Consider the following 57,029-nt stretch of genomic DNA (forward strand, 5'->3'; position numbering starts at 1 on the left):
CCTCCGGCCTGCTTTTCCGCAGGCCGGAGGGGCTTTTTCTTTCCGGTGGAGCCTAGGGGAGTCGAACCCCTGACATCTGCCATGCAAAGACAGCGCTCTACCAACTGAGCTAAGGCCCCGGAACGAGGACAGCGTACCGGTTCTCCCCCTGTGCCGGGCAAAAGGTGGGGACTCCCGATGAACGACCACGCTCCGTAAGATGCTGACCGGGGTTCGCAGTGGCGAACCACAGGGATGGGGAGAAGTGATGGACGCAGCGCAGCAGGAAGCCACGGCAAGAGCCAGAGAGCTTCAGCGCAGTTGGTACGGAGAGCCGCTGGGGGCGCTCTTCCGTCGGCTGATCGACGATCTCGGGCTCAACCAGGCCAGGCTGGCCGCCGTGCTCGGACTCTCCGCGCCCATGCTCTCCCAGCTCATGAGCGGCCAGCGCGCCAAGATCGGTAACCCTGCCGTGGTCCAGCGCGTCCAGGCCCTCCAGGAGCTCGCCGTGCAGGTCGCCGACGGCAGCGTCAGCGCCGCCGAGGCCACCGACCGCATGGACGAGATCAAGAAGTCCCAGGGCGGCTCCGTGCTGACCGGCACCAGCGGCCAGACCACCAGCGGATCCGGCGCCCCCACCGTGCGCCGCGTGGTCCGCGAGATCCAGTCCCTGCTGCGTTCCGTGGCCGCGGCCGGGGACATCATCGACGCCGCCGACTCCCTCGCCCCGGCCCACCCGGAGCTGGCAGAGTTCCTCCGGGTGTACGGAGCCGGGCGCACCGCGGACGCGGTCGCCCACTACGAGTCGCACCAGAACTGACACGGCACACGCACGACTGACGACGGACGACGGACGGGGAGCGGGCGCAGCGCGATGGGTGAGGTCTTCGCCGGCAGGTACGAGCTGATCGACCCGATCGGACGGGGCGGGGCCGGGGCGGTCTGGCGCGCCTGGGACCACCGCCGCCGCCGCTATGTGGCGGCCAAGGTGCTCCAGCAGAGCGACGCGCACACGCTGCTCCGCTTCGTCCGCGAGCAGGCGCTGCGGATCGACCATCCGCACGTCCTCGCACCGGCCAGCTGGGCCGCCGACGACGACAAGGTCCTCTTCACGATGGACCTGATCGCCGGCGGTTCGCTCGCCCACGTCATCGGCGACTACGGCCCGCTGCCGCCCCGCTATGTCTGCGGCCTCCTCGACCAGTTGCTCTCGGGCCTGGCGACGGTGCACGCGGAGGGCGTCGTCCACCGGGACATCAAGCCGGCCAACATCCTGATGGAGGCGACCGGTACGGGCCGTCCGCACCTGCGCCTGTCGGACTTCGGCATCTCGATGCGCAAGGGCGAACCCCGGCTCACCGAGACCAACTACGTGGTGGGCACGCCCGGTTACTTCGCGCCCGAGCAGCTCCTCGGCGCCGAGCCGGACTTCACGGCGGACCTGTACGCGGTCGGGCTCGTCGCGCTCTATCTGCTGCACGGCACCCGCCCGGACTCCCAGGCCCTGGTGGAGCACTTCCTCGCCCACGGCACCCCGCCCGCGCCCGCGAGCGTCCCGGAGCCGCTGTGGCAGGTCCTGGCCGGGCTGCTCCAGCCCGATCCGCAGGCCCGCTTCCGGACGGCCACGGGCGCGCGGAAGGCGCTGAGCGCCGCCGTGGAGATGCTGCCCGAGCCGGCGGCCGACGAGGACCCGGTGGAGATCCTCGACCAGCTCGGCCCGCTGCCGGCCGGCTTCGGCCCCGAGGGCCCGGTCGCCCGCCCGGTCCAGGACGCCCCGCCGCCCCAGCGGGACGCCCCGCAGGCCCCGCCGGTCCCGGCCGCGGCGCCCGCTCCGCAGGCGTTCCAGGAGCCGTACCAGGGGCCCGGGCAGAACCCGTACCAGCAGCAGTACCAGCCGGTGGCCGGCCCTTCCGAGACGGGCAGCTTCCATCTGCCCCCGCCGGTCGCCCATCCCGTACCCCCCTTCGATCCCTCGGCGCCGCAGACGCGTCCGCAGACGCATCCGCACACGCCCGCGTCCACGCATCCCTACGCCCCTACGAATCCATACACCGCTCGGCCCGACCGGGTTCCCGCCCCGGCCCCTGAGCCGACCCCGAGGACGGCCCCCGAACGACGTCCGGGACCGCCCCCGAAGGTGGCGGTCCCGGTGCTGCTGCTCGCGCTGGTGTCGCTGGCGGTCGGTTTCTGGGCGCTGACCCAGGTCTGAGTCGGCGGTCGGCGGTCGGCGGTCAGCGGGCCGCCCTGCGGGCCAGCAGCGTCCAGACCCCGAGGCCGACGAGCAGCACGGTGCCGAGGCCGAGGCCGCCCGCCGCGACGGCGACCATCGTCGGGTCGGTGGCGGTCTCCGCCCCCGTCGCGCCGCTCGCCGCGGCCTTCCGGTCGTCGGCGGTCACCTGGAAGACGCCCGCGTCCCCGGCGTAGCCCGGGCCCGGCTTCTTCTCTCCGGTCACGTCGACCCTCAGGATCAGCGGCAGGGCCTGGTCCCCGTACTCCTCGGCGATCTCCGGGCTGAGCGTGGCGGTGAGGTAGTACCAGCCGGCGAACCGCATGCCGTTCGTGCCGTTGTCGTACGCGGACCGGTTCTTGTGGTCGACCGGCCGCTGCGGGTCGAGGGCGGCCGTGGCGGGCTTGCCGGTGTAGCTGACCGTCTGGAGGTCGACGAAGCCGCGCGCCGGGTTGTCGAGTCCGAGCGCGAGCGCGTCGCCGACCAGCTCGTCTCCCGCGGCGCTGCTGCCCAGCTCGGCGGTGGCGAACAACTGCTGCCCCCAGTCCACCGGCACCCGCCAGAAGAGCGTCTGGCCGGGCCGGATGTCCGCCCTCCACTCCCCCTTGTCCAGCGAGACGGCGTCGTGGAAGCCGTTCCCGCCCTGCCGCTTCCTCGACTCGACGGCGAGCGGCGCGGGCGTCCCCGAGGGCCAGGAGTCGGGCAGCTTGTCCGGCCCGTTCTGCTTCAGCAGCGGCTCGGTGACGTGCTGGAGTTCCAGCTCCCAGTCGTCCGGGGTGGAGGTGGCGTCCGACTCGCGCTCGACGATCACGTAGTACGTGCCGGCCTCCTGGCAGCCGGAGACGTCCGGGTGGACGATCCGGCGCGCGTAGCCGGTCAGCGGCCGGACGTACTCGCCGGACCCGAAGTTGACCTCCTGGTAGCCGCACTCGACGCCGGAGCCGTCCTGGATCGCGATCCGGATGCCGTCGCCGTACGCGGCCTTCCCGCCCGGCTTCGGGACGGCGACCGCCGAGACGTACGTGTTCCTCGCGGTGTCCAGGTTGAGCCGGTAGTAGACCTTGCCGCCCTTCTTCAGGGTGTCCCGGTAGGTCCGGCCGGGCTCCAGCGGCTTGGCGTCGGCGCTGGAGGCCGCGCCGGCGATCCGCTGCGCCGAGGGGTCGAAGGCGTACGCGGGCAGGGGAGCCCCCTCGGCCGCCCACGCGGGCAGTGCGGTGAGCGTGCCCATCGCGGCGGCCGCCGTCAGGAGCGCCGCGACCTTCCGCGTCCGGGCCGTGGTCCTCCCCCGACGCCCGGTCCCTCGCCCGGTCGTGGCCCCCGCCTGCGTGCTCACGCGCTTCTCCTCGTCGTGTCCGTCACCGCGCCCCGGCCCGTGTCCGCCGGACGGCGAGGACGACCCCCGCGAGCAGGAGGGGTGCCCCGCCACCGACCGCCATGGCCGTCGTGCCGGACCATCCTGCCCCGCTGGTGGCTCCGGTGTCCGCACCGGGGGCGGATTCACCCGGGTTCACCGCGTCCTCGGGGCCGCCACGCGCGCGCGTGGCGCTCGGGTGCCGAAGACGCCCCCGGTCGCCGCCCCGCTGCCGGGCCGGGCACACTACTTTGCCCGAGCAATTCATCGATTTGCTTCGGCGAACTCATGGCCGCGCGTCCCGGTCCGGAACGGCGTGCGGAGCGCCGGGGGCTATGACGCGAAAATCCCGGCCGCGCGATGCGCGGCCGGGATCTCGACTTCAGTTGGGTGGGTCTCAGACACCGGAACCGGACGGCACGGAGTCGGTCGCCTCCGTCCACAGGTCCTGCTCGGCGCGATCCGCCTGGATCTGGCGGTACACGAGGAGCCCGCCGATGGCGGCCAGTGCGACCAGGAGCAGCTTCTTCACCGCGCGACCTCGTCTTTCGTTGACGTAGGAGACTTCTGACGCCCACTCTACACATCGACCGATACCGATCGGTGACCTGTGCGAGCGCCAAACATCACGCAACGAGATCGACCCGGACGGAGCAACCGTCCGGGGCGGCGGGGCCACACGCCTCCCCCTGGCGGCTGCGGTCGCGGTGCGGAGGGTTCGCGGTGATCCTGTCAGAAGGGCGCGGCCTGCGTCGCACAGGCTTTGTGCGTCGGTGACCTCGCCGTACAGGAAGGTGGCGGCCATGGCAGCGATGCCGAACGAGACACCGCGAGGGCACAGGGGGCCGGACAGCGGACAGGAGCTCAGCGGCCCGAGCGTCTTCGCCGGGTGCGTGATGATGCTCAGTGGCCCCCTGAGCATCCTCATGGGCGCGTCCGCCATCGCGAGGGACAACCTGTTCGCCGCGTCCCGGTACGTCTATCGGTTCGACCTGACCGCCTGGGGCTGGATCCACATCGTGGTCGGACTGGGACTCGTCGTCGCCGGCCTGGGAGTCGTGAGCAACAAGAGCTGGGGGCGCGGGGCGGGCGTGGCGGCGGCGGGGATCAGCCTGATCACCCAGTTCATGTTCATTCCGTACTACCCGGTGTGGGCCATCCCCGTGATGGCACTCGACCTCGCGATCATCTTCGCGCTGGCGAGGTTCCACGTCGGAACCGACTGACCGGCCGGGATCGGCCACGGACACCGGAAACGCCGAAGACGCCGAAGACGCCGAAGATGCCGAATATGTCGCAGACACCGCGGACGACGAAGACGCCATGAACGCGAAAGACCCCCGACCACGATCGGTCGGGGGTCTTTCGCACTGTGGGGCTAACAGGATTTGAACCTGTGGCCTCATCCTTATCAGGGATGCGCTCTAACCAACTGAGCTATAGCCCCGCCGCGCTTTGCGGTGTGTGTCCCGCGCGCTGACTCCTGAAGATTAGCGCACGTGGGGGCCAGTCCCAAAATCGGTACCTCGGCACCGGCCCCACACCCGACCGCACGTCCTACTCGTCCTCGGCCAGCGTCAGCTCGACACCGCCGACGAAGCCCGCCGACAGGTTGTAGATGAACGCGCCGAGGGTCGCCAGGGCCGTCATCAGGACCACGTCGATCACCGCGATCACCGAGGTGAACATCAGGACCCGCGGCAGCGACAGGAAGGACTGCAGGTCGAAGCCGTTGGACTCGTTCGAGCCCGTCGCCTCGCTGATCGTCCCGCCGACCGTCGAGAAGACGCCCATGGCGTCCATGACCATCCACAGCACCGCCGCCGCGACGACCGTGCAGATGCCCAGTGCGATGGAGAGCAGGAAGCTCACCTTCATCACCGACCACGGGTCGGCCTTCGCCACCCGCAGCCGCGCCTTGCGGGTCCGCGGCGTGGTGCGCGCACCGGTCCGCGGCCGGCGCACCGCACCGGCGTTGTCACCCCGCGCCTGGCCGCCCTGCGTCGCGGCGCCGTAGGCCTGCGGCGGGTGGTACGGGCCCTGCTGCTGCCCGCCCTGACGCTCGCCGGGCAGAGGCCCGCTGTAGCTGTCGTAGGAGGGCTGCTGCCCCCGCGTGTCCGTCACCGCACCCCCCTGGGAGTCCGTGGCCGAGCCACGGGCGCCGTACGCTCCAGCACCTGCAGAAGCTCCGGCGGCCGCCGATCCGGCGCCCGTGGCTCCACTCACGCTCTACTCCTCGTGATCCCCGGTCGCAGGCTCCGTGCCCTCGACCGATGCCTCGGCCTCGGCTGCCTCAAGGGCACCCTCGGCGTCGACGACGTCCTCGCCGTCCTCGTCATCGCTGCCGGCCTCGGCGTTCCGTGCGATGCCGACGACGGCATCGCGCTTGCCCAGGTTGATCAGCTGGACGCCCATGGTGTCACGGCCGGTCTCCCTGACTTCGTTGACTCGCGTACGAATCACACCGCCGGAGAGCGTGATGGCGAGGATCTCGTCGGTCTCCTCGACCACCAGCGCACCCACGAGCGAACCACGGTCCTCCACGATCTTGGCGGCCTTGATACCGAGGCCGCCACGACCCTGGACGCGGTACTCGTCGACGGGGGTGCGCTTGGCGTACCCGCCGTCCGTCGCGGTGAAGACGAACGTACCGGGCCGGACGACATTCATCGAGAGCAGTTCGTCGTCCTCGCGGAAACTCATGCCCTTGACACCGGAAGTGGCGCGTCCCATCGGGCGCAGCGCCTCGTCCGTGGCGGTGAAGCGGATCGACTGCGCCTTCTTGGAGATCAGCAGCAGGTCGTCCTCGGCGGAGGCCAGCTCGGCGCCGATCAGCTCGTCGGCGACGCCTTCGGCGCCGTTGTCGCGCTCGCGCAGGTTGATCGCGATGACGCCGCCGGAGCGCGGCGAGTCGTAGTCCTTCAGCGCGGTCTTCTTCACCAGGCCGGAGCGGGTGGCGAGGACCAGGTACGGCGCGGCCTCGTAGTCGCGGATCGCCAGGATCTGGGCGATCTGCTCGTCCGGCTGGAAGGCCAGCAGGTTGGCCACGTGCTGGCCGCGCGCGTCCCGGCCGGCGTCCGGCAGCTCGTACGCCTTGGCCCGGTAGACCCGGCCCTTGTTGGTGAAGAAGAGCAGCCAGTGGTGGGTGGTGGAGACGAAGAAGTGGTCGACGATGTCGTCCTGCTTCAGCTTCGTCCCGCGCACGCCCTTGCCGCCGCGCTTCTGCGAGCGGTAGTCCTCGGTCTTCGTCCGCTTCACGTAGCCGCCACGCGAGATGGTGACGACGATGTCCTCTTCGGCGATGAGGTCCTCGATGGACATGTCACCGTCGAAGGGCACCAGCTTGGAGCGGCGGTCGTCGCCGAACTTCTCGACGATCGCGGTCAGTTCCTCGCTGACGATGGCCCGCTGCTTCTCGGGCGAGGCGAGGATCGCGTTGTACTCGTTGATCTTCGCCTGGAGCTCGTCGTGCTCGGCGATGATCTTCTGGCGCTCCAGGGCGGCGAGCCGGCGGAGCTGCATCTCCAGGATCGCGTTGGCCTGGATCTCGTCGATCGTCAGCAGGTCCATCAGGCCCGCGCGGGCGACGTCGACGGTGTCGCTGCGCCGGATGAGGGCGATGACCTCGTCGATGGCGTCGAGCGCCTTGAGGAGGCCGCGCAGGATGTGGGCGCGCTCCTCGGCCTTGCGCAGCCGGAACTTCGTCCGGCGGACGATGACCTCGATCTGGTGCGTCACCCAGTGGCGGATGAACGCGTCGAGCGAGAGGGTGCGCGGCACGCCGTCGACGAGCGCCAGCATGTTGGCGCCGAAGTTCGTCTGGAGGTCGGTGTGCTTGTACAGGTTGTTGAGGACGACCTTGGCGACGGCGTCGCGCTTGAGCACGATGACCAGGCGCTGGCCGGTCCGGGACGAGGTCTCGTCGCGGACGTCGGCGATGCCGCCGATCTTGCCGTCCTTCACCAGGTCGGCGATCTTCTGCGCGAGGTTGTCCGGGTTGGTCTGGTACGGGAGTTCCGTGACCACCAGACACTGGCGGTTCTGGATCTCCTCGACCTCGACGACCGCGCGCATCGTGATGGAGCCGCGACCGGTGCGGTACGCCTCCTCGATGCCCTTGCGGCCGACGACGAGCGCGCCGGTGGGGAAGTCGGGGCCCTTGATCCGCTCGATGAGCGCGTCGAGGAGCTCCTCGTGGCCGGCCTCGGGGTGGGCCAGGTACCACAGGGCGCCCTCGGCGACCTCGCGGAGGTTGTGCGGCGGGATGTTGGTCGCCATGCCGACCGCGATGCCGGCGGAGCCGTTGACCAGCAGGTTCGGGAAGCGCGCCGGGAGGACCGTCGGCTCCTGGTTGCGGCCGTCGTAGTTGTCCGTGAAGTCGACGGTCTCCTCGTCGATGTCCCGGACCATCTCCATCGACAGCGGCGCCATCTTGCACTCGGTGTAGCGCATGGCGGCGGCCGGGTCGTTGCCCGGGGAGCCGAAGTTGCCGTTGGAGTCGACGAGCGGCATCCGCATCGACCACGGCTGCGCCAGGCGGACGAGCGCGTCGTAGATGGAGGAGTCACCGTGCGGGTGGTACGTACCCATGACGTCACCGACGACGCGGGCGCACTTGTAGAAGCCCTTCTCGGGCCGGTAGCCGCCGTCGTACATCGCGTACAGCACGCGGCGGTGGACGGGCTTGAGGCCGTCCCGTACGTCGGGCAGCGCGCGGGACACGATGACGGACATCGCGTAGTCGAGGTACGAGCGCTGCATCTCGGTCTCGAGCCCGACGGGCTCGATGCGCAGCACCGGCTCTTCTTCTTCGGTGGTCACGGGGGGGTTCTCGTCGGCCATTGCTGGCGTCAGTCCTTTCGTACGGTCAGCTGAGACCGACTCAGATGTCGAGGAAGCGAACGTCCTTGGCGTTGCGCTGGATGAAGGAGCGCCGTGCCTCGACGTCCTCGCCCATCAGCACCGAGAACAGGTCGTCGGCCTGGGCGGCGTCGTCCAGGGTGACCTGGCCGAGCACGCGGTGCTCGACGTCCATGGTGGTGACGCGCAGCTCCTCGGCGTTCATCTCGCCGAGACCCTTGAAGCGCTGGATCGAGTCCTCCCGGATCCGCTTGCCGTTCTGCTTGCCCAGCTCGACCAGGGCGTCGCGCTCGCGGTCCGAGTAGGCGTACTCGAAGTCCTCCCGGCCCCACTTGATCTTGTAGAGCGGCGGGCGGGAGAGGTACACGTGCCCGTGCTCGATCAGCGGCCGCATGAAGCGGAAGAGGAAGGTGAGCAGCAGGGTGTTGATGTGCTGGCCGTCGACGTCGGCGTCCGCCATCAGGATGATCTTGTGATAGCGGAGCTTCTCGATGTCGAAGTCCTCGTGGACCCCGGTGCCGAAGGCCGAGATCAGCGCCTGGACCTCGGTGTTCTGGAGGATCTTGTCGACGCGGGCCTTCTCGACGTTCAGGATCTTGCCTCGGATCGGCAGGATGGCCTGGTACATCGGGTTCCGGCCGGACTTGGCGGAGCCGCCGGCGGAGTCACCCTCGACGATGAAGATCTCGCACTTGGTGGGGTCGTTCGACTGGCAGTCGGAGAGCTTGCCCGGGAGGGAGGCCGACTCCAGGAGCCCCTTGCGGCGGGTGAGGTCGCGGGCCTTGCGGGCGGCCACGCGCGCGGTGGCGGCGGTGATGCCCTTGCGGACGATGTCCGCGGCCTCGTTCGGGTTCCGGTCGAACCAGTCCGTCAGGTGCTCGTGGACGACCTTCTGGACGAAGGTCTTCGCCTCGGTGTTGCCGAGCTTGGTCTTGGTCTGGCCCTCGAACTGCGGCTCGCCGATCTTGATCGAGATGATCGCCGTCAGACCCTCGCGGATGTCGTCACCCGTGAGGTTGTCGTCCTTCTCGCGAAGCAGCTTCTTCTCGCGCGCGTACTTGTTGACGAGCGTCGTCAGCGCGGCGCGGAAGCCCTCCTCGTGGGTACCGCCCTCGTGGGTGTGGATCGTGTTGGCGAAGGAGTACACGCCCTCGCTGTACGACGAGTTCCACTGCATCGCGATCTCGGCGGAGAGCAGGCGCTCCTTGTCCTCGGCCTCGATGTCGATCACGGTCGGGTTGATCAGCTCGCCCTTGCGCGAGTTGAGGTACTTCACGAAGTCGACGATGCCGCCCTCGTAGTGGTACGTCACCGTGCGGGCGGCCGGCTCGGCGGCGGCCTCGGCGTCCGGGTCGTCGGCGCCGACCGTGGCCTTGGCGGACTCGCGCTCGTCGGTGAGCGTGATCGTCAGGCCCTTGTTGAGGAAGGCCATCTCCTGGAAGCGGCGCGAGAGCGTCTCGAAGGAGTACTCGACCGTCTCGAAGATGTCCGGGTCGGACCAGAACGTGACCGAGGTGCCGGTCTCGGAGGTCTCCTCGTGCTGGACGAGGGGCGCGGTGGGGGCGCCCATCTTGTACTCCTGCGTCCAGCGGTGACCGTCGGTCTTGATCTCCACCGAGACCTTGGTGGAGAGGGCGTTGACGACGGAGACGCCGACGCCGTGCAGACCGCCGGAGACGGCGTAGCCGCCGCCGCCGAACTTTCCGCCCGCGTGGAGGACCGTCAGCACGACCTCGACGGCCGGCTTGCCCTCGGACTCGACGATGCCGACGGGGATGCCGCGGCCGTTGTCGACGACGCGCACGCCACCGTCGGGCAGGATCGTCACGTCGATGGTGTCCGCGTGACCGGCCAGGGCTTCGTCGACCGAGTTGTCGACGACCTCCTGCACCATGTGGTGCAGGCCGCGCTCTCCGGTCGAGCCGATGTACATGCCGGGGCGCTTGCGCACCGCATCCAGGCCCTCGAGGACCTGGATGTTGCTGGCGGTGTACTGGTTGTTCTCGTTGGGGTTGCCGGAATCGGCCACGAAGCGCCCTTTCTGGCACAGCACAGGCCGTGCTCCGGGCATAGGGGAGCCGGCTGCGTCGTTCGACAGTTCCGCAGTGTGGCGGGATTGTCTTCCAGTCTACCGGTACCGCCGACACTCATGGGGGTTTGCCGGTACCTGAATGCGCATGTGCCGCCCTCGGCGGCCCCGAGACGACTCCCCATATCCGGACAGGGGCTTCAGGGGCCCCTGACGGCCACCTAGCGCTTCGAGTCGTAGCTCGGCGTGGGCAGGTGTTCCGCACCGGGTCGCGGGCAGGCGTCCCGCCGGGACCGGAGGTCTCCCGGACGGCCTCCGGGGGAGGGCGGACACCTCACCGCGCGCACGGCGCCCGACCGCCCGGACCCGTGCCCCGAGACCCCGCCCCGGCCGCCTCAGCCGTACGTGTCCCCGGGTCCGACGGACCCCGGCGCCCGCAGCGGCCCGTACCGCCGCGCGCCCGCCCCGGGCCCCAGGACCTTGATCAGCCGCACCGTCCCGTGCCCCAGGTCCTCGTTCAGCCGCGCGACCAGCGTCGGCGCCAGCAACCGCAGCTGCGTGGCCCACGCGGTCGAGTCGCACTGCACGGTCAGCACGCGCGCGTCCGGCTCCTCCTCGTACTTGACCGGTACGCAGTGCTTGGCGAGGTCCTCCCCGACGATCTGCGGCCACCGCCCCATCACCCCGCCGACGGCCGCCGGCGTCTCCCAGCCGCGCTCGGCGAGCAGCCGGTTGATCGCCGGGCCGAGCGCCATCGGGTCGCGCCCGTCGGCGCCCGCGCCCGAGCGCAGTCCGCCCCCGCGCCTGGCCTGCTTCCTCTGCTGCGCGGCCGCTCCACGCGCGCGTGCCTGCTCCTTGGCGGCCCGCAGCGCGACCCTGGCCAGGTCCACGCCCGAGGGTTCGGGAGTCGCGGGCTTGTCCACAGGCTGTGGGGAAGTTTCGTCGGCGCCGCTCATACGCGTTCCACCGTCCCTCCGGCCACCGCGTACCGGGTGCCGGCCAGGACACCCGGCACGTCGTCGTCGACCGCGGCCGTCACCAGCACCTGCTCGCCGTCGGCCACCAGCTCCGCGAGCCGCTCGCGCCGGCGCGCGTCCAGCTCGGCGAAGACGTCGTCGAGTACCAGGACCGGCTCGTTGCCCTCGGCACGCAGCAGGTCGTACGAGGCGAGGCGGAGCGCCAGCGCGTACGACCAGGACTCGCCGTGGCTCGCGTACCCCTTGGCGGGCAGGTCGCCGAGGCGCAGCAGCAGCTCGTCGCGGTGCGGACCGATCAGGGTGACCCCGCGCTCGATCTCCTGCTTACGGGCCTCCGCGAGGGCGGCGATCAGCTGCTCGTACAGCTCCTCGCGGTTCTGCCCGGTGCCGGGCGCGGAAGGGCGGTACTCCAGCAGAATCGGTCCGCCGCCGGGCGCGAGCTGTTCGTACGCCTTGTCCGCGAGCGGCTGGAGGGTGTGGACGAGATCCAGCCGCTGGGCGAGCAGCTCGGCTCCGGCCCGGGCCAGGTGCTGGTCCCAGACGTCGAGCGTGGACAGGTCCATGCCGCGGCCGCCGTGCCGGCGGGCCATGGCGGCGGACTTCAGCAGGGTGTTCCGCTGCTTCAGCACGCGCTCGTAGTCCGAGCGCACGCCCGCCATGCGCGGCGCGCGTGCCGTGATCAGCTCGTCGAGGAAGCGCCGGCGCTCCCCGGGATCGCCCTTGACCAGCGACAGGTCCTCCGGGGCGAAGAGCACGGTCCGTACGATGCCGAGCACGTCACGGGGTCTGACCTGCGAGGACCTGTTGATGCGGGCGCGGTTGGCGCGGCCCGGGTTGAGCTCCAGCTCGACCAGCTGGGAGCGCTCGCCCTGGGTGACGGCCGCCCGGATGACGGCCCGCTCCGCGCCCATCCGCACCAGCGGGGCGTCGGACGCGACGCGGTGGCTGCCGAGGGTGGCGAGATAGCCGACGGCCTCGACGAGGTTGGTCTTGCCCTGGCCGTTCGCCCCCACGAACGCGGTGACGCCCGGGTCGAGGGATACCTCGGCCCGGGCGTACGAGCGGAAGTCGGCCAGCGAGAGATGCGTGACGTGCATGGTGGGCGCCGGCCTTCCCCCGGTCGCTGTGCACCGGACGGTGCACAGCCTGTGGATTGCTACTTCTTCTCGACCGCGTGGCCGCCGAACTGGTTGCGCAGCGCGGCGATCATCTTCATCTGCGGCGAGTCGTCCTGGCGGGACGCGAACCGCGCGAAGAGCGACGCGGTGATCGCCGGCAGCGGTACGGCGTTGTCGATCGCGGCCTCGACGGTCCACCGGCCCTCGCCGGAGTCCGACGCGTAGCCGCGCAGCTGGTCCAGGTGCTCGTCCTCGTCGAGGGCGTTGACCGCGAGGTCGAGCAGCCAGGAACGGATGACCGTGCCCTCCTGCCAGGAGCGGAAGATCTCGCGGACGTTCTCCACGGAGTCGACCTTCTCCAGCAGCTCCCAGCCCTCGGCGTAGGCCTGCATCATCGCGTACTCGATGCCGTTGTGGACCATCTTCGCGAAGTGGCCCGCGCCGACCTTGCCGGCGTGGACGGCGCCGTACGGGCCCTCGGGCTTGAGCGCGTCGAAGATCGGCTGGACCTTCGCCACGTTCTCGGCGGAGCCGCCGTACATCAGGGCGTAGCCGTTCTCCAGGCCCCAGACGCCGCCGGAGACACCGCAGTCGACGAAGCCGATGCCCTTGGCGGCGAGCTCCTCGGCGTGCTTCTCGTCGTCGGTCCAGCGGGAGTTCCCGCCGTCCACCACGACGTCGCCGGGGGAGAGCAGCTCCGCCAGCTCGTCGACGGTGGACTGGGTCGCCGCACCGGCGGGGACCATGACCCACACGACCCGCGGACCCTTGAGCTTGCCCACAAGCTCTTCGAGGCTGTGGACGTCGGCGAGGTCCGGGTTGCGGTCGTATCCGATGACGGTGTGGCCTGCGCGGCGGATGCGCTCGCGCATGTTGCCGCCCATCTTGCCGAGACCGACGAGACCGAGCTCCATCAGAGTGTTCCTTAAGCGTCGTGTGCGGTTCCTACCCGGGTCCGAGCCTACGCCCGGACCCGGCCGCACACCTGTGGGGTCAGCCGCTCAGTCGAACCCCTCGGAGCCCAGGTCAGCCGCTCAGCCGCACCGGCATGATCAGGTACTTGTAGGCCTCGTCCGCTTCCGCGTCCACGGCCGGGCGGCCGCTCAGCAGCGCCGGCTTGGTGGAGGTCGTGAAGGAGAGCTGGGCGACGGGGGAGTCGATCGCGCTCAGGCCGTCCAGGAGGAAGGTCGGGTTGAAGGCGATCGAGATGTCGTCGCCGTCCAGCTGGGCGTCGACCCTCTCCACAGCCTGTGCGTCGTCGCTGGAACCGGCCTCCAGGATGAGCACGCCCTGCTCGAAGCTGAGGCGGACCGGGGTGTTGCGCTCGGCGACCAGGGCCACACGCTTGACGGCCTCCACGAAGGGGGCGGTCTCGATCACCGCGACCGAGTTGAACTCGGTGGGGAAGAGCGTGCGGTACTTCGGGAGGTCGCCCTCCAGGAGGCGGGTGGTGGTGCGTCGGCCCGCGCCCTCGAAGCCGATCAGGCCCTCGCCCTTGCCGGAGCCGGAGAGCGCCAGGGTGACGGTGTCGCCGCTGGTGAGCGCCTTGGCGGTGTCCAGGAGGGTCTTCGCGGGCACCAGGGCGACGGCGGAGGCGTCCGGGGACTCCGGCTTCCACAGGAACTCGCGGACCGCGAAGCGGTAGCGGTCGGTGGAGGCCAGGGTGACCGTGTCGCCCTCGATCTCGATGCGCACACCGGTGAGGACGGGCAGCGTGTCGTCACGGCCGGCGGCGATGGCCACCTGCGCGGCGGCGGCGGCGAAGACCTCGCCGGGGACGGTGCCGGTCGCGGTGGGCATCTCCGGCAGCGCCGGGTACTCCTCCACAGGAAGGGTGTGGAGGGTGAAGCGGGAGGAGCCGCAGACCACGGTCGCCCGTACACCGTCTGTGGAGATCTCCACCGGACGGTTGGGGAGGGCGCGGCAGATGTCGGCGAGGAGGCGGCCGGAGACGAGGACGGTGCCGTCCTCCTCGACCTCGGCCTCGACGGAGACGCGGGCGGAGACCTCGTAGTCGAAGCTCGAGAAGCTCAGCGCGCCGTCCTCCGCCTTCAGGAGAAGGCCCGCGAGCACGGGCGCCGGCGGACGGGCCGGAAGGCTGCGGGCCACCCACGCCACCGCCTCCGCGAGTACATCGCGCTCCACCCGGATCTTCACCGGAACCGCCTCCTGCTTGTTGCTGGCTCTTCGTCGACTGCGGGATCCAGTCTGACGTACGCCGCCGACACTCGGTGCGGGTCGGGGTCAAGTCGTGACGAGAGCGCCTCGGGGCTCCGGCGCCGAGTTGTGCACAGGCCCCGCTTCAAAGCGATTCCCGGGCTAACTATGAGTGGCAGTAGTAGTAGGGCCTGTGGAAACGGTGGATAACGTCGTCCACGCAGGTCAGAGCCGGTTTTTTGTCCACTGCCCCTGTGGGTGGAACCAGTGGAAAACCACGGTTCTCTGTGGACGCCGGAAAGTTCTGCACACCCGATACACAGGCAAGGGGTAGTTCTCCCCAGCACTGTCCCCAGCTTTCCCCAGGTTCCCCACAGCCCAAACGTCTCCCTTGGTGTGACGCCTTTCACTCCAGAAGGTGAGAAGGGGTGTTGCGTTGCCGAACAGTGGACAGCGGTGTGGAGAAGCTGTGGGCAACCGGCCCGCCCCTGTGGGCAGCCAGTGGACAACTCTCGGGACCCCCTGTGGACGAAGGATTCATCCACAGGCTGTGGAGAACAGTTGCCAACAAATCCACACCCCCCTGAACTGGAGTGATGGACTGTCATCCGCCGGGCCTGTGGACACAATCCGGATAACTCGACAGTCCCCACCCTGTGGACGGGAGATCATCCCCCAATCTGTGGAGAACCCGCCAGCGGAGCGGAGTAATCGAACAGGGCCGTCCGTGTCAGGGCGCCGCGGTGGCGTCCGTCCGCCACCGGGAGACCCCTTCGACAACGCCGAAGGGCGCCCCGGGAGGTGTCCCGGAGCGCCCTTCGAAGCCCGTGCGGAGTCCATGGGAGCCCGTGCGGCGGTGTGTCAGCCGTTCTTGATGCGGTTGGTCAGCTCGGTGACCTGGTTGTAGATGGAGCGCCGCTCCGCCATCAGGGCACGGATCTTCCGGTCCGCGTGCATGACGGTCGTGTGGTCGCGTCCGCCGAACTGCGCGCCGATCTTCGGCAGCGACAGGTCGGTGAGCTCCCGGCAGAGGTACATGGCGATCTGTCGGGCGGTCACCAGGACCCGGCTGCGCGAGGAACCGCAGAGGTCCTCCACCGTCAGCCCGAAGTAGTCGGCCGTGGCCGCCATGATGGCCGGCGCCGTGATCTCCGGGGAGGAGTCCTCGCCGCCCGGGATCAGGTCCTTGAGGACGATCTCGGTCAGCCCCAGGTCCACCGGCTGCCGGTTCAGGCTCGCGAAGGCCGTCACCCGGATCAGCGCGCCCTCCAGCTCGCGGATGTTCCGCGAGATCCGGGAGGCGATGAACTCCAGCACCTCCGGCGGGGCGTTCAGCTGCTCCTGCACCGCCTTCTTGCGGAGGATCGCGATGCGCGTCTCCAGCTCCGGCGGCTGCACGTCGGTGGTGAGTCCCCACTCGAAGCGGTTGCGCAGCCGGTCCTCCAGGGTCACCAGCTGCTTGGGCGGCCGGTCGGAGGAGAGCACGATCTGCTTGTTCGCGTTGTGGAGGGTGTTGAAGGTGTGGAAGAACTCCTCCTGCGTCGACTCCTTGCTCGCGAGGAACTGGATGTCGTCGACCAGCAGGATGTCCACGTCGCGGTAGCGCTTGCGGAAGGCGTCGCCCTTGCCGTCGCGGATCGAGTTGATGAACTCGTTGGTGAACTCCTCGGAGCTCACGTACCGCACGCGCGTGCCGGGGTAGAGGCTCCGCGCGTAGTGCCCGATCGCGTGCAGCAGGTGCGTCTTGCCGAGCCCCGACTCGCCGTAGATGAAGAGGGGGTTGTACGCCTTCGCCGGCGCCTCGGCCACCGCGACCGCGGCCGCGTGCGCGAAGCGGTTCGAGGAACCGATGACGAAGGTGTCGAAGAGGTATTTGGGGTTCAGACGCGCGTGCGGCTCGCCGGGCCCGCCCGCGCCGGAACCCGCACCGGTGCCGCCGAGCGCTCCCTGGCCGATGCCGGGTCCCATGCCCTGGCCGCCGGGACCCGGGCCGGGGCGCGGTCCCGCGCCCGGGGGCTCGGGGACGGAGCGCTCGGGCCGCTGCGGCTGCTCGTAGCCGCGGGACGGCTCGTCGTAGCGCGGCCGCCCGGACTGCTCGGGGGTGGCGGGGCCGGTGTACGGGGCGCGCTCCGGGAAACCGCCGAGGCGCGGCTGCTGCCAGGAGAGGTCCTCCTGGGAGCGCGGCCAGGCGCCCGGCTCGGGGCGCGGCGGCTGCTGGTAGTCCGGGTAGGCCGGGCGCGCGGCGGGCAGCCCGTCGTCGGGGTGCGCGCGGTGACCGCCGTAGCCGTCGTACTTCTCGTACGGCTCCGGCTGCGGACGCTCGCCGTAGTGCGACTGCTGCGGGGCGTGGCCCGGGGAGGGCGCCGGGGGCTGCTCGCCGACGGAGTCGTCGACGGTGATCGCGATCCGGATCGGGCGGCCGCACTCGCGGCTGAGGGTGTCGCTGATCAGGGGGGCCAGCCGGCCTTCCAGGACGCGCTTGCCCCATTCGTTGGGGACGGCGAGCAGGGCCGTGTCCGCGACCAGGGCGAGCGGCTGGCAGCGCTCGATCCACTGTTTGTCCTTGGACTCGATGCCCTGCTGCCCTTCCCCGAGCAGCTGGTCGAGCACGCGTGGCCACACTGCGGCAAGATCGGCAGGTACGTCAGCCACGGGGCACGCTTTCTCGCAGGTCCCACGAATGTGTGGTTCTCGGGACGATAAGAACAGAACGGAAGAGATAGTCGAGTCCAGCCAAGGTAGTCGTGGCGGCTGACGTCGTTCAAGTTGTTGTCCACAGCCTGTGCACAAGCGGCCCTGTCGACGGGTCGGTTTGACCGGATGGCGTAACCGCGCGTACCGTAACCAGGTCGAGTTGTCGATGGCTGCTGCCGCCTGCCTCCGATGGGCAAAGATCACCTCGTGTGATCGCGTAGCGGTGCACTCGAGCGTATGCGAGCTACTCGTGGGCGCACGGTGACAGCCAGGCGATGTCCCGCCACCACCCGAATCATTTCTGGAGCCCCCGAGTGAGCAAGCGCACCTTCCAGCCGAACAACCGTCGTCGCGCGAAGACCCACGGCTTCCGCCTGCGCATGCGTACCCGTGCCGGCCGCGCCATCCTGGCGAACCGCCGTGCCAAGGGTCGCGCGAGCCTGTCCGCCTGATCCACCTAAACAGGTCATGACGTGCTGCCTACCGAGAATCGGCTGAGGCGGCGCGAGGACTTCGCAACCGCGGTACGTCGAGGACGCCGGGCCGGTCGCCCACTCCTCGTCGTCCACCTACGAAGCGGTGCAACGGACCCGCACGCGCCTGGGGAGAGCGCTCCCCCGACGCGTGCGGGTTTCGTCGTGAGCAAAGCCGTGGGCGGTGCGGTCGTCCGCAACCAGGTGAAGCGACGTCTGCGCCATCTCGTCCGCGACCGGCTCTCCGCGCTGCCCCCCGGTAGCCTGGTGGTCGTACGGGCGTTGCCCGGAGCCGGTGACGCCGACCACGCCCACCTGGCCCGAGACCTGGACGCCGCTCTTCAGCGGCTGCTGGGAGGGGGCACGCGATGAAGTACCCGCTCCTCGCCCTCATCAAGCTGTACCAGTGGACGATCAGCCCGCTTCTGGGCGACGTCTGCCGGTACTACCCGTCGTGTTCCCACTACGGATTCACGGCCATAGACCGGCATGGCGCGATCAAGGGCACCGCCCTGACCGCCTGGCGCATCCTGCGGTGCAACCCGTGGTCGCCCGGCGGTGTGGACCATGTCCCCCCGCGGAAGCGTCCGCGCTGGCACGAGATGCTCAGGCACGCGCTGCGCGGCGACAAGGGCGGGATCTCCGCCGAGACGAGCCCGGCCGCAGAGACCTCGCCCAATGCTCAAGGAGCCTGATTAGTGGACACGATTGCCAGTCTGTTCAGCTTCATCACCTGGCCCGTTTCCTGGGTCATCGTCCAGTTCCACAAGCTGTACGGGGCCATCTTCGGCCCTGACACGGGCTGGGCCTGGGGTCTGTCGATCGTGTCCCTCGTGGTGCTGATCCGGATCTGCCTGATCCCGCTCTTCGTGAAGCAGATCAAGGCGACGCGGAACATGCAGGCGCTCCAGCCGAAGATGAAGGCGATCCAGGAGCGCTACAAGAGCGACAAGCAGCGTCAGTCCGAAGAGATGATGAAGCTGTACAAGGAGACGGGTACCAACCCGCTCTCCTCGTGCCTTCCCATCCTCGCCCAGTCGCCGTTCTTCTTCGCCCTGTACCACGTGCTGTCCAACATCGCGTCGGGCAAGGAGATCGGTGTCCTCAACCAGCAGCTGGTCGACAGCGCCCGTCAGGCGCACATCTTCGGTGCCCCGATCGCGTCGAAGTTCATGGACTCCCCCGAGGCCGTCGCGGCCCTCGGCGCCTCGCTGACCGATGTCCGCATCGTCACCGCGATCATGATCGTCATGATGTCGGCCTCGCAGTTCTTCACCCAGCGCCAGCTGATGATGAAGAACGTCGACCTCTCGGTGAAGACCCCGTACATGCAGCAGCAGAAGATGCTCATGTACATCTTCCCGCTGATCTTCGCGGTCATGGGCATCAACTTCCCCGTCGGCGTCCTCGTCTACTGGCTGACCACCAACGTGTGGACCATGGGCCAGCAGATGTACGTGATCAACCAGAACCCGACCCCGGGCAGCAAGGCGCAGGACTCCTACCTCCAGCGCCTCCTGAAGAGCGTCACGAACCACGGTGAGATCCGCAGCCGCCGCCACAAGGCCGTCGTCAAGGCGATCGTCGCCAAGGGCTCCGACCGCAACGAGAACGAGCGCCGCTTCATCGGCGGTCTCGCCAAGGCCGGCTTCGCCGCCCAGGCCGACGGCACCGTGGTGAAGAGCGACGCGGCCGTCGCCGAGGCCGAGGGCACCGCCGCCCCCAAGCGGCAGCAGCCCAAGCGCCAGACCAAGGCCCAGCGCCAGTCCGGCGGCCAGCAGGCCAAGGGCGACGAGACCGCCGACGAGACCGTCGAGGAGACGGCCGAGGAGTCCGCGGGCGAAGCCGCCCAGGACACCGAGCCGAAGACCTCGCTGGAGAAGAAGCCCGAGACGCCCGCCAAGGGCGGCACGCAGGGGGGCGGCCGCAGCCGCGCCAACTCCGGCGGCTCCCGTCAGCGCAAGGGCCAGCAGCGGCCCAAGCACCCGTCCTCCAAGAAGTAGAAGCGTCCACGTAGCTAGAAGGAGTCCATCCGTGACGGAAGGCACCACCTCCGCCGCCGCCGAGGGTGGCGACACCCTGACCCGCCTGGAGCAGGAGGGTGAGATCGCGGCCGACTACCTTGAGGGCCTGCTCGACATCGCCGACCTCGACGGCGACATCGACATGGACGTCGAGGCGGACCGGGCCGCGGTCTCGATCATCAGCGACTCCAGCAGCCGCGACCTGCAGAAGCTCGTGGGCCGCGACGGCGAGGTGCTGGAGGCGCTCCAGGAGCTGACCCGCCTGGCCGTGCACCGGGAGACCGGTGACCGCAGCCGCCTGATGCTCGACATCGCCGGCTTCCGCGCGCAGAAGCGCACGGAGCTGGCCCAGATCGGCGCCAAGGCGGCGGACGAGGTGAAGGCCTCCGGCGAGCCGGTCAAGCTGGACCCGATGACCCCGTTCGAGCGCAAGGTCGTGCACGACGCGGTCGCCGCCGCCGGTCTGCGCAGCGAGTCCGAGGGCGAGGAGCCCCAGCGCTTCGTCGTCGTCCTCCCTGCCTGACCCCACTCATCGCGTCGGCCCCGTCTGTTCGACAGACGGGGCCGATCTTTGTCAGCCTGATACTTCAGCCACCACAGTGCGCTCGCACGGTACGCGTGCGGTACGGAAGGACGGTCCCCGTGACGGAGGCAGCGGAGCTCCCCGAAGCGCCGGAACAGGCGCGGAAAGTCTTCGGCGAGTACTTCCCCGAGGCCGTGCGGTACGCGGAGCTGCTCGCGGACGCCGGTGTGAAGCGTGGGCTCATCGGCCCCCGCGAGGTCCCGCGACTGTGGGAGCGGCACCTGCTGAACTGCGCCGTCCTCTCCGAGGTCGTCCCCGAGGGCGTCACGGTCTGCGACGTCGGCTCCGGAGCCGGCCTGCCCGGCATCCCGCTGGCCCTGGTCCGGCCCGATCTGAAGATCACGCTCCTGGAGCCGCTCCTGCGCCGGACCAACTTCCTCCTGGAGGTCGTGGAGCTGCTCGGTCTCGACCACGTGACCGTCGTCCGGGGCCGCGCCGAGGAGATGCTCGGCAAGGTCCCGCCGGTCCATGTCGTGACCGCCCGCGCCGTGGCACCCCTCGACCGGCTGGCCGGCTGGGGAGTGCCTCTGCTCCGTCCCTACGGCGAGATGCTGCTGCTGAAGGGCGACACCGCGCAGGAGGAGCTCGACGGGGCGCGTGCCGCGCTCGCCAAGCTGGGTGTGGTGGAGACCTCGGTCCTCCAGGTCGGTGAGGGAATCGTCGATCCGATGTCCACGGTGGTCCGGGTCGAGGTCGGCGAGAGCCCCGGCGGCGTGCGCTTCGCGGCCAAGCGGGCCAAGGCGGCGCGGACGAGCAAGACCCGCCGGCGCCGCTGAGCGCCGGTTTCGTCCGCTTTCACGGAGTGTCGACCGGTCCCGGAAGGGACGCAGGGGCATCGTGTTTCACGTGAAACATCGCTCACTGCTCCAGGGGATCATCAGTCGCGGGCGCGCCGCTGCCACCCCCCGGGACCGCAGACCCCGTGTGAAGCCACCCGCGAGGGTTACGGAGTTTTCCACAGAGGTGGATTCACCCACAGATCCCCCTACCTCGCTGGTTCAGGACCCCGAAGGCATGGCAGGCTCTTCCCATCGCGAGCTTGATGCCGAGGAGAGTGAATCCTTGCGGTCCGACGCCAACATCGCGGGACCGATGACCGATCCGGTCCCCGGTCCCCGAACCGAATCGGCTGGGGAAGATGTTTCACGTGAAACGCTGCCCCCGATGGACGACACCCCCATTGGCCGTGCTGCCCAGCTGGCCGTAGAAGCGCTGGGTCGAGCCGGGGAGGGACTGCCCCGTCCCGAGCAGACCCGGATCATGGTGGTGGCCAACCAGAAGGGCGGCGTGGGTAAGACGACCTCGACCGTCAACCTGGCCGCCTCCCTGGCCCTGCACGGTGCCCGGGTCCTTGTCATCGACCTGGATCCGCAGGGCAACGCCTCCACGGCACTGGGCATCGACCACCACGCCGATGTCCCCTCGATCTACGACGTCCTCGTCGACAGCAGGCCGCTCTCCGAGGTGGTCCAGCCGGTCCTGGACGTCGAGGGTCTCTTCTGCGCCCCGGCCACGATCGATCTCGCCGGTGCGGAGATCGAGCTGGTGTCGATGGTGGCGCGAGAGAGCCGGCTCCAGCGGGCGATCCAGGCGTACGAGCAGCCGCTGGACTACGTCCTCATCGACTGCCCGCCGTCCCTCGGTCTGCTCTCGGTCAACGCCCTGGTGGCGGGCGCCGAGGTGCTCATCCCGATCCAGTGCGAGTACTACGCGCTGGAGGGACTGGGGCAGCTCCTCAAGAACGTCGATCTGGTCCGCGGCCACCTCAACCCGACGCTGCACGTCTCGACGATCCTGCTGACCATGTACGACGGCCGTACCCGGCTGGCGTCGCAGGTCGCCGAGGAAGTCCGCAGCCACTTCGGGCAGGAGGTGCTCAGGACCAGCATCCCGCGGTCCGTCCGCATCTCCGAGGCCCCCAGCTACGGTCAGACCGTGATCACCTACGACCCGGGCTCCAGCGGGGCGCTGTCGTACATCGAAGCGGCGCGCGAGATCGCCTTCCGAGGCGTTTCCGTCCACTACGAGCCCCAGCAGCACGGCCGCGTGGGGCACCAGAACAACCAGCACAGCATGGCGGAGGAACTTCAGTGAGCGACCGACGTAGGGGACTGGGGCCGCGGGGGCTCGGCGCGCTGTTCGCCGGCACCCCCCAGGACCAGCAGGCGCCGGAGACCGGCGCCGTCTCCACGCTCCCCGGGAGCGGCGCGGCCCGCCTGTTCCCCCAGGGTGCCCCGCAGACCGAGCCGGTGGCGGCACCGGTGGAGCCCGAGCCGGCGCCGGTCGCCGGGGCGTACTTCACCGAGATCCCGCTCGACGCCATCACGCCCAACAAGCAGCAGCCGCGTACGGTCTTCGACGACGAGGCCCTCGCCGAACTCGTCACCTCCATCAAGGAGGTCGGCCTGCTCCAGCCCGTGGTCGTCCGCAAGACCGACGCCGAGGGCTACGAGCTGATCATGGGCGAGCGGCGATGGCGGGCGTGCCGTGAGGCCGGCCTGGAAGCCATCCCCGCGATCGTCCGGGCCACCGACGACGAGAAGATGCTCCTGGACGCCCTCCTGGAGAACCTCCACCGGGCCCAGCTGAACCCGCTGGAAGAGGCCGCCGCCTACGAGCAGCTGCTCACGGACTTCGGCTGCACCCACGACCAGCTCGCGGACCGGATCGGACGCTCGCGCCCGCAGGTCTCCAACACCCTGCGGTTGCTGCGGCTCTCCCCGCCGGTCCAGCGCCGGGTCGCCGCCGGAGTGATCTCCGCAGGCCACGCCCGCGCACTGCTCGGTGTGGAGGACCCGGAGGCCCAGGATCAGCTGGCGTACCGGATCGTCTCCGAGGGCCTCTCGGTGCGCACGGTCGAGGAGATCGTGAAGCTCATGGGCCTTGAGGAGCCCGCCGCGGTGAAGACCAAGAAGCCGCGGGCCGGTGCCCGGGTCTCTCCGGTCTTCTCCGATCTGGCGACCCGCCTCTCGGACCGCTTCGAGACCCGGGTCAAGGTCGACCTGGGGCAGCAGAAGGGCAAGATCGTCGTCGAGTTCGCCTCGGTGGAGGACCTCGATCGGATCCTCACGACGCTGGCTCCTGGCGAGAACAAGGTGATGGACCAGCTGAAGGCCGACCAGGAGTCGGAGCAGGGCGGGGAGTAGGCCCCCACAGGCCACAGTGGGCGGGGAGCCTTCCGGGTGTCACCGGGAGGCTCCCCGCCCTTTGCCTGTGTGCGGTGTCGTCGCGAGAGCCCGCTGGATACGATTCCGAGAGCCGTATCCGTGCTCGGTGGCCGTGCGACGGCCAGGGAAGCGAGGGCAGCCGTGGGGCGTCGGCTCGTACCGCTCACGCTGGACAATCTTCCGCACCTTCCGAAGCGCTGCCGCTCCTGTGTGTTCTGGGAGCTCGATCCGGTGAGTGGGGAGGCGGCCGTGAAGGCGGGCCGCGCCGAGGCGGAGAAGGAGGCGTGGATCTCCGCCGTTCTGCTGGAGTGGGGATCCTGCGGCCGGGTCGTCTACGTCGACGAGGTGCCGGTGGGCTACGTCCTCTACGCGCCCCCTGCCTATGTGCCGCGCTCGACCGCCTTTCCCACGAGCCCCGTGGCGGCCGATGCCGTCCAGCTGATGACGGCCTGGATCATGCCGGAGTACCAGGGGCAGGGCCTGGGCCGGGTGATGGTGCAGACGGTCGCCAAGGACGTGCTGCGGCGGGGCTTCAAGGCCGTCGAGGCCTTCGGCGACGCCCGCTGGAAGGAGCCGGCCTGTGTGCTGCCGGCCGACCATCTGCTCGCGGTCGGCTTCAAGACCGTACGGCCGCACCCCGCCTTCCCCCGGCTCCGACTGGAGCTTCGGACGACGCTTTCCTGGAAGGAGGACGTCGAGATGGCCCTGGACCGGCTGCTCGGCGCGGTGAAGAAGGAACCCGCGCTCCGCCCGCTGTGATTCCGGAACGGAAAACGGCCCGCCCCCTTCCGGGGACGGGCCGTTTCACGTGAAACAGCGAGGGTCACTTCGCGTCGATGAAGGGCTCCAGGTCGCGCACGATCGCCGCCTTCGGCTTGGCACCGACGATGGTCTTCACGACCTCGCCGCCCTGGTAGACGTTCAGCGTCGGGATGGACATGACGCCGTACTTCGCGGCCGTGGCCGGGTTCTCGTCGATGTTGAGCTTCACGATCTCGATCTCGCCGTGCTCGGCGGCGATGGCCTCCAGCGACGGGGCGATCTGGCGGCACGGGCCGCACCAGGCAGCCCAGAAGTCCACGAGGACGGGCTTGTCGCTCTTGAGGACGTCCTCTTCGAAGGAAGCGTCGGTCACGTTCTTCAGGGCGCCGGCCACGGCGGCCTCCTTAACTTCGTGGGGTGTGGGGTGAAGGGAGCTCGGGTCAGACCGCGGGGGTCTCGGCCAGCTTCTCGCTGTCGGAGAGGGAGGCCAGGAAGCGCTCGGCGTCGAGCGCGGCGGAGCAGCCGGTACCGGCAGCCGTGATGGCCTGACGGTAGGTGTGGTCGACGACGTCACCGGCGCCGAAGACGCCCGTGAGGTTGGTGCGGGTCGACGGGGCGGCGACCTTGAGGTAGCCCTCCTCGTCGAGGTCCAGCTGACCCTTGAACAGCTCGGTGCGCGGGTCGTGGCCCACGGCGATGAAGAGGCCGGTCGCGGGCAGTTCGCGGGTCTCGCCCGTCTTGGTGTTGCGCAGGGTCAGACCGGAGAGCTTCTGGTCGCCGTGGATCTCGGCCACCTCGCTGTCCCAGGCGAAGGAGATCTTCGGGTCGGCGAAGGCGCGCTCCTGCATGGCCTTGGAGGCACGCAGGGTGTCACGGCGGTGGACGATGGTCACCGACCTGGCGAAGCGGGAGAGGAAGGTCGCCTCCTCCATCGCGGTGTCGCCGCCGCCGACGACGGCGATGTCCTGGTCCTTGAAGAAGAACCCGTCGCAGGTGGCGCACCAGGAGACACCGCGGCCGGAGAGAGTGTCCTCGTTCGGCAGGCCGAGCTTGCGGTGCTGCGAACCGGTGGTGACGATGACGGCCTTGGCACGGTGCACGGTGCCGGCGGTGTCGGTGACGGTCTTGATGTCACCGGTGAGGTCCACGGCGATGACGTCGTCCGGAACGAGCTCGGCACCGAAGCGCTCGGCCTGGGCCCGCATGTTGTCCATGAGGTCGGGGCCCATGATGCCGTCGCGGAAGCCGGGGAAGTTCTCGACCTCGGTGGTGTTCATCAGGGCGCCACCGGCGGTGACGGCGCCTTCGAAGACCAGCGGGTTCAGCGACGCGCGGGCCGTGTAGAGCGCGGCGGTGTAACCCGCGGGCCCGGAGCCGATGATGATCACGTTACGGACGTCGCTCACGGGTTTCTTCCTCGTCTCTGCGGACTGCCTACTGCCTACGGGGGCGGTGTCTCTCGGTCACTCTCACCCCACCCAACGGATCCTAAGGGGCGAGCATTCCCGAGAGCGCCGCGCGGCACGTGCGTGAGACGGACGGTGAGACGCCGGCGGGACGAGAGAAGCGGTCAGGGCTTCGGGTAGGAAGCGCTTCTGAGCAGCTTTGCCGGAGTGTTTCCGGTGCAGGAAGCGTCCACGACGTACGCCTCCACACGACCGTTGTCGGCGGGATCGGGGAGGACGAGGAGGTACGCGACGGTGCCCTCGTACTCGCCGCGCTCGGCCGCGAGGACGGTGTCCTGGCGCCCGGTGCCCGCGAGGACGCAGTCGGGGAGAGCGCCGTCGCTGTTCCGCTGGGTGGCGCCTGTGCTCGCCGTCGACTCCGCCGACAGCGACTCGGGCCGTCCCTCCTTCGGGGCCCGTGCGGCGGGCTCCCCGCCGCCCAGGAGGCTTTCGACCCTGTCCTCGACCGATTCCCCGGAGAAGGTGCCCAGAGGTGCGCTCGCGGCGGTGTCGGACGCGACGCCGTGGGTGTCCGCACCGTTCTGGCTGAGCGCGTAGAGGCTGTACGCGCAGACGGCGGCGACCAGGGTTCCGGCGAGACCCGCGAGGGCGGCGATCCGGCCGCGGTGGCGGGTGCGCCCCCGACCGGGGCCGGTGGCGGCCCGGGAAGCCGGTGGACGTCCATCGGAGGGGCGGGACGTGGGCGCCGCCGGGACCGTTTCACGTGAAACGGCCTTCTCCGACGCTGTGCCCTCGGAGACCGTGGTTTCACGTGAAACGGGTCGGGACGACTCGGGGGCGGTGGCGTCGAGGAGCGCCTCGGCGGCGAGAGCGGCGTCGATCCGGCCGGCGATCTCGGCGGGCATGCGCGGAGGGCCCGGCAGGGTGCCCAGGAGCCCGCGGATCTCCTCCAGGGAGCTCCGCACGTCGGCACAGAGCGTGCAGCCGTCGAGATGCCTGCGGACGGTCGCGGAGCGGCTCGGGGAGAGCAGGCCCTCGGTCAGGTCGGAGATCTCCGAGACGTCCGGGTGCTGTGCTGTGTCGGCCTTGTCGGTCGTGGTCACGCGCGCCCACCTCCGCCCTTCACAGCAGCTGGATCAGTCGGTCCTGTCGGTCCTGTTTCCGTCGGCTCCGACACCGGTGGGACGGATGCCCCCCGCGTCCGGTTCCTTCCCCCCTCGGGGGGCTCGTTACCCACCGTGTCGGCGCGCAGATGAGTGAGCATCGGCAGGAGCCGGGCCCGCCCGCGTGCACAGCGACTCTTCACGGTGCCGGTGGGAACGCCGAGGATACGGGCCGCCTCTGCGACGGGGTATCCCTGCATGTCGACGAGGACGAGCGCGGCGCGCTGGTCGGGGGCGAGCGTGGCGAGTGCGGCGAGCAGTTGCCGGTGGAGGTCCTGGCGCTCTGCGGGGGCCTCGGCGGACTCGTGCGGTTCGAGGAGCTGCTCGAAGCGGGCGGTGTCGTCCACGGGGGAGGTCCTGCGGGTGGCGCTCTTCCGGACGCGGTCCAGGCAGGCGTTCACGGTGATGCGGTGGAGCCAGGTCGTGACGGCCGACTGGCCCCGGAAGGTGTGGGCGGCCCGGAAGGCCGAGAGGAGGGCGTCCTGGACGGCGTCGGCGGCCTCCTCGCGGTCCCCCAGGGTGCGGAGCGCCACCGCCCACAGCCGGTCGCGGTGGCGCCGTACGAGCTCACCGAAGGCGTCCGGGTCCCCGGCGACATGACGCGCCAGGAGTTCCCGGTCGTCTGCGGCGTCTATCGGACGGTCCAACGGTGAGCCCCCTCCCCTGTCTTCGTCAGCCCATGACCTTGACTTCGGTCAGCTGGCCGCGGAACTGGCCGTCGGTGAGGGGCAGCTCCGTCAGCCAGACCAGAACGTATCGGGTCGTGACCGCCTTGGTGAGCTTCAGCTTCACCTCGCTGCCGACTCCGGCCACCTGGGTGGTGAACCCCTCGGCCGTCGAAGGCGCCGAGGAGGCGCCGTCGGGGGCCGTGCGGATCTCCACCGAGGTGCGTCCCACGAACGACAGGTCGACCGAGCTGACCTTCTGGGCGGAGCCGAGGTCCAGCACGATCCCCACACCGGTCTTCAGGTTGCCGAAGTGGGCGGTGGTGTAGTTCTTGGTGTGCCAGACGGTGCTCGGATCGCCGTCGAAGGCGTTCTCCACGGCCTCCGGGTACTCCTCGCCGTTCCCCCCGGGGAGCGGGTCGAAGTCGTCCGCGGAGGAGATCGTGACCGGCTTCGGCGGTTCGGGCTTCTCGTCGACCGGCGGCTGCACGATCGGCGTCTCGTCCTTGGGTTCCGGGGCGAGGAGCCGGTCGGCGATCTGCCAGCTGCCGAGGCCGAGGGCCGCGATGAGGAGGGCGCCGACGGCCCACTTCAGCGCCTTGCCCGTACGGCTCTCCAGCGGGGCCGGCGGGACCGGTACGGGCTGGGTGACCACGGGACGCGGCTGGGGACGCCCGTAGGTGCCCTGCTGGTACGTGGTGCGCTGGTACTCGGCGGGCGCGGGGAACTCGGGCTCCGGCGGCTTGACACGGGGCATCGCGGCCACGGCCTTGGCGAGTTCGTCCGGCGTGGTGCAGGGCGGCTCCTGACGGGACGCCGTGGCCCCGTCGTTGGCGAGAGCGCGCATGGCGATCTCGGAGAGGCCCCGGTGGACACCGGCGCGAACCTGGTCCGGCGGGATCAGGCCGACGCCCTTGGGCAGCCCGGAGAGGCCGTAGGCGTCGCTCTCGTACGGCCAGCGCTGGGTGAGCGCCGCGTAGAGGAGGGCGCCGATGGCCTCGGTGTCGGTGCGCTGGGGGCGGTCGGCGGTGATGCCGCGCAGGGCGGCGTTCACGGCGAGCCCGCGGATCCGGTACTGGCCGGTGGAGCTGCGCAGGACGGCGCTCGGGGTGAGGCGCAGGTGCGCCAGTCCCTCGCGGTGCGCGGCGGCCATGGCCTGGGAGATCTGGGCCACGAGCTGGTAGGCCTCGTGGGCCTGGAGCGGACCGTCCGCGAGGAGCGCGGTCAGCTCGGTGGCGTCGGGAAGCCACTCGTGGACGACGTAGACGAGGTCGTTCTCCTCGACCGCGTCGAGGACCTGGACGAACCGGGGGTCTCCGAGAAGGGCCGCCGAGCGCGCGGCTGCCAGGACGGAGCGGGCGCGAGGGTGGTCGGCCGGCAGCAGGTGCACGCCGACGGCCCGCCGCAGCTTCTCGTCGACGGCGCGCCAGCTGCTGAAGCCGTCCAGACGGGTGACGCACTCCTCCAGCCGGTAGCGCCGGGCCAGTTTGTGGCCGCTGTGCAACTCGGGTGGAGCGAGGGAGGGCTGTTCGCCGTTCTTCCGTTCGACCGCCTTCTGCTCGGGGGACCCGGTGGGCTCCTCCGCCGTCTTTCGTTCTTCCGCCACCCCGTCGGTCGCGGCCGTGTCCGCCTGCGCGGTCAGCGGGTCGTCACCGCTGTTGTCGGCCACGTCGACGGCAGCCGTGCTACGTTCCGCCACCGTCGTTCCTGCCTCCCCATCCGTTGCGCCACATCCAACAGCCAAGCCAATTGTGCCCACAGTCGGACGCTATGCACGACACACGGGTCCCCCCGAAGGTTGTCCCGGAGGACCGGATCAGCGTCCGAGGCGGCCCCGCACCATACCGACGAGGGTGTTGAGTTCGGTGATCCGCATGCGGCGCGCGGCGACGAAGAAGACCCCGAGGAGCACCGCTCCGCCGACTGCGAGCGCGACCAGCGAGCCGAGGGCGCCCTCGCCGAGCAGCTTCAGCAGGCCGAAGCCGACGGCGCCGGAGAGGACCGCGGCCGGCAGGGAGGCCATGCAGAGGCGGGCGTAGGTGCGCATCACATGGGCGCCGTCCAGGTCGCCGCCGAGACGGTTGCGCAGCCGGCGCCAGGCGATGCCGACGCCGACGGCGTAGGCGAGGCCGTAGGAGGCGGCCATGCCGACGACGGCCCACTGGGCGGGCAGCAGGACGTAGCAGAGGGCGGAGGCCGCCGCGTTGACGGCGGCGACGATGACCGTGTTGTAGAAGGGGGTGCGGGTGTCCTCGTAGGCGTAGAAGCCCCGGAGCACGACGTACTGCACGGAGTAGGGGATCAGGCCGAGGCCGAAGGCCATCAGGATGAAGCCCATGCCCTGGGCCGCCTCGACGCCGCTGGAGGCGTACAGCAGGGTGCACATCGGGACGCCGAGGGCCAGGAAGGCGAAGGAGACCGGGACGATCGCGACGGCGGAGTTGCGCAGGCCCTGGGAGATGTCGTCGCGGACGGCGCCCGGGTCGTCGTCGCTGGCGGCACGGGAGATCCGGGGGAGCAGCGCGGCCATGACGGAGACCGTGATGATGGCCTGCGGCATGCCCCAGATCAGCTGCGCGTTGGAGTACGCGAGGAAGCCCGCACCGTTCTTGCCGGACTCCTGTCCGGCCGCGGTGGCGAGCTGGGTGACGACCAGGACGCCCGCCTGGTTGGCGAGGACGAAGAGGACGGTCCACTTCGCGAGCTTCACGGTCTTGCCGAGGCCGTGGCCCTTCCAGTCGAAGCGGGGCCGGAAGCGGAAGCCCGTCTCGCGCAGGTACGGGATCATCGCCAGCGCCTGGACGGCGAGGCCGAGCAGGGTGCCGATCCCGAGGAGGCGGATGCCCTCGTCGGGGATGGTCTGCACGCCCATGTGGGACTCGGCGGAGGTGCCGTAGACCCAGATGAACAGGCCGAAGGTGATGATCATGACGATGTTGTTGAGGACCGGGGTCCACATCATCGCGCCGAACTTGCCGCGGGCGTTGAGGATCTGGCCCATCACCACGTGCACGCCCATGAAGAAGATCGTGGGCAGGCAGTAGCGGGCGAAGGTCACCGCGACGCTGTTGGCCGCCGCGTCGTCGGCGATGGTGTTGGACATCAGCCGGACGAGGACGGGCGCCGCGAAGACGGCGGCGACCACGATCAGGCCGAGCGCCACCATGACGAGGGTGAGGAGGCGGTTGGCGTACGCCTCGCCGCCGTCCTCGTCGTTCTTCATCGAGCGGACCAGCTGCGGCACGAAGACCGAGTTGAGGCCGCCGCCGACGGTGAGGATGTAGATCATCGTCGGCAGGGTGTACGCGATGGTGAAGGTGTCGCCGAGCAGCGCGGCGCCGAGGGCGCCGGTGATCACCAGTGAGCGGACGAAGCCGGTGAGCCGGGAGACCAGGGTGCCGGCGGCCATCACGGCGCTCGACTTCAGCAGCCCGGAGGCGCGGCCGCCCTTCTTCGGCGCTGGGGTGGGCAGCGGGTCGGGCTCCGCGGCGGGGGCGGGCACCTGGCCCTGGCCCTGCTGGTCCCGGTAGAGGTGGGCGAAGGCGTCCTGCTCGGGCCGCTCCTCCTCGCTCGCCCGGGTCACCAGGTCGTCGACGCCGGTGAACTGGACTGTGCGGGCGTCGTCGCCGTACGGGAGGTGGCGGGACGGGCCGTCGGGCTCGGGCGCCGGGGTCTGGGCCCAGACCCGCGGGTCCGGGGCGTGCTGGGACGCGGCCGGCTGCTGGTAGAGCGGCTGCGGTTCCTGGTACGTGCCGGGCGGGGGCGGCGGGTGGGCGGCGCGGTCGTAGAGGGCCTCGCCCACCGGGTCCTGCGCGGACAGGTCCCGCGCCCGGTACGGGTCGTGGGCGTAGGCACCCTGGACGTAGGGGTCCTGGGCGTAGGGGTCCTGGGCGTACGGGTTCTCGGGGTGTGCGGACGGGTCCTGGGGCTGCGCCCCGTACGGGTCCTGCGCGTACGGAGCCTGCGGCGGGTACCCGGGGTGCTGCCCTTGCGGGAGCGGCTGTCCGTCCGGCCCGGTGGGGGGAACGGGCATGCCGCCGGACGGTGCGGCGCCGCCCGCACCCTGCCCGCGGTCACCGTCGTACGGCGCGTTCATGGTTACCCCACCTCATCGTCCCCGGCCGACCGGCCACGACATCGCTCAACGGTCCACTTTCTCACCCGGGCCCGACGGGTCGCCGCTTTCGGTGCCGGTGTCCGTGTCCGGGTCACTCGGGTGCCCGGCTCCGTCCCCGGTGTCACCCCCGGCCGTGTCGCCCGCGGTGCCGGCTTCGTCGACCGCCCGAGCATGAGCCTCGGCCTCGGTTCCGTCCTCGGTTCCGGCCTGAGCGTCGGCTTCGGCTTCGGCTTCGGCTTCGGCCTCGGTCTCGGCTTCGGCGGCGCGGGCGGCGAGGCGCTTGCGCTGGCTGTACATGCGGACGCCGGCGAGGACGAGGAGCAGCACACCGCCGGCGATGACCAGCATCACCGTCGGGGTCATCTCGGAGACCTTCACGGAGAAGGTCATCGAGGAGCCGTAGGGCGTGCCGTCCACCGTGTACAGCTGGGCGGTCATCGAGACCTGGCCGTTGGCGTTGGCCGAGGCCGGGAACTTCACCGACTGGCTGTGCCCGGCGCGGACCGTGATGGGCAGGTCCGCCGAGGTCTCGCCGTCGACCTTCAGCCGGGTCCCGTTGCTGGAGGTCAGCCTCAGGACGAGCCCCTTCACGTCCTGGAGGAGCTTGTTCTGCACCGTGACGGGGATGGTGGCGCTGCGCCCCGACAGGGTCAGGTCGGACTTGTCGACGAGCATCACGCTCTTGGTGAGGCGCTGGAGGACGTCCTGGACGTCGACCCGGTAGATCGCCGCCTCGGTCGTCCGGCCGCGCCAGGAGGTGGACATCTCGCGGTTGATCGCGGTGAGCAGCGGAGGCACGACCCGGTCCGCCTTACTGAGGATGACCTTGAAGTCGTCCAGCGCGTCGCCCGTGGTCTTCATGTCGCGGAAGGCGTCCACCGGCAGCTCGTTGTCGCGGAGCTTCTTCGGGTACCGCGAGGCGCGTGGCACCGTCGTGGAGGCGTCGGGGTCGGGCTTGGCCGCCGCGGCGGCGACCAGGTCGAGCGGCTCGGTCCAGCGCTTGGCGCCGAGTCCGCGTACGGCGGCCGCCATCGCCTGGGCCTGGGACACGCTCGGCTGACGCTGCGGGGCGACCACGACGCTGCGCCGGTCCTGCGGCTGCTCCAGGGTGATCGCGAGGGTCTGCGCCAGGAACTCCTGGACGGCGAGCGTCGACGTCTCGGCCCGGACCATGTCGCCCTGGAAGGCGGTCGACAGCTCCGCGTCGCTCACCACCGCCGTGGTGCCGCCGCCGATGGGACGGGCCGCCGTGGGGGTGTAGGAGAGGTCGTCGTCCTGGATGCTGTCGCTGCGGGCGATCACCTTGCGGGCGCCGGCCGAGGTCGCGACCGCCATGATCGAGGGGTCGACGGCGCCTTCGACGGGCCAGGCGAAGTCGGTGGACGGCTGGACGTGGAGGATCGTCTCCACGGTCGACCCGGCCAGCGCGGTCGCCGACTGGAGGTGCTGGAGCGAGCCGGGGACGGCCTTGCCCCGGTGGGCGAGGGAGGCGAGGTCGGGGTCGGCGAAGGGCAGCGCGACGACCTTGCGGCCCTGCACCGCGTTCTCCAGCATGCCGAGCCAGCGCTCGGCCAGCTTGCGGTTCGCCTCGGTGCCGGGGGTGTGCCCGGTGCCGTCCTTGACCCGGTAGCCGTTGGCCATGGCGTCGACCGAGGCCAGCAGGTCCGGGTCGATCACCCAGGTGACCGGGAGGTCCTTGCCCAGGGTGACCATCTCGTCGAGGCGGCCGCCGGGGCGCAGCTCCTCGGCCAGGTCGTCGTCCTGGAAGACGGGGCTCTGCTGGTCGTCCGAGGCGGTGTCGGCCGAGACGTGGGCCGAGGAGATCAGCGGCCAGAGGTAGGTGAGCTGGGTGCGCTTGGCGGTCGGCTCGGGCTGGTACGGCAGGAAGGTCCGCTCGATGCCGAGGACGCGGTCCCACCGCGCGTCCGAGGTCTGCCCGGTGATCGAGACGCCCAGCTGGTAGACGCCGCCCTCGTCGTCGAGGTCCAGCTCGGAGACCGGCACGGAGATCCGGAAGTCCTGGGGGACGCCGGCGGCCAGGCGCGGGACCTTGATCTCGGGGGCGTCCATCGGCTGCGGGTCGCTGTCGGAGCGGAAGCCCTTCCGCCGGGCGACCTGGTCGATCTCGCTGCGGCTGTCCATCCGCGGGCCGACCCGCAGGTTCACCGTCGCGTCGGTGATGACCCGCTTGCCGCGGTTGGTCAGGGTGCCGGTGACGGTGACGGTGTCGCCTTCGACCGGGGCGCTCGGCGTCAGCGTGTCGATCGCCACATCGACCGTCCGGGAGACCGGGGTCTCCTCGGCGGCCTGGGCCGGCGGAGCCGAGGGGACCTGGAGCAGACCGGCGAGGAGGGGTGCCCCGACGGCGACGGTGAGCGTGCGCCGCAGCCATCGGCGGGCAGGTGAGGGACCGGTTCCCTGGAAAGCTGCCGCCTCAGCCACGCGTTCGCCCGTCCTCGTCGTTGTCGGTGGTGCCCGTGATGCCAGTGGTTCCCGGTTGCTGTGTCCAGGCATGGTAACGAGGCATGAAGGGGCCGAGTGCCGGGGAGTCCTCCAGCCGATGACGCCGAAGGGGGCCGTTTTCACAGGAACCCCACAGACGACTCCTGCCGGGACGGGAGCGGGCACGGGAAAAACGGGGGCGTCGGGGCGGAGCGGGGCACGTACCCTTTTCTGTTGTGCCGAACGCCAACGAAGACACCTCGACCGAACTGAGCCAGGTGCAGCACCGCGCCCTCAGCGAACTGCTGCGCGTGGCCCCTGTCGCCGACGACCTCGCCCGCCGCTTCCAGGAGGCCGGATTCCGCCTGGCCCTGGTCGGCGGCTCGGTACGGGACGCCCTTCTCGGCAGGCTCGGCAACGACCTGGACTTCACCACGGACGCCCGCCCCGAGGACGTCCTGAAGATCGTCCGCCCCTGGGCCGACGCCGTCTGGGAGGTCGGGATCGCCTTCGGCACCGTCGGCTCGCAGAAGGACGGCTACCAGATCGAGGTCACGACGTACCGCTCCGAGGCGTACGACCGGACCTCCCGCAAGCCCGAGGTCTCCTACGGCGACTCCATCGACGAGGACCTGGTCCGCCGCGACTTCACCGTCAACGCGATGGCCGTGGCCCTCCCCGAGAAGGAGTTCATCGACCCGCACGGCGGCCTGGAGGACCTCGCCGCCCGGGTTCTGCGCACCCCCGGCACGCCCGAGGAGTCCTTCTCGGACGACCCGCTGCGCATGATGCGGGCGGCCCGCTTCGCGGCCCAGCTCGACTTCGAGGTCGCCCCCGAGGTCGTCACCGCGATGACGGAGATGGCCGACCGGCTGGAGATCGTCTCCGCCGAGCGCGTCCGGGACGAGCTGAACAAGCTGCTGCTCTCCGCCAACCCGCGGAAGGGCCTCGGTCTGCTCGTCGAGACCGGCCTCGCGGCGCACGTCCTCCCGGAGCTGCCCGCGCTGCGGCTGGAGAGTGACGAGCACCACCGGCACAAGGACGTGTACGAGCACTCCCTGACCGTCCTCGACCAGGCGATCGACCTGGAGGAGGACGGCCCGGACCTGGTGCTCCGGCTTGCCGCGCTCCTCCACGACATCGGCAAGCCGCGCACCCGCCGCTTCGAGAAGGACGGCCGGGTCTCCTTCCACCACCACGAGGTGGTGGGCGCGAAGATGACCAAGAAGCGCATGATCGCGCTGAAGTACTCGAACGAGCTGGTCAAGGAGGTCTCGCGGCTCGTGGAGCTGCACCTGCGCTTCCACGGGTACGGAACGGGCGAGTGGACCGACTCGGCCGTGCGCCGCTACGTCCGCGATGCCGGCCCGCTGCTCTCGCGCCTCCACAAGCTGACCCGCTCGGACTGCACCACGCGCAACAAGCGCAAGGCGTCCGCGCTCTCCCGCGCCTACGACGGCCTGGAGGAGCGCATCGGCCAGCTCCAGGAGCAGGAGGAGCTGGACTCGATCCGCCCCGACCTGGACGGCAACCAGATCCAGCAGATCCTGGAGATCAATCCGGGTCCCGCCGTCGGACAGGCCTACAAGTTCCTGCTGGAGCTGCGCCTGGAGAACGGCCCGATGGAGTACGAGCAGGCCGTCGCCGCGCTCAAGGAGTGGTGGGCGGCGCGCGACTGACCTCGCGCCCATGTTTCACGTGAAACGGCGCCTTCGCTGTTTCACGTGAAACATCACCTGGCGTCCCGTCCGCCGCGCAGGAGCAGTGCGATGCCCGCGTACCCGACGGCCACCAGCAGGATCAGCAGCGGAGAGCGGCCGTCGGGCGGCAGCATCAGCGCGGCGACCCCGGCCGACGCCACGAAGGCGACGTTGAAGAGCACGTCGTAGAGGGAGAAGACCCGCCCGCGGTAGGCGTCGTCCACGCTCGTCTGCACCACGGTGTCGGTCGCGATCTTCGCTCCCTGGGTGATGAGCCCCAGGACGAAGGCGGCGACGAGGAACGGCGCGGGCCTGAAGGACAGGGCGAGCGCGGGGACGAGGACGGCGGCAGCGGCCGAGCAGAGGATCATCCAGCCGAAGGGCCCGAACCGTCCCACCGCCCAGGGCGAGAGGACGGCGGCGGCGAAGAAGCCGGCGCCCGAGGCGGCGACGGCGATCCCCAGGAGCCCGAGCCCCTCGGATTCGGTGGTGCTCCAGGCGTACCGGGCGAGCATCAGCACGGTCACGAGCAGCGCGCCGTAGCAGAAGCGCATCAGCCCGACGGCAATGAGCGCCCGGGCGGCCTGGCGGCGTTCGGCGAGGTGGCGAAGGCCGGCGGCGAGGCCCCGGGCGGTGGAGGCGAGTGCCGTGGAGAGCCGGTCCGGCACCTGGTCCGGGTCGGGGCCGAGGAGCCCCCGGGCGATCCGCAGCGAGGCGAGGGCGGCGCAGAGGTACAGCACGGCGCCGAGGGCGACCACGGCCGCGTCCGAGTCGTCGGCGAGCAGCCGGACGCCGAAGGCGAGTCCGCCGCCGAGGGTGGCGGCGAGGGTGCCCGCGGTGGGTGAGACCGAGTTGGCCACGACGAGCCGTTCCTCGTCGACGACCCGCGGCAGGGCGGCGGAGAGCCCCGCGAGGACGAAGCGGTTGACGGCCGTGACGGAGAGGGCGGAGGCGTAGAAGAGCCAGTCGGGGACCGAGGCGAGGATCAGCACGGCGGTCCCGCCCGCGAGGAGGGCGCGGAGCAGGTTCCCGTAGAGGAAGACCTGGCGGCGCTGCCAGCGGTCCAGCAGGACGCCGGCGAAGGGTCCGACGAGGGAGTACGGGAGCAGCAGCACGGCCATCGCGGAGGCGATGGCGGCGGGGGTGGCCTGTTTCTCGGGGGAGAAGACCACATACGTGGCCAGGGCGACCTGGTAGACCCCGTCCGCGCACTGGGAGAGCAGCCGGACGGTGAGCAGGCGCCGGAAGTCGCGCAGACGCACCAGTACGCGCAGATCACGTGCGACGGACATGGCAGCAAGACTCACATACGGCGAGGGTCCCCGGGCAGTGCCGCGGGGACCCTCGTCAGGTGAAACGCATCGGACCTCGTGAGGTCAGCGCTCGACCTCGCCCTTGATGAACTTCTCGACGTTGGCCAGGGCCTCGTCGTCGAAGTACTGCACCGGAGGGGACTTCATGAAGTACGAGGACGCGGAGAGGATCGGGCCGCCGATGCCGCGGTCCTTGGCAATCTTCGCGGCGCGCAGGGCGTCGATGATGACACCCGCGGAGTTCGGGGAGTCCCACACCTCGAGCTTGTACTCGAGGTTCAGCGGGACGTCGCCGAAGGCGCGGCCCTCGAGGCGCACGTACGCCCACTTGCGGTCGTCCAGCCAGGCCACGTAGTCCGACGGGCCGATGTGGACGTTCTTCTCGCCCAGCTCGCGGTCGGGGATCTGCGAGGTGACGGCCTGGGTCTTGGAGATCTTCTTGGACTCCAGGCGCTCGCGCTCGAGCATGTTCTTGAAGTCCATGTTGCCGCCGACGTTGAGCTGCATGGTGCGCTCGAGACGGACGCCGCGGTCCTCGAAGAGCTTGGCCATCACGCGGTGCGTGATGGTCGCGCCCACCTGGGACTTGATGTCGTCGCCGACGATCGGGACACCGGCCTCGGTGAACTTGTCGGCCCACTCCTTGGTGCCGGCGATGAAGACCGGGAGGGCGTTGACGAAGGCGACCTTGGCGTCGATGGCGCACTGCGCGTAGAACTTCGCAGCGGCCTCGGAGCCGACGGGCAGGTAGCAGACGAGGACGTCGACCTGGCGGTCCTTGAGGATCTGGACGACGTCGACCGGGGCCTCGGCGGACTCCTCGATGGTCTGGCGGTAGTACTTGCCCAGGCCGTCGAGGGTGTGGCCACGCTGAACCGTGACGCCCGCGTTCGGGACGTCGCAGATCTTGATGGTGTTGTTCTCGCTGGCGCCGATGGCGTCAGAGAGGTCCAGGCCGACCTTCTTCGCGTCGACGTCGAAGGCGGCGACGAACTCGACGTCACCGACGTGGTAGTCGCCGAACTGGACGTGCATCAGGCCGGGCACCTTGGTCGCCGGGTCGGCGTCCTTGTAGTACTCGACGCCCTGCACCAGCGAGGCGGCGCAGTTGCCCACGCCGACGATGGCTACGCGAACCGAACCCATTCCGGTTGCTCCCTGTGTGTTTCGTGGAAGCCCTGCTGGCGCAGGGTTTCACTTGGCGGTGTCATCGGACGGATCCGGCCGGGTACTGCCCCCGTGCCGGGGCAGGCCGCCCGTCTTTCCAGAATCGTTGTCCTGCGGAGCGTCGGTGTCGGGCCGCTGGTCGCGGCCCGCCCGCTCGCTCTCGATGAGCTCGTTCAGCCAGCGCACTTCGCGCTCCACGGACTCCATTCCGTGGCGCTGGAGCTCAAGCGTGTAGTCGTCGAGTCGCTCGCGCGTCCGGGCCAGCGAGGCGCGCATCTTCTCCAAGCGCTCCTCCAGCCGGCTGCGGCGGCCTTCGAGGACCCGCATCCGTACCTCGCGCTCGGTCTGGCCGAAGAACGCGAAGCGGGCGGCGAAGTGCTCGTCCTCCCAGGCATCGGGGCCCGTGTGGGAGAGCAGCTCCTCGAAGTGCTCCTTACCTTCCGGCGTCAACCGGTAGACGATCTTGGCCCGGCGTCCTGCGAGTGACGAGGCGAGGGCCTCCTCGGGGGCGCTGCCCGGCTCTTCGATCAACCAGCCGTTGGCGACCAGCGTCTTGAGGCAGGGGTAGAGCGTCCCGTAGCTGAACGCCCGGAAGATGCCGAGCGAGGTGTTGAGGCGCTTGCGCAGCTCGTATCCGTGCATCGGGGCTTCGCGCAGCAGACCGAGAACGGCGAATTCGAGGATGCCGGAGCGTCTGCTCATCCGTCGCCTCCTCCGCCCTGCGGTCCGTCCTCGGAACACCTTATGCCGTGCTGATGTATCGACTCGATACATCAGCACGATAGAACGGCCCGAGAGGTCCGACAAGTGGACAGGCCGTGACCGGCGTCACATCGTCAATTCACAGCGTTCGACTTGCCTGATTTGGGGTGAACTCCGGCGCAAGAGGGGTTTTGGCCGTGCGTAGTCTGTGCGGCATGCACACCACCGGGAACCAGGAGCCGCGCTGGGGCGTCAGTGCAGCGGGTGACCGGCTGCGGTACGAAAGGGGCCTCCGATGGGCTCCGGTCGTACGCATTTCGGGGGGACCGGAACTCAACTGCCGCTTCCAGGCGTACGCGCCTGCCCGAGGAGTAGTCGTTCGATGAGCGAGCACCGTCGCAGGATGCCGTCGCAGGAGCCGCCGACGGGCGGCCGCGCGGCGGCACGACGCGCCGCCCAGCAGCCGACGGGCCGCAGGTCGGCCCCGGCCCATGACCCCGGTACCGGGACTCCCCCGTACGGATCGCCGGCCCCTTACGGGTCGTCCGATTCGTACGGGTCGTCCGGGTCCCACGGGTCCCCCTCCTCCCACGGGGAGGAGGCACGTCCCTACGGCGGCCGCGCGGAGGCCCGGCGGGCCGCCCAGCGCGGCGGCCGCCGACGCGCGCCCGCGGCCGGCCCCGGAGGACCGAACGGTCCCGCCGGCGGCGGCGGCGGACGCCGCGGCGGAGGGGGCGGCGGTGGAGGACGCGGCGGAGGCCCGGGCGGTCGTCCGCCGGGCAAGAAGCGGCTGATCGACTACCCGCGGCACGACAAGGACGGCTGGCGTCGCTGGATGCCGTCCTGGAAGCTCGTCACGGGTACGTTCCTGTTCTTCGCGGCGCTCCTCATGGGCGCCTCTGTCATCGCGTACTCGCAGGTGGTCGTCCCGAAGGTGGACGAGACCGCGACCTCCCAGAACAACATCTACTACTGGTCGGACGGCAGCCGCATGGTCGCCACCGGCGCGGGCCAGAACCGCCAGATCGTCGGCATCGAGCAGATCCCGACGGTCATGCAGGAGGCCGTGATCTCGGCCGAGAACAAGACCTTCCGGGACGACTGGGGCGTCGACCCCATGGGTATCGGCCGCGCCGTCTGGAACATGGCGAAGGGCGGCGAGACCCAGGGTGGCTCGACCATCACCCAGCAGTACGTGAAGAACGGCCTGCTCAACGACCAGTCGCAGACCCTGTCCCGGAAGGTGAAGGAACTCTTCATCTCCATCAAGGTCGGCAACGAGGTCGAGAAGAGCGACATCCTGTCCGGCTACCTCAACACCGCCTACTACGGCCGCAACGCCTACGGCATCCAGGCAGCCGCCCGCGCGTACTTCGACAAGGACGCCAAGAAGCTCAACGCCTCCGAGTCGGCGGTCCTCGCCTCCGTGCTCAAGGGCGCGACGTACTACGACCCGGCGGGTTACCCCGAGGTCGACCCCAACGCCACCCCCCAGAAGAACCTGGTGCGCCTCACCGAGCGCTGGTCCTGGATCCTCGACGAGATGGTCAAGGACGGGAAGATCACGGCGGAGGAGCGGGCGAAGTACACGGCCCTGCCGAAGATCCGGAAGCCCAAGCAGGACGCGCAGCTGAGCGGCCAGATCGGCTACCTGGTCGCCACCGCCAAGGCCAACTTCCGCAGCAAGTACGACATCAGCGAAGAGGCCCTGAACCTCGGCGGATACGAGATCCACACCACCTTCGACAAGAAGAAGGTGCAGGCGATGTCGGACTCGGTCAAGAAGGTCTACGACGAGTACATCGACGAGAAGAAGCGTCCGGAGGACGACACCCACGTCGAGTTCGGCGGCGCCTCCGTCGACGTCAAGACCGGCGCCATCATCGCGATCTACGGCGGCCAGGACGCGACCAAGCACTACACCAACAACGCCGACACCACCGGTGCCCAGGTCGGTTCGACGTTCAAGCCCTTCGTGCTCGCCGCCGCGATGAAGGACGGCGTGCGCGACCCGGAGGGGCCCGCGCAGCAGGACGCCTCCACGCGCACCCTGCTCGACCCCGACAAGAGCCGCTACAACGGCAAGGACGACCTCAAGGTCCGCACCTACAAGGGCGACATCTGGCACAACGAGAACGGGGAGGAGTGGAAGCAGAACAACGAGGGCAACCAGAGCTACGGCAACATCAGCCTGCGCCGGGCGATGATCGTCTCCGCCAACTCCCCCTTCGTGCAGCTGGGCATGGACGTCGGCATCGACAAGGTGCGCCAGGCGGCCGTCGACGCCGGTCTGCGCCCCGACTCCCTGGTCAAGGGCGAGGTCCCGTCCTTCTCGCTCGGCATCTCCAGCCCGAGCGCGATCCGGATGGCCGGCGCCTACTCCACCTTCGCCAACGAGGGCGTGCGCAACGAGCCGTACTCGGTCACCAAGGTGGTCAAGGGCGGCCAGGTCATCTTCAAGCACGAGGGGGCCTCCAAGCAGGCGTTCTCCTCGGCCATCTCCTCCAACGTCACCGACGTGCTCCGCAGCGTCGTCGAGGACAAGGACGGCACCGGCAACAACGCCGCCATCCCCGGCCGTGACGTGGCCGGCAAGACCGGTACCACCGACGACAACATGTCGGCCTGGTTCGTCGGCTACACCCCGCAGCTCGCGACGGCGATCGACATGTACCGCTTCGACGACGACGAGACCAAGGAAGGCCGCGAGTTCCTGGAGATGTACGGCACGGGTGGCCAGAAGGCGATCCACGGTTCGTCCTTCCCGTCCCGCATCTGGAACGACTACATGACGGACGCGGTCGCCGACCTGCCCGTCGAGAAGTTCCCCAAGCCGGAGAAGCTCGCGGACGCCGAGGCGGTCTACGGCGGTGGCGCCACGCCCACCCCGACGGCCACCCCGACCCCGACCGAGACGGCGACGCCGACCGAGACGGCCACCACCGCTCCGACGACGACTCCCCCGGCGACGCCCACCAACGGCGGACGTCCGACCACCAAGGAGCCGAAGCCCGGCAAGACCACCTGCAGCATCTGGGACAGCTGGAACTGCGGCGACTCGAACGGCGGGACCGGCGGGACGACCCAACCGACACCGAGCGGCTCCTCGGACCCGACACCGACGAACACGACGACGGATCCGGGCGGTCCCGGAAACGGGGGCAACGGCAACGGCGGCAACGGCGGCACCGATCCGACCGACGGGTCCACCGGAAGCGGCAGCCTCTTCGACTGAGGCGATCGGCCGGGCGACCGGCAGACAGCCGGGCGACCGGCGAGGCGAGGGCCGTCGCGCCCGTCCCGTACACACGCTGTACGGGACGGAGCGCGGCGGCCCTCCGCGTCGACCGCCCCATGACTCCCGCACAGGCCCGCCGGATCCCCGCTCCGGGGAGCAGCCGGATCCCCACCCCGGGCAGGAGCCGGAACCCCGTCCCGGGCAGGAGCCGGATCCCCGTCCCGGCAGCATCCGGATCCCCGCCCCGGGCGCGAGCCGGATTCCCGTCCCGGTCGCGACCGGATTCCCAGGGGCGTACGGCAGGATGTCCCCCATGCCGAGCCTGAAGAAGACGAACGGCCCCCCCGACGCCGCCCCCGTCGTCGCCGCCCCCGTCGTCGCCCCCACCCGGCGGGACGAGGTGGCCGCCGCCGGCAGCGAGCTCATCGGCGGGCGCTACGGCCGCCGCGCCCTGCCCGGCAGCGGGCCCGCGGGCGGTCAGTTCACCCCGGTGCGGGTGATCGCGCTCGTGGCCATCGGCATGTTCGCCCTCGGCATGGTGCAGAAGCTGCCCTGCTACAACTGGGCCTGGTTCCGCGGCACCACCTCCCAGTACACCCACGCCTGCTACTCGGACATCCCGCACCTCTTCGCCGGGCGCGGCTTCTCCGAGGGCCTGGTGCCCTACTTCGACCGGCTCGCCGGCGACATACCGTTCCTGGAGTACCCCGTCCTGACGGGGCTCTTCATGGAGGTCGCGGCCTGGCTGACGCCCGGCGGGGACCTCCAGGCCCGCGAGCAGGCGTACTGGCTGGTCAACTCCGGCCTGCTGATGGTCTGCGCGGCCGTCCTCGCGGTCTGTGTGGCCCGGACGCACCGCAACCGCCCCTGGGACGGTCTGCTGGTCGCCCTGGCGCCCGCCGTGGCCCTCACCGCCACCATCAACTGGGACCTGCTGGCGGTGGCGCTGACCGCCGCCGCGATCCTGATGTGGGCCCGCTCCCGGCCGCTCGCCGCCGGCATCCTGCTGGGCCTCGCCGTCGCCGCCAAGTTCTACCCGGTGCTGCTGCTGTGGCCGCTGCTGCTGCTCTGCCGGCGGGCCGGGAGGATGCGCGCCTTCGGCACCGCGCTGCTCGGCGCGATGGGCTCCTGGCTGGTGGTGAACCTGCCGGTGATGCTCCTCGCGCCCGAGGGCTGGAAGCAGTTCTACCTCTTCAGCCGCGACCGGAACGTGGACTTCGGCTCGGTCTGGCTGCTCGTCAGCCAGCGCGCCGGGGAGACCATCCCGCCCGAGCGGGCCAACCTGTACGCGCTCCTGCTCCTGCTGCTGGCCGCGGGAGGGCTCGCCTGGCTGGCCTTCACCGCGCCCCGCCGCCCCCGGCTGGCCCAGCTGGCGTTCCTGATGGTCGCCGCGTTCGTCCTCACGAACAAGGTCTACTCGCCGCAGTACGTGCTCTGGCTGGTGCCGCTCGCCGCGCTCGCCCGGCCGCGCTGGCGCGACTTCCTGATCTGGCAGTCCTGCGAGGTCCTGTACTACCTCGGGATCTGGATGTACCTCGCGTTCACCGGCAGCGGCAACAAGCAGGGACTGCCGCTGGACGGCTACCACTTCGCGATCGTGCTGCACTTGCTCGGCACGCTGTACCTGTGCGCCGTGGTCGTACGGGACATCCTGGCGCCGGAGAAGGACCCGGTCCGCAGGGACGGCGCCGACGACCCCTCGGGCGGCGTCCTGGACGGTGCCGAGGACGTGTTCGTGGTGGGCAGGGCCGCCCGGCCGGCCCGGCACGCGGCCCCCGTGCCCGAGGCCGGCGAGCAGGAACTCCTCGTGACATGGGGAACCCCCGGGGCCGAGGGCTCCCGGGGGTGACCGCGGGGCGCGACCGTACGGCCGGCCCGGGGCTCAGCGCTCGACGAGCCGGTCGAACTGCGTCGTGGTGTGGCGCAGGTGCGCCACCAGCTCGTCGCCGACCTGCGGCTCCTGGGCGTCGGCCGGCACGAAGAGGATCGACACCTGCATGTGCGGAGGCTCGGCGAACCACCGCTGCTTGCCCGCCCAGACGAACGGCGACAGGTTCCTGTTGACCGTGGCCAGACCGGCCCGGGCCACGCCCTTGGCGCGCGGCATCACGCCGTGCATCGCCTTCGGGGCCTCCAGGCCCACGCCGTGCGAGGTGCCGCCGGCGACCACGACCAGCCAGCCGTCCGAGGCGGCCTTCTGCTGGCGATAGCCGAAGCGGTCGCCCTTGGCGACCCGGGTGACGTCCAGGACCGAACCGCGGTACTCGGTGGCCTCGTGGTCGCCCAGCCAGAGCCGGGTCCCGATCCGGGCCCGGAAGCGGGTCTGCGGGAACTGCTGCTGGAGCCGGGCCTGCTCCTCGGCCCGCAGGTGGCTCACGAACATGGTGTGCAGCGGCAGCCGGGCGGCGCGCAGCCGGTCCATCCAGGCGATGACCTCCTCGACGGCGTCCGTGCCGTCCGGGCGGTCCAGCGGCAGGTGCAGGGCGAAGCCCTCCAGCCGTACGTCCTCGATCGCGGAGGCCAGCATCGCGAGCTCCTCCTCGCGGACGCCGTGCCGCTTCATCGAGCTCATGACCTCGATGACGACCCGGGCGCCGACCAGGGCGTGCACGCCGTCCACGGAGGAGACGGAGCGGATGACCCGGTCCGGCAGCGGCACCGGCTCCTCGCCCCGCCGGAACGGGGTGAGGACCAGCAGGTCGCCGCCGAACCAGTCCTTGATCCTCGCGGCCTCGTACGTGGTCCCCACCGCGAGCATGTCGGCGCCGAAGCGGGCCGCCTCCTCGGCGAGGCGCTCGTGGCCGAAGCCGTAGCCGTTGCCCTTGCAGACCGGGATCAGACCCGGGAACTGGTCGATCACGGTCTTCTGGTGCGCCCGCCAGCGAGCGGTGTCGACGTAGAGGGAGAGCGCCATGGCCGGCCCGGAACCTTTCTGATGGCTGCGGTGGGGGGTTTCGCAGGTGTGTACGGGACTCGTGGAACTACGAGGTTACGCAAGGCCCGCGCGGAGCGTCAGCGGCGCGACATGTAGATGTCGAGCGCCTTGTGCAGGAGCTTGTTCAGCGGGAAGTCCCACTCGCCGACGTACTCCACGGCCTCGCCGCCGGTGCCGACCTTGAACTGGATCAGACCGAAGAGGTGGTCGGTCTCGTCGAGCGAGTCCGAGATGCCGCGCAGGTCGTAGACGGTGGCGCCCATCGCGTACGCGTCGCGGAGCATCCGCCACTGCATGGCGTTGGACGGCCGGACCTCGCGGCCGATGTTGTCGGAGGCGCCGTAGGAGTACCAGACGTGGCCGCCGACGACGAGCATGGTCGCCGCGGAGAGGTTCACGCCGTTGTGGCGGGCGAAGTAGAGGCGCATCCGGTTGGGGTCCTCGTTGTTGAGGACCGTCCACATGCGCTGGAAGTACGAGAGCGGGCGCGGCCGGAACTTGTCGCGGACCGCGGTGATCTCGTACAGGCGCTGCCACTCGGCGAGGTCCTCGTAACCGCCCTGGACGACCTCGACGCCGGCCTTCTCGGCCTTCTTGATGTTGCGGCGCCACAGCTGGTTGAAGCCCTTGAGGACGTCGTCGAGCGAGCGGTTCGCCAGCGGGACCTGGAAGACGTAGCGCGGCTGCACGTCGCCGAAGCCGGCGCCGCCGTCCTCGGCCTGCTGCCAGCCCATCCGCCGCAGCCGGTCGGCGACCTCGAAGGCGCGCGCCTCGACCTCGGTGGCCTGGACGTCCTTCAGGCGCTTCACGTCCGGGTCCTGGATGCCGGACTTGATCGCGGCCGAGTCCCAGCGGCGGATGACGACCGGCGGGCCCATCTTCACGGAGAAGGCGCCCTGCTGCTTGAGGTGGGCCAGCATCGGCTGGAGCCACTCGTCGAGGTTGGGGGCGTGCCAGTTGATGACCGGACCCTCGGGGAGGTAGGCCAGGTAGCGCTTGAGCTTGGGGAGCTGACGGTAGAGGACCAGACCGACGCCGACGAGCTCGCCGTTCTTGTCGAACCAGCCGAGGTTCTCCGAGCGCCACTCGGTCTTCACGTCCGCCCACGCCGGGACCTGGCAGTGGCTCGCGCCGGGCAGGGTCTGGATGTACGCCAGATGCTGCTCTCGGCTGATGGTCCTCAGGGTCAGGCTCATGCGGGGCGCTCCTCGGCAGGTGTGTCCCCATCGGTCAGGGGCTCCGGCTCTCGCGCCGAAGCCTACTGCGACCAAGGAGCGCCCCGGAGGGCCGCGTGGGCCCTTGACGTGCCCGGCGTCGGCTCAGACGCCGCCGAAGAGCCCTCCGTGGGCCATGCCGAGGTAGAAGCCGACGGCCGAGGCGCCGAGGCCGATGATCAGGAAGAAGCGTTCGCGGGTGGTGACGGAGATGAACTGTCCGTAGGCCCCGGTCAGGATGCCGATCAGGCCCGACCACGAGCTGAGCAGATGCAGGCTGTGGAACTGCGCCGTGACGAAGGACAGGATGCCGAGCACCAGGGTCACCGCGAGCAGGGTGTCCTGGAGCGGATGCGGCTTGCCGTCCGTCGCGAAGAGGGAATGGCCGGGGTCGGGTCGCATTGCCTGTGCCATGGGGCACCTCCTGGCGTGCCGTGCGGAGGGCGGCGCATCCTAGCGCCGCCGACGTCCGATGTGTACAGATTGCGTCCCCACCCCGCCGGATTTCAACCGCAAGGCGATGTGCAGGTACTCTGTACGGTCTGCGCCGGTGTCTGCCCTGGTCCTTCCAGTAAGGACGCCGTCGCTCACGCATCACGACCCTCCTGCCACGGAACGACCGTGGCCGCTGAGTCCAAAGGAGGTGGGTTCCACATGCGTCACTACGAGGTGATGGTCATCCTCGACCCCGATCTCGAGGAGCGCGCTGTCTCCCCGCTGATCGAGAACTTCCTCTCCGTCGTCCGTGAGGGCAACGGAAAGGTCGAGAAGGTCGACACCTGGGGCCGTCGTCGTCTCGCCTACGAGATCAAGAAGAAGCCCGAGGGCATCTACTCGGTCATCGACCTGCAGGCCGAGCCTGCGGTCGTCAAGGAGCTCGACCGCCAGATGAACCTGAACGAGTCGGTCCTCCGGACCAAGGTCCTCCGCCCCGAGACCCACTGAGCTTCCGCTCAGAGGTAATCGGGTCCGAGTAGCAGCAAGCAGCCAGAAGCAATCCCGCCGAGAGGTTCACCCATGGCAGGCGAGACCGTCATCACGGTCGTCGGCAATCTCGTCGACGACCCCGAGCTGCGCTTCACCCCGTCCGGTGCGGCGGTCGCGAAGTTCCGCGTCGCGTCCACTCCCCGCACCTTCGACCGTCAGACCAACGAGTGGAAGGACGGCGAGAGCCTCTTCCTGACCTGCTCGGTCTGGCGCCAGGCGGCGGAGAACGTCGCCGAGTCCCTTCAGCGCGGCATGCGCGTCGTCGTGCAGGGCCGTCTGAAGCAGCGGTCGTACGAGGACAACCAGGGCGTCAAGCGCACGGTCTTCGAGCTGGATGTCGAGGAAGTCGGTCCCAGCCTGCGTAACGCCACGGCCAAGGTCACCAAGACCACCGGCCGCGGTGGTCAGGGTGGCGGCGGCGGCTTCGGCGGCGGCGGTGGCGGTGGCCAGCAGGGTGGCGGCGGCTGGGGTGGAAACTCCGGCGGCGGCCAGCAGGGCGGCGGCGGAGCTCCCTCCGACGACCCCTGGGCCTCCGGCGGCTCTTCCTCCGGCGGCTCCTCCTCCGGCGGCCAGCAGGCCGGCGGCGGCTGGGGTGGCAACTCCGGCGGCGGCTACTCGGACGAGCCTCCCTTCTAGGGCCTGGCCCCGGAAGCAGCTCGTACCCCACACTTCTTGATCACACAGGAGAAACACCATGGCGAAGCCGCCTGTGCGCAAGCCTAAGAAGAAGGTCTGCGCGTTCTGCAAGGACAAGACCGCGTACGTGGACTACAAGGACACGAACATGCTGCGGAAGTTCATTTCCGACCGCGGCAAGATCCGTGCCCGCCGCGTGACCGGCAACTGCACGCAGCACCAGCGTGACGTCGCCACGGCCGTCAAGAACAGCCGTGAGATGGCGCTGCTGCCCTACACGTCCACCGCGCGATAAGGGAAGGGTGACCGAAAAATGAAGATCATCCTCACCCAGGAAGTCTCCGGCCTCGGTGCGGCCGGCGACGTCGTCGAGGTCAAGGACGGCTACGCTCGCAACTACCTGGTCCCGCGCGGCTTCGCGCTCCGCTGGACCAAGGGTGGCGAGAAGGACGTGGCGCAGATCCGCCGCGCCCGCAAGATCCACGAGATCGCGACCATCGAGCAGGCCAACGAGATCAAGGCCAAGCTCGAGGGCACGAAGGTCCGTCTGGCCGTTCGCTCCGGCGACGCCGGCCGTCTCTTCGGCTCCGTGACCCCGGCCGACGTCGCCTCGGCGATCAAGACCGCCGGTGGCCCCGAGGTCGACAAGCGTCGCGTCGAGCTCGGCTCGCCGATCAAGACCCTGGGCTCGCACCAGGTGCTCGTGCGTCTGCACCCCGAGGTTGCCGCGAAGCTCGGCATCGAGGTCGTTGCCGCGTAACGCTGCGCTCAGCAGTTCTGCGCTCGCGCAGAAGGAAGGGCCGTACCCCTCACGGGGCGCGGCCCTTCCGCTGTTTCACGTGAAACACGCGCTTGCGTCCGTTTGCGGCGTTTCACGTGGAACACCGCCCTCGGTCAGCGGGTGGCGCCCGTGACGATCCAGCGGCCGGAGCGCATCCGGTACCAGAGCGTGGCCATCCGGACCACCATCATCAGCGTCATCGCCCACCAGAGCGCGGTCAGCCCACCGTCGAAGACCGGCACGAGCAGGGCGACGGGCGCGAAGACCACCAGGGTGAGCAGCATCGCCCAGGCGAGATAGGGGCCGTCGCCCGCGCCCATGAGGACGCCGTCGAGGACGAAGACGACCCCGGAGACCGGCTGGGAGAGTGCCACGACGAGCAGGGCCGGCAACAGGGTGGACTGGACGGCAGGGTCGCTGGTGAAGAGCGGGATGAACAGCGGGCGGGCGAGGACGAGCAGCACTCCGAGGACCACCCCGGAGACCACGCCCCACTGGACCATCCGTCGGCAGACCTGGCGGGCCCCCTCGGCGTCTTCGGCGCCCAGGTAGCGGCCGATGATCGCCTGGCCGGCGATGGCGATGGCGTCCAGGGCGAAGGCCATCAGGCTCCACAGCGAGAGGATGATCTGGTGGGCCGCGACCTCGGTGTCACCCAGGCGGGCGGCGACGGCGGTGGCGATCATCAGGACGGCGCGCAGCGAGAGCGTACGGACCAGGAGCGGGACGCCGGCCTGGGCCGAGGCCCGGATGCCGGCGGCGTCGGGCCGAAGCGAGGCGCCGTGACGCCGGGCGCCACGGACGACCACGACGAGGTACGCGGCGGCCATGCCGCACTGGGCGATGACGGTGCCCCAGGCGGAGCCCGCGATGCCGAGCCCGGCGCCGTAGACCAGACCGAGGTTGAGGGCGCCGTTGACCGCGAAGCCGCCGACGGCCACGTAGAGCGGGGTGCGGGTGTCCTGGAGGCCGCGCAGGACACCGGTGGCGGCCAGGACGATCAGCATCGCGGGGATGCCCAGGAGGGAGATCCGCAGATACGTGGTGGCGTAGGGGGCCGCGGTGTCGGATGCGCCGAAGACCTCGACCAGCCAGGGCGCCGTGGGCAGGGCGACCGCGACGACGGCGAGACCGAGGATCAGGCCCAGCCAGATGCCGTCGATGCCCTGCCGGAGGGCGGAGGGCAGATCGCCGGCGCCGACCCGCCGGGAGACGGCGGCCGTGGTGGCGTAGGCGAGGAAGACGAAGACGCTGACGAAGGTGGAGAGCAGGGCTCCGGCGATGGCGAGGCCCGCGAGCTGAGGGGTGCCGAGGTGCCCCACGATGGCACTGTCCACCATGAGGAAGAGCGGTTCGGCGACGAGGGCGCCGAAGGCCGGGAGGGCGAGCGAGAGGATCTCGCGGTCGTGTCGGCGCAGTGCGACCTTGGAGCTCGTGGGGGCCTGGGTCATGGAGCCAATCTAATCGTCCACAGGTAAGAGATGCAATGCAATAGCAGTCCTTACTTTTCGGGGGAGCGGGGCTTCGGGTGTGGGCTGTTTGTTCTGATCGGGGCCCTGGCGCAAAAGTTTTTCTCCCCCACAGCCCGTGGATGGAAAAGGTGCAGGTCAGAGCCGTAACGGGGAGGGGGTTATGAGTTTGTCCACATGGCTGTCCCCCGGTCCGTGCACAGGATCCGGCGGCTTATCCACAGCATTGTGGGCTTCACCCACAGAGCCTGTGGATAACCAGATTGGCTGATGCCCCTCGCGGGCCTACCGTGGACCGGCGCCCGACGCGCCAGAACCGGACGCAAAGCCACTCTTTGATCAAGGCCGTGGCGTAAGAAGGAGTGGCGCGGCAAGGTCCGCTGAGCGGACGGGAAGAGGTGGCGGGTGAGCGTTCCCGAGCCCATGGACGACCCTTGGGCAGACGGCGGACCGAGCGACCGGCTGCCCGTCCGCACCCGGGGCGAAGGGCGCGGCGAGGGTCGTGGCGAGGGCCGCGGTCGCGGCCGGGGCCGTGAGGAACAGCACGAGCGCGGCAGCGACGGCCCCTGGGACGGCGGACTCTCCGGCTTCGAACGGGTCCCCCCGCAGGACCTCGACGCCGAGCAGTCCGTGCTCGGCGGCATGCTGCTCTCCAAGGACGCCATCGCCGACGTCGTGGAGATCATCAAGGGCCACGACTTCTACAAGCCCGCGCACGAGACCGTCTTCGGCGCGATCCTCGACCTCTACGCCAAGGGCGAGCCCGCCGACCCCATCACGGTCGGCGCCGAGCTCACCAAGCGCGGCGAGATCAACCGGGTCGGCGGCGCCTCCTATCTCCACACCCTCGTCCAGTCGGTGCCGACCGCGGCGAACGCCTCGTACTACGCGGAGATCGTCCACGAGCGGGCCGTGCTGCGACGGCTCGTCGAGGCCGGTACCAAGATCACGCAGATGGGTTACGCGGCCGACGGCGACGTCGACGAGATCGTGAACTCGGCCCAGGCGGAGATCTACAAGGTCACCGAGCAGCGGACCACCGAGGACTATCTGCCGCTCGGCGACATCATGGAAGGCGCGCTCGACGAGATCGAGGCGATCGGCTCCCGCAGCGGCGAGATGACCGGTGTGCCCACCGGCTTCAGCGACCTCGACTCGCTCACCAACGGGCTCCACCCCGGACAGATGATCATCATCGCGGCCCGCCCCGCCATGGGTAAGTCGACACTCGCCCTGGACTTCGCGCGCGCCGCCTCGATCAAGCACAACCTGCCCAGCGTCATCTTCTCCCTCGAAATGGGCCGCAACGAGATCGCGATGCGTCTGCTGTCGGCCGAGGCCCGGGTCGCCCTGCACCACATGCGCTCCGGCACGATGACCGACGAGGACTGGACCCGGCTCGCCCGCCGCATGCCCGACGTCTCCCAGGCGCCGCTCTACATCGACGACTCCCCGAACCTGTCGATGATGGAGATCCGCGCCAAGTGCCGCCGGCTCAAGCAGCGCAACGGCCTGAAGCTGGTGATCATCGACTACCTCCAGCTGATGCAGTCCGGTGGCTCCAAGCGGCAGGAGAGCCGTCAGCAGGAGGTCTCCGACATGTCGCGTAACCTCAAGCTCCTCGCCAAGGAGCTGGAGCTTCCGGTGATCGCGCTCTCCCAGCTGAACCGTGGTCCCGAGCAGCGCACCGACAAGAAGCCGATGGTCTCCGACCTCCGAGAGTCCGGCTCCATCGAGCAGGACGCCGACATGGTCATCCTGCTCCACCGCGAGGACGCCTACGAGAAGGAGTCCCCGCGCGCGGGCGAGGCCGACATCATCGTCGGCAAGCACCGTAACGGCCCCACGGCCACCATCACCGTCGCCTTCCAGGGCCACTACTCGCGCTTCGTGGACATGGCACAAACCTGATCGTGCCGGGGCGGGGCGCCGGGGCATGATCGTCCGCATGACCTCAGACTTCGAAGCCCTGCTGCCCACCACCGAACGTTCCCTGCTGCATCGCGTGGCCCGCGCCCAGAGCGAGGGCCGCGCGCCGTCGTTCGTGGGCGCCGTCGCCCGTGGGGGAGCGATGGTCTGGAGCGGTTCCCGCAGCTGCGTGGACGGGCACGCCCCGGACGCCGACACGCAGTACCGGATCGGCTCGATCACCAAGGTGTTCACCGCCGTCCTCGTCCTGAGGCTGCGTGACGAGGGGCTGCTCGGTCTCGACGACCCGCTGGAGAAGCACCTGCCCGGCACCGGGGTGGGCGAGGCGACCATCGTCCAGCTGCTCGGTCACACCGCCGGACTCGCGGCGGAGACCCCGTCGCCCTGGTGGGAGAGGACGCCCGGGTCCTCGCGGCCCGAGCTCTCCGACGTGCTGGGGGAGACGCCCGTGCTCCACCCGGCGGGCCGCACCTTCCACTACTCCAACCCCGGATACACCCTGCTCGGTGCGCTGGTCGAGGCGGTGCGCGGGGTCTCCTGGGAGGAGGCGCTGCGCACCGAGATCCTGGAGCCGCTGGGCATGCACCGGACGACGGGGGAGCCGGTCGCCCCGCATGCCGGGGGCTGGGCGGTGCACCCCTGGGCCGATGTGATGCTTCCCGAGCCCTCCGAGGACCTGGGCGTGATGGGCGCGGCCGGCCGGCTGTGGTCGACGGCCGCCGACCTCTGCCGGTTCGGCGTCTTCCTCGCGGAGGGCGACGAGCGGGTGCTGAGCGCCTCCTCCGTCGCCGAGATGCGGGTGCCCGTGGGGCCGCCGGCCGTCGGCGACCCGCTGATGGGGTACGGCCTCGGCCTCCAGGTGGCCCACAAGGAGAGCGGCACCCTCATCGGGCACGGCGGCTCGCTGCCGGGCTTCGTCGCCGGCCTCTGGGTGGACGTCGAGGAGGGCTTGGTCGGTGTGGCCCTCGCCAACGCCACGAGCGGTCCGCTGCCCGGGCTCGTCGCCACCGACCTCGTACGGATCGTGGCGGAGGCGGAGCCGCGGTTCCCCGAGCCGTGGCGGCCGCTGCCCGAGGCGGAGGTGGACCAGGAACTGCTGGCGCTCACCGGTCCCTGGTACTGGGGGACGTACTCCTTCGGGCTGCGACTCGGCGCGGAGCGCGGGGTGGTCCTGGAACCCCTGCGCGGCCCCGGCCGGCGTGCCCGCTTCCAGGCGCTGCCGGAGGGCGGCTGGATCGGGGTCGACGGTTACTACGCGGGGGAGAGGCTGCGCGTGGTGCGCCGCCCCGACGGCAGCGTCAGCCACCTCGACCTCGGCTCCTTCGTCTTCACCCGGGAGCCGTACGAGCCCGGGGACGCGGTCCCGGGCGGGGTGGACGAGAAGGGGTGGCGGGGACTCTGACACCCCCGTGGGACGTGATGGCCCGTGTTTCACGTGAAACACGGGCCATCCTCGGAGAGGTCAGAGGGCCAGCTTGAACCCCACGTGGCTCGCCTCGAAGCCGAGCCGCTCGTAGAAGCGGTGAGCGTCGGTGCGGGTGACGTCGGAGGTCAGCTGGACCAGGACACACTCCAGGCGGCGGGACTCCTCGACGGCCCACTCGATGAGTCGGGTTCCCAGACCGCTGCCGCGCTCCTCGGAGTGGATCCGTACCCCCTCGATGATCGAGCGGGTGGCACCGCGCCGGGAGAGCCCGGGGACGATCGTCAGCTGAAGCGTGCCGACGACGTTTCCGTCACGTGTGGCCACGACGAGGTGCTGGTTCGGGTCGCCCGCGAGACGGGTGAAGGCGGCGAGGTACGGCGCCGGGTCGTCCGGGGACTCGCGCTGGGCGCCGAGGGGGTCGTCGGCGAGCATCGCGACGATCGCGGGCACATCCTCCGCGGTGGCGGGACGGATCTCAAGATCGCTCATGCCCGCAGGGTACGGCCCGGAGGCGGACGCCGAAGGGCGGCCGTCAGACGGCGGCGGTCTCGCCTTCGAGGACGCCGACCAGGGGGGCCAGCTCGGGGTTCTTCGCGGCTTCGTCCAGGGCCTCGCGCAGGGCCCCGTCGTTGGTGGGGCGGGCCTCGTCCAGGAGCTTCTGGCCGGCCTCGGTGACATCGGTGTAGATGCCGCGCCGGTCGGTCGCGCAGAGGTAGCGGGTGAGCAGGCCCCGGTCCTCCAGGCGCGTGACCAGGCGGGTCGTGGCGCTCTGGCTGAGGACGACGGCGTCGGCGACCTGCTTCATCTGGAGGTGCCCGCCGGGGCCGTCGTGCTGGCGGCTCAGCACGTCGAGCAGCGAGTACTCGCGGGCGCTCAGACCGTGGCCGGACTCCAGCGCGCGCTCGATGTGCGACTCGATGCGGCCGTGCAGCAGGGAGAGGGCGCACCAGCGCTGCGCGAGTGCCGTGAGGGCGGGGTCCGTCGCGGTCATGATCTCTCCTTGTCCTGTCCTCGCCGGTGGGTTGCTCGGATCCAGGGTAGTCGATGGGCCGCAATAGTGCGCGTGTGCAACTATTACGGCCCTCTCTTTCGTGCTCTCCCGTGGCGGGAAGCTCAGCCCGCCGCGACGGTCAGCGGGGCGAAGCGCCGGGTGGCGTCGCCGGGGAGGGCCGGGGCGGAGCGGAGCATCATCGCGTTGTCGGCGATCGTGACGAGGCCGTTCTCCTTGAGCCAGCCCAGCAGCTCGGTGTGGCGGACGTCGACGTCGGTGCGGAGCGGACGGTCCGTGGCGGCGGCCAGCGAGGCGACGAGCGCCTGGGCGGTGGCGGTGTCACGGGCGATCAGCGGGCCGACGACATGGGTGTCCATGTTGGGCCAGGCGGCGGCGAAGCCGGTGATCGCCTCGTCCTCGACAGCGACCCGCAGATGGTCGGCGAAGGCCGGAAGGCGGGTGATGAGCGGGGTGCGGTCGAGGCCGAAGATCTCGTGGTCGAGGCGGAGGACTTCCTGGAGGTCGTCGGCGGTGGCGGGACGGACCGTGATCCGCGGCGTGGGCCCGACGCCGGAGAAGTGCCCCTTCACCATCGCGGAGCGGCCGATCTCGGTGAAGCCGAGTCCTTCGTAGAGCGGCTGCCCGTTGGGGGTGGCGTAGAGCGCCAGCGGGGTCTCCCCCGCCTGCTCCATGACGTACCGCATCAGCCGGCGCCCCACACCCTGCCGGGCGTAGCGCTCGGCGACCAGCACCATGCCGATGGACGCGAGGTCGGGGCCGTAGGAGGTGACCACGCAGCAGGTGAGCAGCCCGTCGCCGTCCGGGTCGTCGATGCCGTATCCGGTGCCCGCGGCGAGGAGCAGGCCCCACTTGTGTTCCTCGCGGGGCCAACCGCGGTTCTCGGAGAGGTCGGCGCAGGCCAGGAGGTCGGTGGTGTCGAGGCGCCGGACCGGGAGCTGGGCGAGGGCGGTGGGGGAGATCGGCATGACGGCCAGGCTCTCCGACGGGGTGATCTTCCGTCCAGGGGTTTTCCGTCGGTGTTTCACGTGAAACACCCGCGCGCGCCGAAAGAGTGGAGCCTAGTCCGCAACCCGGTCCTTTGGCCCGAGAACACCGCTTTCCGCCCGAAGCCCCTCCCCCGGCCGCCATGCTGCGAGCACGGAAGCCGGCTGCGTGAGGCGAGGCACATGATGGATGGTCCGACCAGCACGACGGGCGGGACGGGGCCCCGAATATCAGATCCCTCTCCCGATGCGGTGCTCGTCCGCCGCACTCTCGAGGAGATCGCCCCGGTCGCCGACAAGGTGACCTCGTACTTCTACGCGCTGCTCTTCATCCGGACCCCGGCGCTGCGCGAGTTGTTCCCGGCCGCGATGGACGCCCAGCGGGACCGCCTGCTCAAGGCGCTGCTCACGGTCGCCGAGCGGATGGACGACAGCGCCTTCCTCGTCGAGTACCTGGGGCATCTCGGCCGCGGCCACCGGAAGTACGGCGTCGAGGCGGCCCACTATCCGGCGGTCGGCGAGGCTCTGATCGGCGCGCTCGCACGGTACGCGGAGCGGAGCTGGGACGGGGAGACCGAAGCGGCCTGGGTCCGGGCGTACACGGCGATCTCGCAGCTCATGATCGACGCGGCCGCCGAGGACGAGACGAAGGCGCCCGCCTGGTGGCAGGCCGAGGTGGTCTCGCACGACCTGCGGACCCCCGACATCGCCGTGCTCACCCTGCGGCCGGACGCGCCGTATCCGTTCCTGGCCGGGCAGTTCACCACGCTGGAGACGCCCTGGTGGCCGAGGGTCTGGCGGCACTACTCCTTCGCCTCGGCGCCCCGGCCGGACGGACTGCTCACCCTCCACGTGAAGGCCGTCCCGGCCGGCTGGGTCTCCCACGCGCTGGTCCATCGGGCCCGGCCGGGGGACGTGCTCCGGCTCGGTCCGCCGGCCGGCTCCATGACGGTCGATCACGCCACCGACACGGGGCTGCTCTGCCTGGGTGGTGGGACCGGCATCGCGCCGATCAGGGCCCTGGTGGAGGACGTCGCCGAGCACGGCGACCGTCGGCAGGTCGATGTGTTCTACGGCGCCCGCAGCGGCCACGACCTCTACGACATGGACACCCTGCTGCGGCTCCAACGGACCTTCCCGTGGCTCGCCGTCCACCCGGTCACCGAGGCGCAGGGGCCGTTGCCGCAGGCGGTCCGCGAGGCCGGCCCCTGGACCGAGCGGGACGCCTATCTCTCGGGCCCGCTCGGCATGGTGCGGGAGGGCGTCGACGTGCTCCGCGGCTCGGGGGTCCCCTCCGAGCGGATCCGCCATGACTTCCTGACGGAGCTCGCCGCGATGGGGGC

At 70.3% G+C, this 57,029-nt stretch carries 49 protein-coding genes and 2 tRNA genes (1 of these 51 running past the window's edge); 22 read left to right on the forward strand and 29 right to left on the reverse strand.

From position 1 onward, the window contains the following. Positions 1 to 46: 46 nt before the first annotated feature. Positions 47 to 119, reverse strand: a tRNA-Ala gene (locus ACFQ8C_RS03425). A 128-nt stretch (positions 120 to 247) separates the two neighbouring features. Between ACFQ8C_RS03425 and ACFQ8C_RS03430 the strand changes: the two genes are divergently transcribed. Beyond that, a complete protein-coding gene (locus tag ACFQ8C_RS03430) occupies positions 248 to 799 on the forward strand; it encodes a helix-turn-helix domain-containing protein (protein WP_383451829.1) in 552 nt (183 codons plus the stop codon). Between the two features lie 54 nt (positions 800 to 853). Continuing rightward, complete coding sequence (locus ACFQ8C_RS03435) at positions 854 to 2,188, forward strand: protein kinase (RefSeq protein WP_383451831.1); 1,335 nt, start codon at positions 854 to 856, stop codon at positions 2,186 to 2,188. A gap of 22 nt (positions 2,189 to 2,210) precedes the next feature. Here ACFQ8C_RS03435 and ACFQ8C_RS03440 read toward each other — a convergent pair whose 3' ends face one another. Beyond that, a complete protein-coding gene (locus ACFQ8C_RS03440; RefSeq protein ID WP_383451833.1) occupies positions 2,211 to 3,539 on the reverse strand; it encodes a hypothetical protein in 1,329 nt (442 codons plus the stop codon). Positions 3,540 to 3,954: 415 nt separating this feature from the next. Then, positions 3,955 to 4,089 carry a DLW-39 family protein gene (locus ACFQ8C_RS03445; RefSeq protein ID WP_208809277.1) on the reverse strand — a complete coding sequence of 45 codons (135 nt, stop codon included), beginning with the start codon at positions 4,087 to 4,089 and terminating at the stop codon, positions 3,955 to 3,957. A 271-nt stretch (positions 4,090 to 4,360) separates the two neighbouring features. Between ACFQ8C_RS03445 and ACFQ8C_RS03450 the strand changes: the two genes are divergently transcribed. Then, on the forward strand, positions 4,361 to 4,783 hold the full coding sequence (locus ACFQ8C_RS03450) for a hypothetical protein (protein ID WP_383451835.1): 423 nt from the start codon (positions 4,361 to 4,363) through the stop codon (positions 4,781 to 4,783). 147 nt (positions 4,784 to 4,930) lie between these two features. On the opposite strand, the gene ACFQ8C_RS03455 is transcribed toward ACFQ8C_RS03450, so the two are convergent. The 9 genes from ACFQ8C_RS03455 to dnaA form a co-directional block, all read right to left on the reverse strand. Next, positions 4,931 to 5,004 (reverse strand) — tRNA-Ile (locus ACFQ8C_RS03455). Between the two features lie 110 nt (positions 5,005 to 5,114). Beyond that, on the reverse strand, positions 5,115 to 5,783 hold the full coding sequence (locus ACFQ8C_RS03460; protein ID WP_383451837.1) for a DUF3566 domain-containing protein: 669 nt from the start codon (positions 5,781 to 5,783) through the stop codon (positions 5,115 to 5,117). Between the two features lie 3 nt (positions 5,784 to 5,786). Then, positions 5,787 to 8,399 (reverse strand): DNA gyrase subunit A, encoded by a 2,613-nt coding sequence (gene gyrA, locus ACFQ8C_RS03465; protein WP_383451839.1) that lies wholly within the window; start codon positions 8,397 to 8,399, stop codon positions 5,787 to 5,789. Between the two features lie 40 nt (positions 8,400 to 8,439). Beyond that, a complete protein-coding gene (gene gyrB, locus ACFQ8C_RS03470) occupies positions 8,440 to 10,470 on the reverse strand; it encodes a DNA topoisomerase (ATP-hydrolyzing) subunit B (protein WP_383451841.1) in 2,031 nt (676 codons plus the stop codon). A gap of 371 nt (positions 10,471 to 10,841) precedes the next feature. Further along, the gene (locus ACFQ8C_RS03475; RefSeq protein WP_383451843.1) at positions 10,842 to 11,402 is read right to left on the reverse strand and encodes a DUF721 domain-containing protein; all 561 of its coding nucleotides are present in this window, start codon (positions 11,400 to 11,402) and stop codon (positions 10,842 to 10,844) included. Beyond that, positions 11,399 to 12,520 carry a DNA replication/repair protein RecF gene (gene recF, locus ACFQ8C_RS03480; protein WP_383451845.1) on the reverse strand — a complete coding sequence of 374 codons (1,122 nt, stop codon included), beginning with the start codon at positions 12,518 to 12,520 and terminating at the stop codon, positions 11,399 to 11,401. The genes ACFQ8C_RS03475 and recF overlap by 4 nt, the downstream gene beginning before the upstream one ends. A 59-nt stretch (positions 12,521 to 12,579) precedes the next feature. Continuing rightward, a complete protein-coding gene (gnd, locus tag ACFQ8C_RS03485; RefSeq protein ID WP_383451847.1) occupies positions 12,580 to 13,455 on the reverse strand; it encodes a phosphogluconate dehydrogenase (NAD(+)-dependent, decarboxylating) in 876 nt (291 codons plus the stop codon). A gap of 112 nt (positions 13,456 to 13,567) precedes the next feature. Continuing rightward, a complete protein-coding gene (gene dnaN / locus ACFQ8C_RS03490) occupies positions 13,568 to 14,698 on the reverse strand; it encodes a DNA polymerase III subunit beta (RefSeq protein ID WP_189953483.1) in 1,131 nt (376 codons plus the stop codon). A gap of 861 nt (positions 14,699 to 15,559) precedes the next feature. Next, positions 15,560 to 17,350 carry a chromosomal replication initiator protein DnaA gene (gene dnaA, locus ACFQ8C_RS03495; RefSeq protein WP_383451849.1) on the reverse strand — a complete coding sequence of 597 codons (1,791 nt, stop codon included), beginning with the start codon at positions 17,348 to 17,350 and terminating at the stop codon, positions 15,560 to 15,562. Positions 17,351 to 17,706: 356 nt separating this feature from the next. On the opposite strand from dnaA, the gene rpmH reads away from it, so the two are divergent. The 9 genes from rpmH to ACFQ8C_RS03540 all read left to right on the forward strand — a co-directional run bounded on the left by rpmH (position 17,707) and on the right by ACFQ8C_RS03540 (position 24,398). After that, positions 17,707 to 17,844, forward strand: coding sequence for a 50S ribosomal protein L34 (rpmH, locus tag ACFQ8C_RS03500; protein ID WP_015659252.1), 138 nt, complete (start codon positions 17,707 to 17,709; stop codon positions 17,842 to 17,844). Between the two features lie 21 nt (positions 17,845 to 17,865). Continuing rightward, complete coding sequence (rnpA, locus tag ACFQ8C_RS03505; RefSeq protein WP_043222725.1) at positions 17,866 to 18,237, forward strand: ribonuclease P protein component; 372 nt, start codon at positions 17,866 to 17,868, stop codon at positions 18,235 to 18,237. Further along, positions 18,234 to 18,560, forward strand: coding sequence for a membrane protein insertion efficiency factor YidD (gene yidD / locus ACFQ8C_RS03510; RefSeq protein WP_383451852.1), 327 nt, complete (start codon positions 18,234 to 18,236; stop codon positions 18,558 to 18,560). Before rnpA ends, yidD begins: the two co-directional genes overlap by 4 nt. A 3-nt stretch (positions 18,561 to 18,563) precedes the next feature. Then, on the forward strand, positions 18,564 to 19,868 hold the full coding sequence (yidC, locus tag ACFQ8C_RS03515) for a membrane protein insertase YidC (RefSeq protein ID WP_383451854.1): 1,305 nt from the start codon (positions 18,564 to 18,566) through the stop codon (positions 19,866 to 19,868). A 31-nt stretch (positions 19,869 to 19,899) separates the two neighbouring features. Then, positions 19,900 to 20,412 carry a protein jag gene (locus ACFQ8C_RS03520; RefSeq protein WP_383451857.1) on the forward strand — a complete coding sequence of 171 codons (513 nt, stop codon included), beginning with the start codon at positions 19,900 to 19,902 and terminating at the stop codon, positions 20,410 to 20,412. A 119-nt stretch (positions 20,413 to 20,531) separates the two neighbouring features. Continuing rightward, the gene (gene rsmG, locus ACFQ8C_RS03525; protein ID WP_360604212.1) at positions 20,532 to 21,248 is read left to right on the forward strand and encodes a 16S rRNA (guanine(527)-N(7))-methyltransferase RsmG; all 717 of its coding nucleotides are present in this window, start codon (positions 20,532 to 20,534) and stop codon (positions 21,246 to 21,248) included. A gap of 238 nt (positions 21,249 to 21,486) precedes the next feature. Beyond that, the gene (locus ACFQ8C_RS03530; protein ID WP_383451859.1) at positions 21,487 to 22,566 is read left to right on the forward strand and encodes a ParA family protein; all 1,080 of its coding nucleotides are present in this window, start codon (positions 21,487 to 21,489) and stop codon (positions 22,564 to 22,566) included. Beyond that, positions 22,563 to 23,618, forward strand: a complete 1,056-nt coding sequence (locus ACFQ8C_RS03535) for a ParB/RepB/Spo0J family partition protein (RefSeq protein WP_383451860.1) — start codon at positions 22,563 to 22,565, stop codon at positions 23,616 to 23,618. The genes ACFQ8C_RS03530 and ACFQ8C_RS03535 overlap by 4 nt, the downstream gene beginning before the upstream one ends. A 162-nt stretch (positions 23,619 to 23,780) precedes the next feature. Continuing rightward, a complete protein-coding gene (locus ACFQ8C_RS03540; protein WP_383451862.1) occupies positions 23,781 to 24,398 on the forward strand; it encodes a GNAT family N-acetyltransferase in 618 nt (205 codons plus the stop codon). A gap of 64 nt (positions 24,399 to 24,462) precedes the next feature. Here ACFQ8C_RS03540 and trxA read toward each other — a convergent pair whose 3' ends face one another. The 7 genes from trxA to ACFQ8C_RS03575 all read right to left on the reverse strand — a co-directional run bounded on the left by trxA (position 24,463) and on the right by ACFQ8C_RS03575 (position 34,194). Further along, entirely contained in the window at positions 24,463 to 24,795 is a 333-nt protein-coding gene (gene trxA / locus ACFQ8C_RS03545) for a thioredoxin (RefSeq protein WP_383451864.1), read from the reverse strand. A gap of 46 nt (positions 24,796 to 24,841) precedes the next feature. Beyond that, positions 24,842 to 25,807, reverse strand: coding sequence for a thioredoxin-disulfide reductase (trxB, locus tag ACFQ8C_RS03550; RefSeq protein WP_383451866.1), 966 nt, complete (start codon positions 25,805 to 25,807; stop codon positions 24,842 to 24,844). Between the two features lie 164 nt (positions 25,808 to 25,971). Further along, positions 25,972 to 26,910 carry a hypothetical protein gene (locus ACFQ8C_RS03555; protein WP_383451868.1) on the reverse strand — a complete coding sequence of 313 codons (939 nt, stop codon included), beginning with the start codon at positions 26,908 to 26,910 and terminating at the stop codon, positions 25,972 to 25,974. Next, positions 26,907 to 27,617 carry an RNA polymerase sigma factor SigM gene (sigM, locus tag ACFQ8C_RS03560; RefSeq protein WP_383451870.1) on the reverse strand — a complete coding sequence of 237 codons (711 nt, stop codon included), beginning with the start codon at positions 27,615 to 27,617 and terminating at the stop codon, positions 26,907 to 26,909. Before sigM ends, ACFQ8C_RS03555 begins: the two co-directional genes overlap by 4 nt. Before the next feature lie 25 nt (positions 27,618 to 27,642). Beyond that, entirely contained in the window at positions 27,643 to 29,334 is a 1,692-nt protein-coding gene (locus ACFQ8C_RS03565; protein ID WP_383451872.1) for a protein kinase family protein, read from the reverse strand. Positions 29,335 to 29,451: 117 nt separating this feature from the next. Continuing rightward, on the reverse strand, positions 29,452 to 31,731 hold the full coding sequence (gene murJ / locus ACFQ8C_RS03570) for a murein biosynthesis integral membrane protein MurJ (RefSeq protein ID WP_383451874.1): 2,280 nt from the start codon (positions 31,729 to 31,731) through the stop codon (positions 29,452 to 29,454). 45 nt (positions 31,732 to 31,776) lie between these two features. Further along, positions 31,777 to 34,194 carry a DUF6049 family protein gene (locus tag ACFQ8C_RS03575; RefSeq protein ID WP_383451876.1) on the reverse strand — a complete coding sequence of 806 codons (2,418 nt, stop codon included), beginning with the start codon at positions 34,192 to 34,194 and terminating at the stop codon, positions 31,777 to 31,779. 236 nt (positions 34,195 to 34,430) lie between these two features. On the opposite strand from ACFQ8C_RS03575, the gene ACFQ8C_RS03580 reads away from it, so the two are divergent. Continuing rightward, positions 34,431 to 35,873, forward strand: a complete 1,443-nt coding sequence (locus ACFQ8C_RS03580; protein WP_383451878.1) for a CCA tRNA nucleotidyltransferase — start codon at positions 34,431 to 34,433, stop codon at positions 35,871 to 35,873. A gap of 53 nt (positions 35,874 to 35,926) precedes the next feature. Here ACFQ8C_RS03580 and ACFQ8C_RS03585 read toward each other — a convergent pair whose 3' ends face one another. The 3 genes from ACFQ8C_RS03585 to ACFQ8C_RS03595 all read right to left on the reverse strand — a co-directional run bounded on the left by ACFQ8C_RS03585 (position 35,927) and on the right by ACFQ8C_RS03595 (position 39,076). Further along, positions 35,927 to 37,186 (reverse strand): MFS transporter, encoded by a 1,260-nt coding sequence (locus ACFQ8C_RS03585; protein ID WP_383451880.1) that lies wholly within the window; start codon positions 37,184 to 37,186, stop codon positions 35,927 to 35,929. 84 nt (positions 37,187 to 37,270) lie between these two features. After that, the gene (locus ACFQ8C_RS03590) at positions 37,271 to 38,353 is read right to left on the reverse strand and encodes an inositol-3-phosphate synthase (protein ID WP_376483768.1); all 1,083 of its coding nucleotides are present in this window, start codon (positions 38,351 to 38,353) and stop codon (positions 37,271 to 37,273) included. A gap of 48 nt (positions 38,354 to 38,401) precedes the next feature. Next, the gene (locus tag ACFQ8C_RS03595) at positions 38,402 to 39,076 is read right to left on the reverse strand and encodes a helix-turn-helix transcriptional regulator (RefSeq protein WP_383451883.1); all 675 of its coding nucleotides are present in this window, start codon (positions 39,074 to 39,076) and stop codon (positions 38,402 to 38,404) included. 382 nt (positions 39,077 to 39,458) lie between these two features. On the opposite strand from ACFQ8C_RS03595, the gene ACFQ8C_RS03600 reads away from it, so the two are divergent. Then, complete coding sequence (locus ACFQ8C_RS03600; RefSeq protein ID WP_383451885.1) at positions 39,459 to 42,311, forward strand: transglycosylase domain-containing protein; 2,853 nt, start codon at positions 39,459 to 39,461, stop codon at positions 42,309 to 42,311. Positions 42,312 to 42,627: 316 nt separating this feature from the next. Beyond that, entirely contained in the window at positions 42,628 to 44,163 is a 1,536-nt protein-coding gene (locus ACFQ8C_RS03605) for a glycosyltransferase family 87 protein (protein ID WP_383451887.1), read from the forward strand. Between the two features lie 33 nt (positions 44,164 to 44,196). Here the strand turns inward: ACFQ8C_RS03605 and ACFQ8C_RS03610 are convergent, their stop codons facing one another. From ACFQ8C_RS03610 to ACFQ8C_RS03620, 3 genes are all read right to left on the reverse strand, one after another. After that, on the reverse strand, positions 44,197 to 45,228 hold the full coding sequence (locus ACFQ8C_RS03610; protein WP_383451889.1) for an alanine racemase: 1,032 nt from the start codon (positions 45,226 to 45,228) through the stop codon (positions 44,197 to 44,199). A gap of 98 nt (positions 45,229 to 45,326) precedes the next feature. Further along, the gene (locus ACFQ8C_RS03615; protein WP_383451891.1) at positions 45,327 to 46,445 is read right to left on the reverse strand and encodes a lipid II:glycine glycyltransferase FemX; all 1,119 of its coding nucleotides are present in this window, start codon (positions 46,443 to 46,445) and stop codon (positions 45,327 to 45,329) included. 123 nt (positions 46,446 to 46,568) lie between these two features. Beyond that, a complete protein-coding gene (locus tag ACFQ8C_RS03620) occupies positions 46,569 to 46,877 on the reverse strand; it encodes a hypothetical protein (RefSeq protein ID WP_383451893.1) in 309 nt (102 codons plus the stop codon). A gap of 240 nt (positions 46,878 to 47,117) precedes the next feature. Here ACFQ8C_RS03620 and rpsF point away from each other — a divergent pair, with 240 nt between their 5' ends. The 4 genes from rpsF (at position 47,118) to rplI (ending at position 48,846) form a co-directional block, all read left to right on the forward strand. Beyond that, positions 47,118 to 47,408 carry a 30S ribosomal protein S6 gene (gene rpsF, locus ACFQ8C_RS03625; RefSeq protein ID WP_004950685.1) on the forward strand — a complete coding sequence of 97 codons (291 nt, stop codon included), beginning with the start codon at positions 47,118 to 47,120 and terminating at the stop codon, positions 47,406 to 47,408. Between the two features lie 72 nt (positions 47,409 to 47,480). Further along, on the forward strand, positions 47,481 to 48,086 hold the full coding sequence (locus ACFQ8C_RS03630) for a single-stranded DNA-binding protein (protein ID WP_383451895.1): 606 nt from the start codon (positions 47,481 to 47,483) through the stop codon (positions 48,084 to 48,086). Positions 48,087 to 48,144: 58 nt separating this feature from the next. Next, positions 48,145 to 48,381, forward strand: a complete 237-nt coding sequence (gene rpsR / locus ACFQ8C_RS03635; protein ID WP_005315025.1) for a 30S ribosomal protein S18 — start codon at positions 48,145 to 48,147, stop codon at positions 48,379 to 48,381. 18 nt (positions 48,382 to 48,399) lie between these two features. Then, entirely contained in the window at positions 48,400 to 48,846 is a 447-nt protein-coding gene (gene rplI, locus ACFQ8C_RS03640) for a 50S ribosomal protein L9 (protein ID WP_383451897.1), read from the forward strand. Positions 48,847 to 48,980: 134 nt separating this feature from the next. Here rplI and ACFQ8C_RS03645 read toward each other — a convergent pair whose 3' ends face one another. Further along, a complete protein-coding gene (locus tag ACFQ8C_RS03645) occupies positions 48,981 to 50,318 on the reverse strand; it encodes an MATE family efflux transporter (protein WP_383451899.1) in 1,338 nt (445 codons plus the stop codon). Positions 50,319 to 50,759: 441 nt separating this feature from the next. On the opposite strand from ACFQ8C_RS03645, the gene dnaB reads away from it, so the two are divergent. Both dnaB and ACFQ8C_RS03655 read left to right on the forward strand, forming a co-directional pair. Beyond that, positions 50,760 to 52,247, forward strand: a complete 1,488-nt coding sequence (gene dnaB / locus ACFQ8C_RS03650; protein ID WP_150232879.1) for a replicative DNA helicase — start codon at positions 50,760 to 50,762, stop codon at positions 52,245 to 52,247. Positions 52,248 to 52,284: 37 nt separating this feature from the next. Continuing rightward, the gene (locus ACFQ8C_RS03655) at positions 52,285 to 53,667 is read left to right on the forward strand and encodes a serine hydrolase domain-containing protein (protein ID WP_383451902.1); all 1,383 of its coding nucleotides are present in this window, start codon (positions 52,285 to 52,287) and stop codon (positions 53,665 to 53,667) included. Positions 53,668 to 53,727: 60 nt separating this feature from the next. Here ACFQ8C_RS03655 and ACFQ8C_RS03660 read toward each other — a convergent pair whose 3' ends face one another. The 3 genes from ACFQ8C_RS03660 to ACFQ8C_RS03670 all read right to left on the reverse strand — a co-directional run bounded on the left by ACFQ8C_RS03660 (position 53,728) and on the right by ACFQ8C_RS03670 (position 55,668). Beyond that, the gene (locus tag ACFQ8C_RS03660; protein ID WP_383451904.1) at positions 53,728 to 54,180 is read right to left on the reverse strand and encodes a GNAT family N-acetyltransferase; all 453 of its coding nucleotides are present in this window, start codon (positions 54,178 to 54,180) and stop codon (positions 53,728 to 53,730) included. Between the two features lie 43 nt (positions 54,181 to 54,223). Beyond that, positions 54,224 to 54,682, reverse strand: a complete 459-nt coding sequence (locus ACFQ8C_RS03665) for a MarR family winged helix-turn-helix transcriptional regulator (RefSeq protein WP_383451905.1) — start codon at positions 54,680 to 54,682, stop codon at positions 54,224 to 54,226. A gap of 122 nt (positions 54,683 to 54,804) precedes the next feature. Next, entirely contained in the window at positions 54,805 to 55,668 is an 864-nt protein-coding gene (locus tag ACFQ8C_RS03670; protein ID WP_383451907.1) for a GNAT family N-acetyltransferase, read from the reverse strand. Positions 55,669 to 55,869: 201 nt separating this feature from the next. Between ACFQ8C_RS03670 and ACFQ8C_RS03675 the strand changes: the two genes are divergently transcribed. Continuing rightward, positions 55,870 to 57,029 carry the 5' portion of a globin domain-containing protein gene (locus tag ACFQ8C_RS03675; RefSeq protein ID WP_383451910.1) on the forward strand. Its footprint extends 73 nt past the window's final position, so only the first 1,160 of its 1,233 coding nucleotides appear in the window; it begins with the start codon at positions 55,870 to 55,872; its stop codon lies off the right edge, out of view.

The sequence above is a fragment of the Streptomyces sp. NPDC056503 genome (assembly GCF_042794995.1).
GTDB lineage: Bacteria > Actinomycetota > Actinomycetes > Streptomycetales > Streptomycetaceae > Streptomyces.

Excerpts from the sequence above, each read along its gene's own strand:
- ACFQ8C_RS03595 (WP_383451883.1), bottom strand. The coding sequence starts at position 39,076 with ATGAGCAGACGCTCCGGCATCCTCGAATTCGCCGTTCTCGGTCTGCTG.
- gyrA (WP_383451839.1), bottom strand. The coding sequence starts at position 8,399 with ATGGCCGACGAGAACCCCCCCGTGACCACCGAAGAAGAAGAGCCGGTG.
- ACFQ8C_RS03435 (WP_383451831.1), top strand. The coding sequence starts at position 854 with ATGGGTGAGGTCTTCGCCGGCAGGTACGAGCTGATCGACCCGATCGGA.
- ACFQ8C_RS03605 (WP_383451887.1), top strand. The coding sequence starts at position 42,628 with ATGCCGAGCCTGAAGAAGACGAACGGCCCCCCCGACGCCGCCCCCGTC.
- ACFQ8C_RS03450 (WP_383451835.1), top strand. The coding sequence starts at position 4,361 with ATGGCAGCGATGCCGAACGAGACACCGCGAGGGCACAGGGGGCCGGAC.
- rpsF (WP_004950685.1), top strand. The coding sequence starts at position 47,118 with ATGCGTCACTACGAGGTGATGGTCATCCTCGACCCCGATCTCGAGGAG.
- ACFQ8C_RS03630 (WP_383451895.1), top strand. The coding sequence starts at position 47,481 with ATGGCAGGCGAGACCGTCATCACGGTCGTCGGCAATCTCGTCGACGAC.
- gnd (WP_383451847.1), bottom strand. The coding sequence starts at position 13,455 with ATGGAGCTCGGTCTCGTCGGTCTCGGCAAGATGGGCGGCAACATGCGC.
- ACFQ8C_RS03600 (WP_383451885.1), top strand. The coding sequence starts at position 39,459 with ATGAGCGAGCACCGTCGCAGGATGCCGTCGCAGGAGCCGCCGACGGGC.
- dnaB (WP_150232879.1), top strand. The coding sequence starts at position 50,760 with ATGGACGACCCTTGGGCAGACGGCGGACCGAGCGACCGGCTGCCCGTC.
- murJ (WP_383451874.1), bottom strand. The coding sequence starts at position 31,731 with ATGAACGCGCCGTACGACGGTGACCGCGGGCAGGGTGCGGGCGGCGCC.
- ACFQ8C_RS03585 (WP_383451880.1), bottom strand. The coding sequence starts at position 37,186 with ATGTCCGTCGCACGTGATCTGCGCGTACTGGTGCGTCTGCGCGACTTC.
- ACFQ8C_RS03670 (WP_383451907.1), bottom strand. The coding sequence starts at position 55,668 with ATGCCGATCTCCCCCACCGCCCTCGCCCAGCTCCCGGTCCGGCGCCTC.
- rplI (WP_383451897.1), top strand. The coding sequence starts at position 48,400 with ATGAAGATCATCCTCACCCAGGAAGTCTCCGGCCTCGGTGCGGCCGGC.
- ACFQ8C_RS03475 (WP_383451843.1), bottom strand. The coding sequence starts at position 11,402 with ATGAGCGGCGCCGACGAAACTTCCCCACAGCCTGTGGACAAGCCCGCG.
- ACFQ8C_RS03590 (WP_376483768.1), bottom strand. The coding sequence starts at position 38,353 with ATGGGTTCGGTTCGCGTAGCCATCGTCGGCGTGGGCAACTGCGCCGCC.
- ACFQ8C_RS03655 (WP_383451902.1), top strand. The coding sequence starts at position 52,285 with ATGACCTCAGACTTCGAAGCCCTGCTGCCCACCACCGAACGTTCCCTG.
- ACFQ8C_RS03665 (WP_383451905.1), bottom strand. The coding sequence starts at position 54,682 with ATGACCGCGACGGACCCCGCCCTCACGGCACTCGCGCAGCGCTGGTGC.
- recF (WP_383451845.1), bottom strand. The coding sequence starts at position 12,520 with ATGCACGTCACGCATCTCTCGCTGGCCGACTTCCGCTCGTACGCCCGG.
- ACFQ8C_RS03615 (WP_383451891.1), bottom strand. The coding sequence starts at position 46,445 with ATGAGCCTGACCCTGAGGACCATCAGCCGAGAGCAGCATCTGGCGTAC.
- ACFQ8C_RS03645 (WP_383451899.1), bottom strand. The coding sequence starts at position 50,318 with ATGACCCAGGCCCCCACGAGCTCCAAGGTCGCACTGCGCCGACACGAC.
- ACFQ8C_RS03530 (WP_383451859.1), top strand. The coding sequence starts at position 21,487 with ATGGCAGGCTCTTCCCATCGCGAGCTTGATGCCGAGGAGAGTGAATCC.
- rpsR (WP_005315025.1), top strand. The coding sequence starts at position 48,145 with ATGGCGAAGCCGCCTGTGCGCAAGCCTAAGAAGAAGGTCTGCGCGTTC.
- ACFQ8C_RS03660 (WP_383451904.1), bottom strand. The coding sequence starts at position 54,180 with ATGAGCGATCTTGAGATCCGTCCCGCCACCGCGGAGGATGTGCCCGCG.
- yidD (WP_383451852.1), top strand. The coding sequence starts at position 18,234 with ATGAAGTACCCGCTCCTCGCCCTCATCAAGCTGTACCAGTGGACGATC.
- ACFQ8C_RS03430 (WP_383451829.1), top strand. The coding sequence starts at position 248 with ATGGACGCAGCGCAGCAGGAAGCCACGGCAAGAGCCAGAGAGCTTCAG.
- ACFQ8C_RS03620 (WP_383451893.1), bottom strand. The coding sequence starts at position 46,877 with ATGGCACAGGCAATGCGACCCGACCCCGGCCATTCCCTCTTCGCGACG.
- ACFQ8C_RS03610 (WP_383451889.1), bottom strand. The coding sequence starts at position 45,228 with ATGGCGCTCTCCCTCTACGTCGACACCGCTCGCTGGCGGGCGCACCAG.